The sequence below is a fragment of the Lutibacter sp. genome (genome assembly GCF_016342705.1).
GTDB lineage: Bacteria > Bacteroidota > Bacteroidia > Flavobacteriales > Flavobacteriaceae > Lutibacter.
Genome location: NZ_JAEINV010000014.1, coordinates 1 through 57,671 on the forward strand (window position 1 = coordinate 1; position 57,671 = coordinate 57,671).

Annotated in this window: 52 protein-coding genes; 25 read left to right on the plus strand and 27 right to left on the minus strand. The window is 31.2% G+C overall.

Annotated elements, in window-relative coordinates; all coding sequences use genetic code 11:
- Positions 1–85 precede the first annotated feature (85 nt).
- From JEY78_RS12470 to JEY78_RS12490, 5 genes are all read right to left on the minus strand, one after another.
- On the minus strand, positions 86–1,483 hold the full coding sequence (locus tag JEY78_RS12470) for an efflux transporter outer membrane subunit (protein WP_291851805.1): 1,398 nt from the start codon (positions 1,481–1,483) through the stop codon (positions 86–88).
- Between the two features lie 2 nt (positions 1,484–1,485).
- Entirely contained in the window at positions 1,486–4,638 is a 3,153-nt protein-coding gene (locus tag JEY78_RS12475) for an efflux RND transporter permease subunit (RefSeq protein ID WP_291851807.1), read from the minus strand.
- A 14-nt stretch (positions 4,639–4,652) separates the two neighbouring features.
- Positions 4,653–5,792, minus strand: a complete 1,140-nt coding sequence (locus tag JEY78_RS12480) for an efflux RND transporter periplasmic adaptor subunit (RefSeq protein WP_291851810.1) — start codon at positions 5,790–5,792, stop codon at positions 4,653–4,655.
- A gap of 37 nt (positions 5,793–5,829) precedes the next feature.
- Positions 5,830–6,330 (minus strand): transcriptional regulator, encoded by a 501-nt coding sequence (locus JEY78_RS12485; RefSeq protein ID WP_291851813.1) that lies wholly within the window; start codon positions 6,328–6,330, stop codon positions 5,830–5,832.
- Positions 6,331–6,614: 284 nt separating this feature from the next.
- The gene (locus JEY78_RS12490; RefSeq protein WP_291851816.1) at positions 6,615–7,799 is read right to left on the minus strand and encodes a class I SAM-dependent RNA methyltransferase; all 1,185 of its coding nucleotides are present in this window, start codon (positions 7,797–7,799) and stop codon (positions 6,615–6,617) included.
- Between the two features lie 130 nt (positions 7,800–7,929).
- On the opposite strand from JEY78_RS12490, the gene JEY78_RS12495 reads away from it, so the two are divergent.
- Together JEY78_RS12495 and JEY78_RS12500 are read left to right on the plus strand one after the other, a co-directional pair.
- Positions 7,930–8,658, plus strand: coding sequence for a bifunctional 2-polyprenyl-6-hydroxyphenol methylase/3-demethylubiquinol 3-O-methyltransferase UbiG (locus JEY78_RS12495; protein ID WP_291851819.1), 729 nt, complete (start codon positions 7,930–7,932; stop codon positions 8,656–8,658).
- On the plus strand, positions 8,655–9,329 hold the full coding sequence (locus JEY78_RS12500) for a ZIP family metal transporter (RefSeq protein ID WP_291851822.1): 675 nt from the start codon (positions 8,655–8,657) through the stop codon (positions 9,327–9,329). Before JEY78_RS12495 ends, JEY78_RS12500 begins: the two co-directional genes overlap by 4 nt.
- Before the next feature lie 42 nt (positions 9,330–9,371).
- On the opposite strand, the gene JEY78_RS12505 is transcribed toward JEY78_RS12500, so the two are convergent.
- On the minus strand, positions 9,372–11,570 hold the full coding sequence (locus tag JEY78_RS12505) for an ATP-dependent DNA helicase RecQ (protein WP_291851825.1): 2,199 nt from the start codon (positions 11,568–11,570) through the stop codon (positions 9,372–9,374).
- Positions 11,571–11,730: 160 nt separating this feature from the next.
- Between JEY78_RS12505 and JEY78_RS12510 the strand changes: the two genes are divergently transcribed.
- From JEY78_RS12510 to JEY78_RS12535, 6 genes are read left to right on the plus strand one after another with little or no spacing between them, the layout of a single operon-like run.
- Entirely contained in the window at positions 11,731–12,699 is a 969-nt protein-coding gene (locus JEY78_RS12510) for a KpsF/GutQ family sugar-phosphate isomerase (protein ID WP_291851828.1), read from the plus strand.
- A 1-nt stretch (position 12,700) separates the two neighbouring features.
- Positions 12,701–13,516 (plus strand): twin-arginine translocase subunit TatC, encoded by an 816-nt coding sequence (tatC, locus tag JEY78_RS12515; RefSeq protein ID WP_291851831.1) that lies wholly within the window; start codon positions 12,701–12,703, stop codon positions 13,514–13,516.
- On the plus strand, positions 13,509–13,856 hold the full coding sequence (locus JEY78_RS12520) for a carboxymuconolactone decarboxylase family protein (RefSeq protein ID WP_291851834.1): 348 nt from the start codon (positions 13,509–13,511) through the stop codon (positions 13,854–13,856). Before tatC ends, JEY78_RS12520 begins: the two co-directional genes overlap by 8 nt.
- A gap of 42 nt (positions 13,857–13,898) precedes the next feature.
- On the plus strand, positions 13,899–14,633 hold the full coding sequence (gene lptB / locus JEY78_RS12525) for an LPS export ABC transporter ATP-binding protein (protein WP_291851837.1): 735 nt from the start codon (positions 13,899–13,901) through the stop codon (positions 14,631–14,633).
- Positions 14,634–14,645: 12 nt separating this feature from the next.
- Entirely contained in the window at positions 14,646–15,560 is a 915-nt protein-coding gene (locus JEY78_RS12530; RefSeq protein WP_291851839.1) for a glutaminase, read from the plus strand.
- 22 nt (positions 15,561–15,582) lie between these two features.
- The gene (locus JEY78_RS12535; protein WP_291851842.1) at positions 15,583–15,951 is read left to right on the plus strand and encodes a DMT family protein; all 369 of its coding nucleotides are present in this window, start codon (positions 15,583–15,585) and stop codon (positions 15,949–15,951) included.
- Here JEY78_RS12535 and JEY78_RS12540 read toward each other — a convergent pair whose 3' ends face one another.
- The gene (locus JEY78_RS12540; protein WP_291851846.1) at positions 15,952–16,692 is read right to left on the minus strand and encodes a CDP-alcohol phosphatidyltransferase family protein; all 741 of its coding nucleotides are present in this window, start codon (positions 16,690–16,692) and stop codon (positions 15,952–15,954) included.
- A gap of 77 nt (positions 16,693–16,769) precedes the next feature.
- Here JEY78_RS12540 and JEY78_RS12545 point away from each other — a divergent pair, with 77 nt between their 5' ends.
- The 3 genes from JEY78_RS12545 to JEY78_RS12555 are packed head-to-tail and all read left to right on the plus strand — an operon-like array spanning position 16,770 to position 20,046.
- Positions 16,770–17,735: an alpha/beta fold hydrolase gene (locus JEY78_RS12545; RefSeq protein ID WP_291851849.1), complete on the plus strand. Its 966-nt coding sequence runs from the start codon at positions 16,770–16,772 to the stop codon at positions 17,733–17,735.
- Between the two features lie 57 nt (positions 17,736–17,792).
- Positions 17,793–18,857 carry a PorV/PorQ family protein gene (locus JEY78_RS12550; protein WP_291851852.1) on the plus strand — a complete coding sequence of 355 codons (1,065 nt, stop codon included), beginning with the start codon at positions 17,793–17,795 and terminating at the stop codon, positions 18,855–18,857.
- Between the two features lie 4 nt (positions 18,858–18,861).
- A complete protein-coding gene (locus tag JEY78_RS12555; protein ID WP_291851855.1) occupies positions 18,862–20,046 on the plus strand; it encodes a DUF4105 domain-containing protein in 1,185 nt (394 codons plus the stop codon).
- 26 nt (positions 20,047–20,072) lie between these two features.
- Here JEY78_RS12555 and JEY78_RS12560 read toward each other — a convergent pair whose 3' ends face one another.
- Positions 20,073–20,765: a copper homeostasis protein CutC gene (locus JEY78_RS12560; RefSeq protein ID WP_291851859.1), complete on the minus strand. Its 693-nt coding sequence runs from the start codon at positions 20,763–20,765 to the stop codon at positions 20,073–20,075.
- Between the two features lie 191 nt (positions 20,766–20,956).
- Between JEY78_RS12560 and JEY78_RS12565 the strand changes: the two genes are divergently transcribed.
- Complete coding sequence (locus tag JEY78_RS12565; protein WP_291851862.1) at positions 20,957–21,571, plus strand: SGNH/GDSL hydrolase family protein; 615 nt, start codon at positions 20,957–20,959, stop codon at positions 21,569–21,571.
- A 4-nt stretch (positions 21,572–21,575) separates the two neighbouring features.
- Positions 21,576–22,850, plus strand: a complete 1,275-nt coding sequence (gene kynU, locus JEY78_RS12570) for a kynureninase (protein WP_291851865.1) — start codon at positions 21,576–21,578, stop codon at positions 22,848–22,850.
- A 128-nt stretch (positions 22,851–22,978) separates the two neighbouring features.
- On the opposite strand, the gene JEY78_RS12575 is transcribed toward kynU, so the two are convergent.
- Both JEY78_RS12575 and JEY78_RS12580 read right to left on the minus strand, forming a co-directional pair.
- Positions 22,979–24,238: a hypothetical protein gene (locus tag JEY78_RS12575; protein WP_291851868.1), complete on the minus strand. Its 1,260-nt coding sequence runs from the start codon at positions 24,236–24,238 to the stop codon at positions 22,979–22,981.
- 88 nt (positions 24,239–24,326) lie between these two features.
- Entirely contained in the window at positions 24,327–24,677 is a 351-nt protein-coding gene (locus JEY78_RS12580) for a 4Fe-4S dicluster domain-containing protein (protein ID WP_291851871.1), read from the minus strand.
- 59 nt (positions 24,678–24,736) lie between these two features.
- Between JEY78_RS12580 and JEY78_RS12585 the strand changes: the two genes are divergently transcribed.
- The 12 genes from JEY78_RS12585 (at position 24,737) to JEY78_RS12640 (ending at position 38,798) form a co-directional block, all read left to right on the plus strand.
- Positions 24,737–25,798: an acyl-CoA reductase gene (locus JEY78_RS12585; protein WP_291851874.1), complete on the plus strand. Its 1,062-nt coding sequence runs from the start codon at positions 24,737–24,739 to the stop codon at positions 25,796–25,798.
- Between the two features lie 82 nt (positions 25,799–25,880).
- Positions 25,881–26,954 carry a 3-phosphoserine/phosphohydroxythreonine transaminase gene (gene serC, locus JEY78_RS12590; protein WP_291851877.1) on the plus strand — a complete coding sequence of 358 codons (1,074 nt, stop codon included), beginning with the start codon at positions 25,881–25,883 and terminating at the stop codon, positions 26,952–26,954.
- Between the two features lie 11 nt (positions 26,955–26,965).
- Positions 26,966–27,916, plus strand: coding sequence for a D-2-hydroxyacid dehydrogenase (locus tag JEY78_RS12595; RefSeq protein ID WP_291851880.1), 951 nt, complete (start codon positions 26,966–26,968; stop codon positions 27,914–27,916).
- Positions 27,917–28,034: 118 nt separating this feature from the next.
- Entirely contained in the window at positions 28,035–29,285 is a 1,251-nt protein-coding gene (locus tag JEY78_RS12600; protein ID WP_291851882.1) for a DUF1015 family protein, read from the plus strand.
- A gap of 5 nt (positions 29,286–29,290) precedes the next feature.
- The gene (locus JEY78_RS12605) at positions 29,291–29,959 is read left to right on the plus strand and encodes a YggS family pyridoxal phosphate-dependent enzyme (protein ID WP_291851884.1); all 669 of its coding nucleotides are present in this window, start codon (positions 29,291–29,293) and stop codon (positions 29,957–29,959) included.
- 3 nt (positions 29,960–29,962) lie between these two features.
- On the plus strand, positions 29,963–31,042 hold the full coding sequence (locus tag JEY78_RS12610) for an exonuclease domain-containing protein (protein WP_291851887.1): 1,080 nt from the start codon (positions 29,963–29,965) through the stop codon (positions 31,040–31,042).
- 110 nt (positions 31,043–31,152) lie between these two features.
- Positions 31,153–32,574 carry a C1 family peptidase gene (locus tag JEY78_RS12615; protein WP_291851890.1) on the plus strand — a complete coding sequence of 474 codons (1,422 nt, stop codon included), beginning with the start codon at positions 31,153–31,155 and terminating at the stop codon, positions 32,572–32,574.
- 7 nt (positions 32,575–32,581) lie between these two features.
- Positions 32,582–35,380: a caspase family protein gene (locus JEY78_RS12620; protein ID WP_291851892.1), complete on the plus strand. Its 2,799-nt coding sequence runs from the start codon at positions 32,582–32,584 to the stop codon at positions 35,378–35,380.
- A gap of 3 nt (positions 35,381–35,383) precedes the next feature.
- Complete coding sequence (locus JEY78_RS12625; RefSeq protein WP_291851895.1) at positions 35,384–36,211, plus strand: ion transporter; 828 nt, start codon at positions 35,384–35,386, stop codon at positions 36,209–36,211.
- Positions 36,208–37,119: a tRNA (adenosine(37)-N6)-dimethylallyltransferase MiaA gene (gene miaA, locus JEY78_RS12630; protein ID WP_291851898.1), complete on the plus strand. Its 912-nt coding sequence runs from the start codon at positions 36,208–36,210 to the stop codon at positions 37,117–37,119. The genes JEY78_RS12625 and miaA overlap by 4 nt, the downstream gene beginning before the upstream one ends.
- The gene (locus tag JEY78_RS12635; RefSeq protein WP_291851986.1) at positions 37,112–37,876 is read left to right on the plus strand and encodes a TIGR02757 family protein; all 765 of its coding nucleotides are present in this window, start codon (positions 37,112–37,114) and stop codon (positions 37,874–37,876) included. Before miaA ends, JEY78_RS12635 begins: the two co-directional genes overlap by 8 nt.
- A 592-nt stretch (positions 37,877–38,468) precedes the next feature.
- Positions 38,469–38,798 (plus strand): hypothetical protein, encoded by a 330-nt coding sequence (locus JEY78_RS12640; RefSeq protein WP_291851901.1) that lies wholly within the window; start codon positions 38,469–38,471, stop codon positions 38,796–38,798.
- A gap of 110 nt (positions 38,799–38,908) precedes the next feature.
- Here JEY78_RS12640 and JEY78_RS12645 read toward each other — a convergent pair whose 3' ends face one another.
- The 17 genes from JEY78_RS12645 to JEY78_RS12730 form a co-directional block, all read right to left on the minus strand.
- Positions 38,909–40,291, minus strand: a complete 1,383-nt coding sequence (locus tag JEY78_RS12645; RefSeq protein ID WP_291851904.1) for an exopolysaccharide biosynthesis polyprenyl glycosylphosphotransferase — start codon at positions 40,289–40,291, stop codon at positions 38,909–38,911.
- Between the two features lie 31 nt (positions 40,292–40,322).
- A complete protein-coding gene (locus tag JEY78_RS12650) occupies positions 40,323–41,066 on the minus strand; it encodes a glycosyltransferase family 2 protein (RefSeq protein WP_291851907.1) in 744 nt (247 codons plus the stop codon).
- 3 nt (positions 41,067–41,069) lie between these two features.
- A complete protein-coding gene (locus tag JEY78_RS12655) occupies positions 41,070–42,353 on the minus strand; it encodes a phenylacetate--CoA ligase family protein (RefSeq protein ID WP_291851910.1) in 1,284 nt (427 codons plus the stop codon).
- Complete coding sequence (locus JEY78_RS12660; protein WP_291851913.1) at positions 42,350–43,213, minus strand: glycosyltransferase family 4 protein; 864 nt, start codon at positions 43,211–43,213, stop codon at positions 42,350–42,352. Before JEY78_RS12660 ends, JEY78_RS12655 begins: the two co-directional genes overlap by 4 nt.
- A 115-nt stretch (positions 43,214–43,328) precedes the next feature.
- Entirely contained in the window at positions 43,329–44,681 is a 1,353-nt protein-coding gene (locus JEY78_RS12665; RefSeq protein ID WP_291851916.1) for an O-antigen ligase, read from the minus strand.
- Positions 44,674–45,873, minus strand: coding sequence for a glycosyltransferase (locus tag JEY78_RS12670; protein ID WP_291851919.1), 1,200 nt, complete (start codon positions 45,871–45,873; stop codon positions 44,674–44,676). Before JEY78_RS12670 ends, JEY78_RS12665 begins: the two co-directional genes overlap by 8 nt.
- A gap of 34 nt (positions 45,874–45,907) precedes the next feature.
- Complete coding sequence (locus JEY78_RS12675; protein ID WP_291851923.1) at positions 45,908–46,132, minus strand: hypothetical protein; 225 nt, start codon at positions 46,130–46,132, stop codon at positions 45,908–45,910.
- 253 nt (positions 46,133–46,385) lie between these two features.
- Positions 46,386–46,676 carry a GIY-YIG nuclease family protein gene (locus JEY78_RS12680; RefSeq protein WP_291851925.1) on the minus strand — a complete coding sequence of 97 codons (291 nt, stop codon included), beginning with the start codon at positions 46,674–46,676 and terminating at the stop codon, positions 46,386–46,388.
- Between the two features lie 27 nt (positions 46,677–46,703).
- Positions 46,704–47,372, minus strand: coding sequence for a hypothetical protein (locus tag JEY78_RS12685; protein ID WP_291851927.1), 669 nt, complete (start codon positions 47,370–47,372; stop codon positions 46,704–46,706).
- Positions 47,373–47,409: 37 nt separating this feature from the next.
- Complete coding sequence (locus tag JEY78_RS15790) at positions 47,410–48,699, minus strand: glycosyltransferase family 4 protein (RefSeq protein WP_367158784.1); 1,290 nt, start codon at positions 48,697–48,699, stop codon at positions 47,410–47,412.
- Positions 48,700–49,565: 866 nt separating this feature from the next.
- On the minus strand, positions 49,566–49,973 hold the full coding sequence (locus JEY78_RS12700; protein ID WP_291851929.1) for an endonuclease domain-containing protein: 408 nt from the start codon (positions 49,971–49,973) through the stop codon (positions 49,566–49,568).
- Between the two features lie 201 nt (positions 49,974–50,174).
- On the minus strand, positions 50,175–51,152 hold the full coding sequence (locus tag JEY78_RS12705; protein WP_291851931.1) for a glycosyltransferase: 978 nt from the start codon (positions 51,150–51,152) through the stop codon (positions 50,175–50,177).
- On the minus strand, positions 51,142–52,449 hold the full coding sequence (locus JEY78_RS12710) for a hypothetical protein (RefSeq protein WP_291851932.1): 1,308 nt from the start codon (positions 52,447–52,449) through the stop codon (positions 51,142–51,144). The genes JEY78_RS12705 and JEY78_RS12710 overlap by 11 nt, the downstream gene beginning before the upstream one ends.
- 2 nt (positions 52,450–52,451) lie before the next feature.
- On the minus strand, positions 52,452–53,177 hold the full coding sequence (locus JEY78_RS12715; protein WP_291851935.1) for a glycosyltransferase family 2 protein: 726 nt from the start codon (positions 53,175–53,177) through the stop codon (positions 52,452–52,454).
- A 28-nt stretch (positions 53,178–53,205) separates the two neighbouring features.
- Positions 53,206–54,753 (minus strand): glycosyltransferase family 2 protein, encoded by a 1,548-nt coding sequence (locus JEY78_RS12720; protein WP_291851938.1) that lies wholly within the window; start codon positions 54,751–54,753, stop codon positions 53,206–53,208.
- Positions 54,754–55,980, minus strand: a complete 1,227-nt coding sequence (locus JEY78_RS12725) for a glycosyltransferase family 4 protein (RefSeq protein WP_291851941.1) — start codon at positions 55,978–55,980, stop codon at positions 54,754–54,756.
- A complete protein-coding gene (locus JEY78_RS12730; protein ID WP_291851944.1) occupies positions 55,977–57,371 on the minus strand; it encodes a CDP-glycerol glycerophosphotransferase family protein in 1,395 nt (464 codons plus the stop codon). Before JEY78_RS12730 ends, JEY78_RS12725 begins: the two co-directional genes overlap by 4 nt.
- Positions 57,372–57,671 lie beyond the last annotated feature (300 nt).

Here is a 57,671-nt window from a genome sequence, read left to right on the forward strand (position 1 = left end):
AAAAACCTGTGAAGATATCTTCACAGGTTTTCATTATTTTTTTTAATAATCGTCAACCTATTTTAGGACGACTCAAACTCAAAAATTATCTCCAACCACCACCCAATGCTTTGTATAAAGCAATGGTATATTTTAGCTGGTTGTATTGCGAATTTACCAATCCTAATTGCGAATTCAAAGCATTTTCTTGAGCGTTAAGCACTTCTAAATAATTGGCTAAACCGTTATTTAACAATTCTTGTGAATAGCTGCTTGCCGTATTGTACGCATTAAACTCTTTTTCTTTAATTTTAATTTTATCAGTTGCTGATTTGTAACTATACATAGAATCAGAAACGTCTTTACCTGCATTTAATAGTGTTTCTTTAAATCTTAATAATGCTTGCTCTTGTTGTGCTTTTGAAACTTCAAACTGAGTTTTAATTTTTCTACCGTTAAAAATAGGCTGTGTTAAACCACCAATCAGCGATGAAAAAAGCGAACTTGCATTAAAAAAATTATCAAATTCTAAACTTTGCAAACCTCCTGAAGCGGATAATGTCAACGTTGGATAAAAGTTGCTTTTTGCAACATTTGTTAATTCAAAAGCTTGTACAAAACGAGATTCCGCAGCAATAACATCGGGTCTGTTGCTTAATAACAGCGCAGGAACACCAATTTCTAATGAAGTTGTAATTTTTTGCGCGTTAAAAGTACTTCTTTCAATAGAGGTTGATGGTTTACCTAATAAAATAGCCATCGTATTTTCTAACAAATGAATTTGCTCATTTAAATCTATTAAAATAGCTTTTGCCGTATATAATTGAGCTTCAGTTTGTTTTACTGCAACTTCAGTAACATATCCAGACTCTTTTAAGGCTTCTGTTGTTGTTAGTCCTTTTTCACGAGTTCCAATAGTTTCTTTTGTAATTCGCACTTGTTCATCTAATGATAACAATTGATAATAAACATCTGCTATTTGAGAAACCAACGTTGTTTTAATAGCTTGGTGCGCTGCTACCGTTTGTAAATACGATGCTTCAAAAGCACGTTTATTACTTCTTATTTTTCCCCACACATCCGCTTCCCAAGAAAGGTTTGCACCTAAACTATATTGATCTAAAGAAGAAACTCCTGCATATTGACCATTTTCAGAAAACTCCTGATGGCTAAATTGTGCATTTCCATTTAAAGTAGGTAAATAACTTGCTTTTCCTTGTTTTACATATGCTTGTGCTGCTATAATTTGCTGCAACGCAACTCTGTTATCAATATTATTTTCTAATCCTTCACTAATATATTTTTGAAGCAAAGGATCTGTAAATAATTCTTTCCAAGAAACCATAGCCATTGATAAACTATCTTTGGAGATGGCATCAGTTCTAAAACTATTTTCCGAAACAATAGATGTTGGTCTAACATACTCTTTTGCTGTAAAACACGATGCTAATAACATCGGTAAACTAGCAATTAAAAGTATTTTATATATTTTTTGTGTTTTCATTTTTAAATGTTTTCTTCTGAATTTTCAACAATAATTGGGGTTGGTACACCAGTAATTTTTTCTTGTAACCATTGAAATACAACAAACAATACTGGAATTACAAAAATTCCAAAAATAGTACCAATCAACAAGCCGCCAGCAGCACCCGTACCAATAGAATTATTTCCTTCTGCTCCTACTCCTTTCGCTAACACTAATGGCAATAACCCCAAAATAAAAGCAAATGATGTCATTAAAATTGGGCGTAATCTTACTTTTGCACCTTCTATAGCTGCATCGGTTAACGTAAATCCTTGTTTACGTTTTAGTATTGCGAACTCTACAATTAAAATGGCATTTTTAGCTAATAAACCAATTAACATAATTAAAGCAATTTGAAAGTAAATGTTGTTTTCTAATCCTGAGAAATAGGTGGTTAAATATGCTCCGGCAATACCTACTGGCAATGAAAATATAACTGATAATGGCAATAAATAACTTTCATATTGCGCTGCAAGTAAAAAGTAAACAAATAGTATACTAATAATAAAAATAATAATACTTTGCCCAGCAGAAGCAATTTCTTCACGTGTAATTCCAGAATAAGCAATTGAATAGCCATCAGGTAATTCTGTTTCTGCCAATTTATTAATAACCTTAATTGCATCACCTGAACTATATCCAGGAACTGGTGATCCGTTTACAGTTACAGAATTAAATAAGTTAAAACGATTGATGGATTGAGGACCATATACCCTATTTAAAGTGACAAATTGAGAGATAGGCGCCATTTCTCCACTTGGAGTTTTAACAAACATACTGTTTAAACTATCTTCATTCGTTCTATCTTCTGGCAATGCCTGAATAAATACTCTAAATTGTTTTCCAAACCTGCTAAAATCAGCAGCATAATAACCACCTATATATCCTTGTATGGTGGCTAAAATAGTATTAATAGACACTCCCGCTTGTTTGGCTCTTTCTTCATTTATATTTAATTCTAATTGCGGGTAATTTGTACTAAATGAATTTGAAACAAAGGCAATTTCAGGCTGCTGTCTTAAAGTGTTTAAAAAGCTTTTAGATGTTTCATCTAATTTACTTAATTCACCAGCCGACTTATCTAAAATACGCATTTCAAAACCTTCAGACGAACCAAAACCTGGAACACTTGGCGGTGTAAAGAAAATAATATTGGCTTCACTTATAGTGGCTGTTTTCTGAAAAAGTTGGCCTACAATAGCATTAACTGATTCTTCAGCCGATTTTCTATCCGCCCAATCTTCTAAAATAATAAATCCTAACGCGTTTGAACTTCCAGATCCTGCAAAAAAGTTACTACCATTTACGAATGAACCTGTTTTAATTCCTTTTACGGTTTTAATTATTTTAGAAAGTTCTTCTGTTACTTGAAAAGTTCTATCTAAAGAAGAACCAGCTGGTAGCTCAATATTTGCAAAAATAACTCCACGATCTTCTGTTGGCACAAATCCTGTTGGAATAATTTTACCAATAAAAATAATTGCAGCGATGCTAGCTCCTAAAACACCTGCGGTTACCCATTTATTTTTAATTAAAAAACCTAAAGATTTTGCATACTTGTTTGCTGTTGCATTAAAGCCCGTATTAAATGCAGCATAAAAACGTTGCAATAAACTTTGATTTTTTTCATCGGCATGTTTATATTTCCTTAAAAATATTGCACATAATGCAGGTGTTAATGTTAGTGCATTTAAGGCCGAAATAAATATAGCAATCATAAGTGTTACACCAAACTGTTTATAAAACACACCAGAAGGTCCTGTTATAAAAGTAATTGGTAAAAACACAGCAATCATAACCAATGTAATAGAAACAATTGCTCCACTTATTTCGCTCATAGCAGAAACTGATGCTTTTCGAGCATCTTTCATTCCTCCTTCTAATTTTACGTGAACAGCCTCCACAACAACAATAGCATCATCAACAACAATACCTATAGATAATATTAAAGCAAACAGCGTTAATAAATTTATGGAATATCCGAATAAGTTTAAGAAAAAGAACGTTCCGATAATTGAAACAGGCACAGCAATTGCTGGTATTAAAGTAGATTTTAAATCTTGTAAAAAAATAAACACCACCACAAAAACCAATAAAAATGCTTCAATTATGGTTGTTTTAACTTTACCTATAGATGCTGTTAAAAATTTATTAGTATCATAATTTACTAAATAATGAACTCCTTCAGGAAAATCTTTTTCCAGTTCATCTAATTTTGTATAAAGATTCTGAATAATTTCTTGTGCATTAGATCCTGGCGTTTGAAAAACACCAAAATTTAAGGAGGGAAAACCTTTAGAGCGAGATGTATTAGAATATGAAAAAGCATCTAGCTCTATTTTAGCAACATCTTTAACTCTTAAAAACTGACCGTTTTCTAAAGCTTTAATAATGACATCACCGTATTCTGTAGCTGTTTTATAACGCCCTTTATATTTTATCACATATTCAAATGATTTACCTGAATTTTGACCTAAAGAACCTGCAGCAGCTTCTAAACTTTGTTCATTTATGGCTGCAATTACAGCTGTTGGTACTAATTGATAATTGGCCATTTTATTTGGATCTAACCATACACGCATAGCGTAATCCTTAGCTCCAAAAACGTTTAAGGCTCCTACTCCATTAATACGTAGTAATTCTGGCTTAATATTTATATTCAAATAGTTTTGAAGATATGTTTCATCAAATTCAGGGTTTTCAGAATAGATAGCTGCATACAACAATGCTGAATTTTGTTGTTTTGCTGTTGTTACACCAGCTCTAATTACTTCCGAAGGTAATGATGAATTGGCTCTTGAAACTCTGTTTTGTACGTTTACTGCTGCAATATCAGCATCATAGCCTTGTTCAAAAAACACTTGAATACTTGCTCCTCCAGAATTACTTGCTGTTGAAGTTATGTATGTCATACCTTCTACACCATTAATTTGTTCTTCAATTGGAATAATAACGCTTTCTAATATTGTTTCTGCATTGGCTCCCGGATAAGACGCTGTAACTTGAACTGTTGGCGGCGCAATATCTGGATATTGAGTTACGGGTAACTGCGATAAACCTAACACCCCTAGTATAACTATTATAATAGAGATAACTGTTGAAAGAACTGGTCTTTCAATAAATGTCTTTAACATACGTGTTTAATTAATTATTTAAATACTGTTTGAAATGAGTTGGTAATACTATCTAGGGGAGTTAAAACTGGCACAATTTTCATTCCTGGTCTTACTTTACCAACACCTTTTGCCAAAATTATAGTTCCTTCTTGCAAACCACTTTCAACGATGTATAGTTTATCTGAAGTATCTGAGATAGTAATAGCATTGTTTACCAATGAATCGCCTTGAACAGTATAAACAAACGTTTTACCTTGATTTTCAAAAGTTGATTCAGAAGGAATAACCAATGCATTTTTGTAAATTTTTGGAACTGAAATTGTACCACTACTTCCATTTCTTAATAAGCCAGCTTCATTATTAAATTTAGCTCTAAAAGTAACAGAACCCGTTTGTTGATTTATATCACCAGTAATGGTTTCAATGGTTCCTTGTTGGTTATAAACTTTACCATTCGCCAACTCTAATTGTACTTTTGGAAGTACTTTAATTTTTTGTTCAATAGTGGTCCCTTCTGCATTTTGAATAAATTCTATAAATGCTTTTTCATTCATTGAGAAATAAGCATACACATTTTTTATAGAAGAGACACTTGTTAAAGGTAAAGAGTTTGAAGCACTAACCAAAGCTCCTTTGCGGTAATTAATTGAACCTACAACACCATTAACTGGACTTTTTACATTGGCATAATTAATAGTTGCAATTACACTATAATAGGCGCTTTTAGCTTGTTCTAACTGAGCTTTTGCTGTTTCAAGTTGAATATTGCTTATAATATTTTTTTCAACTAATGGAATTAACTTGTTCACTGCTAATTGTGCTGTATTAACATTCGCTTTTGCAGCTGCAGCATCTTGACTTAAAGATTGGGTTTCTAATTTAAATAACAACTGACCTTGTTTAACAATATCACCTTCATCAACTAATACGTCTTGTATATATCCTGTTACTTTTGGTCTAACTTCACTATTAATTTCTCCCTCAATACTTGCTGGAAATTTTTGAAAACTTGTAGTATTTTGTTGCATAACTTTAACAACAGGAAATGGCAAAACCATACTTTTTGGTGGTGCTATTTGAGTATTTTCACTTCCGTAACTACTAATACTTATTACGATACCTAAAATAATGATTACACTAGGTATTAAATAATAAATGATTTTATTTTTCATAATGTTTAATTTCTATAATTGTTTTAAATTTTTTGTTTTAAATAATGTGTTTTTCAATTAATTTTTTTCTTAATATTGAAATTGAGGCAGTAGCTTCATTTAAAAAAGTAATGTAATCTGTATGAAATTCTAAATCGAATTTAGATTCTTTTTTTGTTGTTTCCAGCTGATTAAAAGAATGTTTGAATTCTTTAATTTCTTCGTGTAATAATTTTTGTGAATTCCAAGTATCAATCATATCATCAATATTTTGGACAATTCTATCTTTATTCACTACAAAATACTTTTTTCTATCACCTGTTTTCGTAAAATATGACAATTTTTTTAAGCTTTGTAAATGTGTTAAATGTGTAGAAATTGTACTTTTACTGGCACATAAATTTGTAACCAACTGTTCAAAAGTTGCTCCTTTTCTTCCATTTAAAATTATAAAAGCAACAATTCTAGCGGCTAAAGGAGCAAAATGATCTACTTCTTCTAAATGCACTCCTAACTTTTCTACAAGTTCTTTCTTTTTTAAATCAAAATCTTTTACCATACCTTAAAATATTTCAGCAAAGGTACGATTAGTTCGTATATTTCCGAACCAAACAAACTAAAAACTTGTTAAATTTTTATTAAAACAATTCAAAACCCTGTTTTACTGATACTTAAAACCTATATTACAAGTTATTTTTTATTTTAAACCCTTGTTTACATACAATTTCCTATCAAAAAAAGCACACCGTTAGCTTATAAAAGAAGAATTATTTCAACAAAAAAGTTGAATTAAATTCTAAATTTCAGAATCTAATTCAACTTTATAAAAAAAATAAAAGTATGTTACTCTTCCTCTTCTGAAGAATTAGAGTTCATTTTTTTTGCTTTCCTACTTCCTTCGTACATATCATAACGCACATAAATACAATCTAAATCCCCATTTTTTAATGGTATTCTTCTAGAAGTTCTTAATCCAACATGTTTTATTGCATCAAGGTTAGAGGTAATAAACCAAACTGTAGAATCTGGATATCCACTTTTTAGCGTATCTCCAATATTTTTATAAAAAGCTTGCATATCAATGTCTAAACGCTCACCATAAGGAGGATTAAATAAGATTGTTGTTTGTCCGAAAACTTCTTTCATAGAATTGAAAAAATTAACGTGGTGCACACCAATAAACTCACTTAAATTAGCATTTTCTATATTATCTTTTGCTTTTCTAACGGCAGATGGCGCTTTATCAAACCCCATAATTTTAAAATGAGAACTTCTAATTTTCTTCAATAACACTTCTTGAATGGTAAAAAATAAATCTTCATCAAAATCTTTCCATTTTTCAAATCCAAACTCTTTTCTATTAATATTTGCAGGAATATTGTTTGCAATCATGGCTGCTTCAATTAAAATTGTACCAGAACCACACATTGGATCAATAAAATTACATTCGCCTGTATAGCCAGATAATAATACCAAACCAGCTGCTAACACTTCGTTTATTGGCGCAATATTGGTAGCACTTCTATAACCACGTTTATGTAAAGAATCTCCTGAACTATCTAAAGAAACGGTACATAAATCATTTTGAATATGTACGTGAATTTTTAAATCTGGATACTTCACATCTACATTGGGTCTTTTATGGTATTTATGACGAAAATAATCGGCAATAGCATCTTTAGATTTTAAAGAAATATAATGCGAATTTGTTGTAAAGTTTTTTGAATTTACAACTGCTCCAATAGCAAATGTGCTATCTACATCCATTTCTCTTTCCCATTCAATGGTTTGCAGTTTTTTATATAAATCATCTTCATCGCCAACTTTAAATCTTTTAATTGGTTTTAACACTCGAATAGCTGTTCGTAGAGCAATATTTGCTTTGTACATAAAGCCTTTATCTCCTGAAAAAGAAACGTTTCTTACTCCTGTTTCAACATCTTGCGCTCCTAAGTTTTTTAACTCTTCAGCTAAAACTTCTTCTAAACCAAAAATTGTGGTGGCCACCATTTTAAAATTACGACTCATATAAAATATTTTTGCAAAAGTACTTAAATAATAACTTTTAACATACTCTAGGAAATTTTAAAGTTTAAATACACCTTAAAATTTCTACTTTCCCAAAACAAATCGTTATTTTTGCACGTATTTTATAATTATGACAAAAAATAAAGAATGGTTTGTTTCTTGGTTTGATACCAATTATTACCACACCTTATACAAACACAGAGATTATAAAGAAGCGGAACTATTTATGCGAAATTTAGTTTCTTTTTTAAAAATTGACAAAAATGATTTATTGCTTGATTTGGCATGTGGTAAAGGAAGGCATTCTATTTATTTGAACTCTTTAGGATTTAACGTAATTGGCGCAGATTTATCTAAAAACAGTATAAAAAGGGCAAAAAAACATGAAAATGACCGATTACATTTTGTTGAACATGATATGCGAAATACTTTTAAAACTAAATTTGACTTTATTTTAAATTTATTTACAAGTTTTGGTTTTTTTGAAGATGATGCAGTTGATATAGCGATCTTAAAAAATATTAAAAATGGCTTAAAAGAAAATGGTATTGCTGTGATAGATTTTATGAATTGTAAAAATGTAGTTCCTAATTTAGTGGCCGAAGAAATGCTTACCATTGATGAAATTACTTTTAAAATAAATCGCTATTTAAAAAATGGTTTTATAGTGAAAGAAATAAATTTTGATTTAGATGGTACACATCACACGTATTTTGAAAAAGTTAAAAATTTAGATCTTCCAAAAATTAATTTATATTTAAATTCTGTTGGTTTTAGAATTAAACATACTTTTGGGAACTATCAATTAGATACTTTTAACGAAGAAACCTCTGATCGATTAATATTAGTTTTAGAATGACATATATAGCGCTTATTTCATCTGTTTTAGTAGGTATTTTAATTGTTTTTGGTTTAAAACCAGGAAATAAAACAGTTCAATTATCGCTTGCGTTTAGTGGCGCTTATTTACTATCTATCACTATTTTACATTTATTTCCTGAGGTTTATTTAGCAACTAATAATTCAAATGCAGGTTTATTTATATTGTTAGGTTTGTTATTGCAACTTATTTTAGACTTTTTCTCAAAAGGGGCAGAACACGGCCATATTCATATACAAGAAAACACTATTTTTCCTTGGGCATTGTTTATTAGTATTTGTATTCACGCTTTTATGGAAGGAATTCCGTTGGCACACAATCATAACCATGAGTTTTTACTTTGGGCTATTGTAATTCATAAAGTTCCAATTGCAATTATATTAGGTACTTTCTTTGTAAAGTCTAATATTCCAAAAATGAACGCTATTATATTTTTGCTGCTGTTTTCTTTAATGTCTCCGTTAGGAAGTTTAGCTGGTGAAAACATTACTATTTTAACAACCTATAAAAGGGAAATTACGGCAATAATAATTGGAATATTTTTACATATTTCTACCATTATACTTTTTGAAACTTCAAAAGATCATAAATTTAATCTATTAAAGTTTATTGCTATTTTAGTAGGTATGTTTGTTGCCTATTTAGCATAAAATAAGAATAAAAAAAATCCTGCCAAGCAGGATTTTTTTTATTTAATTAGCTACTTTGCTAATAAATTTTATTCGCATTAAACGTAATTCATCTTCATCATAATCGCCATCAAATTCATCTAACGCATCTTGAATTCTATCACTTTCAGATTCCATAAAATAATCAAATATTTCTTCTTGTTGATCTTCATCTAACAATTCATCAATACAGTAATCAATATTTAATTTAGTACCACTATATACTATACGCTGCATCTCTTCAATTAACTCATTAAAAGCTAAACCTTTAGACTTCGCAATATCTTGCAACGGAATTTTTCTATCTGTATTTTGTATGATATATAACTTTAATCCAGAATTTTCACCCGTACTTTTTACAATAAAATCATCGGGTCTTAGAATGTCATTTTCTTCAACATATTTTGCAATTAAATCAACAAAAGGTTTTCCAAATTTGGCTGCTTTTCCTTCACCAACACCATAAATTCCTTTTAACTCATCTATAGTAATTGGATATTTTAATGCCATATCTTCTAACGAAGTTTCCTGAAAAACTGCATAAGGAGGTACTCCATTCTTTTTTGCAACAGATTTTTGTAATTCTTTTAATAATTTAATTAAAACTTCATCAGCAATTCCGCCACCTCCTTTGGTATTTAAAGCAATAGATGGATTGTCAGTTTCACTATAAATATGGTCTTCAGACATCATAAATGAACTTGATTTCTTTATAAAATCTAATCCTTTGTCTGTAATTTTTACAACACCGTACTGCTCAATTTCCTTCCTAATAAAGCCTGCTACCAATGCTTGTCTCACCAAAGCCATCCAATATTTATCGTCATGATTTTTTCCAGAACCAAAAAATTCTTTTTCATCCGTTTTGTGAGACTTTAATAAGGCATTTACTTTTCCTATTAAAGTGTTTACCAACTCTTTAGACTTGTATTTCTGATTGGTATCTCTAACAACTTCCAATAAGTTTACGAGTTCCATTTTTGCTTCTTTTTTTACTTTAGGATTTCTAACATTATCATCCATATTAGCACCTAAACCATGCACATCATCAAATTCTTCACCAAAATAATGTAATAAATATTTACGGCGAGACATAGATGTTTCTGCATAACCAACAACTTCTTGCAACAATGCATTTCCAATTTCTTGTTCTGCAATTGGTTTGCCTGATAAGAATTTTTCTAATTTTTCAATATCTTTATATGCATAATACGCTAAACAATAGCCTTCTCCTCCATCTCTACCTGCTCTACCAGTTTCTTGATAATAACTTTCTAAACTTTTAGGTATGTCATGATGTATTACAAACCGCACATCGGGTTTGTCAATTCCCATTCCAAAAGCAATAGTTGCTACAACCACATCAACATCTTCCATCAAAAACATGTCTTGATGTTTTGATCGTGTTTTTGCATCTAAACCCGCATGATATGGAACAGCTTTTATACCATTTACTTGTAACAATTGAGCAATATCTTCTACTTTTTTTCTGCTTAAACAGTAAATAATTCCTGATTTTCCCTTGTGTTCATTTATAAAACGGATAATATCAGAATTAATATTGGTTGTTTTAGGACGCACATCGTAAAAAAGATTCGGTCTATTAAATGATGCTTTAAAAGTTTTAGCATCACTCATTCCCAACGTTTTTAAAATATCTTCTTGTACTTTTTGTGTAGCAGTTGCAGTTAAACCAATAATAGGAACATCATCAATTTTTTCAATAATTGTTCTTAAATTTCGGTATTCTGGTCTAAAATCGTGTCCCCATTCTGAGATACAATGCGCTTCATCAATTGCTACAAACGATATTTTTTGAGCTTTTAAAAATTCTATATATTCTTCTTTTATAAGCGATTCGGGAGCAACATATAGTAATTTTGTAATACCTTTTTCAATATCAGATTTTACAATATTTACTTCCGTTTTATTTAAAGAAGAGTTTAAAACGTGCGCAATGCCATACTCTGAAGAAATTCCTCTTATAGCATCTACCTGATTCTTCATTAATGCTATTAATGGTGAAACCACTATTGCTGTTCCTTCTTTTGCCAATGCAGGCAATTGATAACATAACGATTTCCCCCCTCCCGTTGGCATAATAACAAATGTATCATTGCCTTCCATTATACTTTTAATAACATCTTCTTGTAAACCTTTGAATTTATTAAATCCAAAATACTTTTTCAAAGCGCCGTGTAAATCAATTTCTTTGTTGTTCATTCTTATTTTTAAGTTATCTACTTACTTTAGCAATGCGCAAAGTAAATTTAACATATTACTTTTATTTTTTTTAACAGATTTCTATTTTACTAACTTAATTAATTTAATTTTGTTAGCTATTAAATATAAAACAATTTTTTTAATTCAAAAACCTAAACTTTTGAAAAAAAATAAAAATACAATTTTACAAAATGCGCAGCAAACTATTTTAGCTGAATCTAACGCAATAGCAAATTTAGTTAATTTTTTAAATGAAGATTTTGAAAACGCTGTTAATTATATTCATAATTCTAAAGGAAGAGTTATTATTACGGGTATTGGTAAAAGTGGTTTAATTGCTACAAAAATTGTAGCTACATTTAATTCTACCGGAACTCCTGCTATATACATGCATGCGGCAGATGCTATTCATGGTGATTTAGGGACCATTCAAAAAAATGATGTGGTTATATGTATTTCAAAGAGTGGAAATACTCCAGAAATTAAAGTGTTAGTACCATTTATTAAAAATTATGGTAACAAAATAATTGCAATAACAGGAAATACGGAATCATTTTTAGGGAAGAATGCCGATTTTTGTTTAAATGCATATGTTGAAAAAGAAGCATGCCCAAATAATTTAGCGCCAACATCAAGCACTACTGCGCAATTAGTTATTGGTGATGCTCTGGCTGTTTGCTTATTAGATATGAATCATTTTTCAAATGAAGATTTTGCAAAATACCATCCTGGTGGTGCATTAGGTAAAAAATTATATTTACGTGTAAGCGATTTAATTAGTAAAAATGAAGTACCAATGGTTACATCTACAACTTTAATTAAAGATGTTATTATTGAAATATCTAAAAAACGTTTAGGAACTACTGCTGTAGTTGAAAATGAAAAACTTATTGGAATTATTACGGATGGAGATTTAAGACGCATGTTAAAAGATAATTCCGATATTAGCCAACTAGTAGCTAAAGATATTATGAGTTTAAACCCAAAAACAATTTCTATTGAAGCCATGGCTATTGAAGCCCTTGAAGCAATGGAAAATAGCAATATTACACAAATATTAGCTGTTGACAATACTAAGTATGTTGGTGTTGTTCACTTACATGATTTATTAAAAGAAGGAATATTTTAGTATGGCAAAAGAGTTAAAGGACATGTCTTTTTTAGACCATGTTGAAGAATTAAGATGGCATTTGGTAAGATCATCATTAGCAATAATGATATTAGCTACTGTTGCCTTTTTTTTTAAGGATTTAATTTTCAATCAAATATTATTTGCTCCAAAAGATCCAAATTTTATTACGTATCGTTTTTTCTGTAAAGTATCACAGTTTTTTGGAACTGATGGTTTATGCATTACAGAAATGCCGTTTACTTTTCAAAGTTTGGCCATGGGAGAACAATTTAATGTACATATTTGGACATCGGTTACGGTTGGTTTCATCATAGCTTTTCCTTTTATTATATGGGAATTTTGGAAATTTATTAGCCCTGCTTTGTACGAAAATGAACGTAAAAACGCTCGAAGTTTTATCATAATTTCATCCTTTTTATTCTTTGTGGGAGTATTATTTGGTTATTATGTGGTAACACCTCTTTCTGTTAATTTTTTAGGAAATTATTCTATAAGTGATTTGGTGGAACGAAATATTAAAATTGATTCCTATATATCCTTAGTTCGTTCTTCCTTATTAGCGTGCGGGCTGGTTTTTGAATTACCAATTATTATGTACTTTTTAACAAAAATTGGTTTAGTTACACCAACTTTCTTAAAAAAATATAGAAAACATGCACTCGTTGTTGTATTAATTTTGGCTGCAGTAATAACACCACCAGACGTTATTAGTCAAATTATTGTGGCTATTCCAATCCTATTATTATACGAAGTGAGTATCCTCATTTCAAAAATTGTTGTTAAACGTCAATTAAAAAGAGAAAAAAATGCCTAATCAAATAGAAGAGTTTAATGCATATCGCAAAAAAATGAATGAAAAAATTTTGGGCGATGACAATAAAGTAATCAAACGAATTTTTAATTTAGATACCAATGCCTATGCAAAAGGTCATTTAGATGTAAAAACCAAAGAATTGTTAGGCTTAGTGGCATCAGCCGTTTTAAGATGTGATGATTGTGTTAAATATCATTTAGAAACTTGTTATAAGGAAGGAGCTACAAAACAGGAAGTTATGGAAACATTATCTATTGCTACATTAGTTGGAGGAACTATTGTAATTCCTCACCTAAGAAGAGCTTATGAATTTTGGGAAGAATTAGAAAACCAAAAATAGGAACGTAATTTTAAAAAATAAAACATAAACATTTCAACAAAAATGATTTTAAGAGCTGAAAATATAAAAAAGAAATACGGAAGTAGGTATGTTGTAAAAGGCATTTCATTAGAAGTAAAACAAGGTGAAATTGTGGGATTATTAGGTCCAAATGGTGCTGGAAAAACAACTTCGTTTTACATGATTGTTGGAATGATAAAGCCTAATGAAGGCAAGATTTTTTTAGATGATCAGGATATTACTAATTTTCCAATGTATAAAAGAGCCCAAGAAGGTGTGGGATATTTGGCTCAGGAAGCATCTGTTTTTAGAAAACTTTCTGTGGAAGATAATATTATGTCTGTATTAGAATTTACAGATTTATCTAAACAAGCACAAAAAGAAAAATTAGAATCTTTAATAGCTGAATTTAGTTTAGGACATGTACGTAAAAACAGAGGTGATTTATTGTCTGGTGGGGAACGAAGAAGAACAGAAATTGCACGTGCATTAGCATCTGATCCAAAATTTATTTTATTAGATGAACCTTTTGCAGGAGTTGACCCAATTGCTGTAGAAGATATACAAAGTATTGTAGCACATTTAAAAGATAGAAATATTGGTATTTTAATTACAGACCATAACGTGCAAGAAACGTTGGCAATTACAGACAAAACATATTTAATGTTTGAAGGTGGAATTTTAAAAGAAGGAACTCCACAAGAACTTGCTGAAGATGAAACTGTTAGACGAGTTTATTTAGGAAAAGACTTTGAGCTTAAAAAGAGAAAATTCTAGCTTTTTCTTACCATGAAATACAACAAAGTATTTAAAAAAGTAAATGAGCAACTTGTTGATTTTGAAAATTTAGGGAATGTTGCTTCTTATATTCCAGAATTGAGTTGTGTTGATAATTCAAAATTTGGTGTACACTTAACTACTATTGCAAACAAACATTTTAATTTTGGTGATGCCGATGAAAAATTTTCGATTCAAAGTATTTCAAAAGTAGTATCATTAACTTTAGCCTATAAAATTGAAGGAGAGAATTTATGGAAACGCGTTGGTGTTGAACCTTCAGGAACTCCTTTTAATTCATTAGTGCAATTAGAGCACGATTTAGGAATTCCAAGAAATCCGCTCATAAACGCGGGAGCACTAGTTATTTGCGATATTTTGGTGAGTCACTTAAACAACCCAAAAGAAGATTTTATTGCTTTTATCAGAAAAATTTCTGGCATCCCAACTATTGATTTTTGTAGTAGAATAGCAGATTCAGAAAAATCTGTGGGTTACAAAAATGCCGCCTTAATTAATTTAATGAAATCCTTCGGAAATATTAAAAATGATATTGATGTTGTCCTAGATTTTTATTTTAACCTTTGCTCTATTGAAATGACTTGCAAAGAGTTATCTCAAACTTTTTTATTTTTAGCCAATTATGGTGTTTGTCCGTTTTCAAAAGAAATAATTCTAAACAGAAGTAAATCTAAACGTATTAACGCAATAATGCAGTTATGTGGTTTTTATGATGAAGCGGGCGATTTTTCTTTCAAAGTAGGTTTGCCTGGCAAAAGTGGTGTTGGAGGTGGTATTGTTGCTATTCACCCCAACAAATACTGCATAGCCGTTTGGAGTCCTAAATTAAATGAAAAAGGAAATTCTTATAAAGGCATTAAATTTTTAGAGCTTTTTACTTCAGAAACCGAAGTCTCTATTTTTTAAATCAATATGTATTAAAATCACTATGAAATCAGTTGTAACAATTGTACTGCTTATTTTGTCGAATACTTTTATGACACTAGCTTGGTATGGACATTTAAAATTTGCTGAATGGAAATGGTTTAATAAACTGGGCTTAATTGCCATTGTGCTTATTAGTTGGGGAATTGCTTTTTTTGAATATTGTTTTCAAGTGCCCGCGAATAAAATTGGTTTTAAAGGCAACGGCGGATCTTTTTCGTTAATTCAATTAAAAGTTATTCAGGAAGTAATTACATTGGTGATTTTTGTGATTTTCACCATCCTTGTTTTTAAAAAGGAAACTTTTAGGGTAAACCATGCAATAGGTTTTGTATTTTTAATTTTAGCTGTTTATTTTATTTTTAAAAAGTAATTACAACTTATTTTCTTTATAAAACAACGATAAAAATATATATAATAAAATAACTATCGGAATTGCAATAAACTGAAAAACAGCAACTAACAAAACAGTGACTGCTACAAAAATAAATTTTATTTTATTATCTTTCCAAGTATATTTTTTAAATTTTAATGAAAATAATGGTATTTCTGCATTCATTAAAAAACTTAAAATTAGTGTTACAGCAACCAAAACCCATTTATTTTCAATTACTGATACGGCAAAATCAAAAGAGCTAAATTCTAAAATTAATGGTAACGATAAAACTACCAATGATGCCGCTGGTGTTGGTAAGCCAATAAATGAACTTGTTTGGCGTACATCAATATTAAATTTTGCCAACCTATACGCTGCGGCTAATGTAATTAGCAAACCAACATAAGGTAAAAATTCAATTTTTTGAGATTCCCAAGAAATAATTGCTGTATTAAAAATTTCAAGCGTATTTTTTGTTTTTAACAATTGAAACATGACTATTCCGGGTACTACTCCACTTGTTACTACATCAGCCAATGAATCTAATTGTTTACCTAATTCTCCTTGAACATTCAATAATCTAGCTGCAAAACCATCAAAAAAATCGAAAAATATCCCTAAAAACACTAAATATGCTGCTAAAACTAATTCACCTTGCACCGCAAAAATAACAGCTATAGTGCCTGATAATAAGTTTAATAAGGTTAAAATATTTGGAATCGATTTTTTAATATTCATTAGTTTTTGTTTCTGGTAAATTTAATAAACTATTTTTTAGTTAGATTTATTTATATTTATTTTTTAAAAAAATAGCAATGCCACTCATTAATTCAACATATCAACCTTCATTTTTATTTAAAAATGCACATTTAAATACAGCCTATAAAACGTTATTTTATAAGATTAATAACCACTACAAAAGGACAAGGATTATTACGCCTGATAACGATTTTTTGGATTTAGATTTCTCTTGTGTAGGCTCAGATACGCTTGTAATTGCATCGCATGGTTTAGAAGGAAGTTCAAAATCTAAATACATACTTTCATTAGTTAATTTTTTAAATTCTAAAGATATAGATGCTGTTGCCGTAAATTTTAGAGGTTGTAGCGGTGAAGATAATAACCATGTTTATTCCTATAATAGTGGAAAAACTGATGACCTAAATACTATTATTAATTATATATCAAGCAATTTCAATTATAAAAACATAGTGTTGGTTGGTTATAGTATGGGTGGAAATATTACGCTTAAATATTTGGGAGAAAGTACACTACTCCCTGCAGAAATAAAAGGAGCGATTACTATTTCTGTACCTACAGATTTAGAAGGATCGTCAAACGCACTGTCTCTCTGGGAAAACAAAATTTACATACAACGTTTTTTAATCTCATTAATTAAAAAAAGCTTGGCAAAACAACAAAAGTTTCCAAATTCAACGTTGGATCCTATCGCCATAAAAAATGCTAAAAATTTTATTGATTTTGACAATGCTGTAACAGCCCCATTATTTGGTTATAAAAACGCACAAGATTATTGGACCAAATGTAGTTCCAAACAATTTTTATCGGCTATACAAGTACCAACATTGCTTATTAACGCTTTAGATGATACTTTTTTATCTGAAAGTTGTTTTCCTTTTAAAGAAGCAACAGAAAATAAGCGTCTTTATCTTGAAACACCAAAATATGGTGGTCATGTTGGTTTTAATTCTCATATTGGGAAAAGCGATAAACTTTGGAGCGAAAACCGAGTTTTAGAATTTATTCAACATATAATTTGATTATTTTAAATGGAATCTTACAAAGTTTTTTTACATTCGCTTTAAAATTTATATTTCTTGAAAAAAAGTTTATTTCTTGCACTCTTCATTTCACAACTAGCTTTTAACCAATCTGTTAGAAAATATTCTAACGAATTTTTAAATATTGGGGTGGATGCAGCTGCTTTTGGGATGAGTAAAGCTGTTGTTGCAACAAGTAATGATGTAAACTCCATTTATTGGAATCCTTCAGGTTTAATTGGAATTAAAGATTACCAAGGCTCTATAATGCATGCGGAATATTTTGCCGGAATTGCAAAATATGATTATGCAGGTTTTGCAATGCCTATCGATGATAGAAGCGTTTTAGGAATCTCATTAATTAGATTTGGAGTTGATGATATTTTAAACACTACAGAACTTATTGACAGCAATGGAAATATAGATTATAATAGAATAAGTTTATTTTCTGCCGCCGATTATGCTTTAAATTTTGCATATGCTAGAAGCTTGCCTGTAAAAGGCTTAAATGTTGGCTTTAATACAAAAATAGTTCGAAGAATTATTGGTGATTTTGCCACTTCTTGGGGCTTTGGATTTGACGCAGGAATTCAATTTGAAAGAAATAATTGGCAATTTGGAGTTATGGTAAGAGATATTACAACTACTTTTAATAGTTGGAGTATTGATGCACAAGAATTTGAAAAAATAAAAAATTCCATTCCAGATCAAAACCAAGAATTACCAGAAACTACCGAATTAACACCTCCAAAAGCGCAAATTGGTGTTGCCAGAAAGTTTGAACTTTCTAGAGATTTTAAGTTGCTTTCGGAAATTGATTTAAATCTTCGTTTTGCTAAAACAAATGATATTATTTCTTCAGATTTTGTAAGTATTGATCCTGCTATTGGATTTCAGGCTGATTATTTAAATACGGTATTTTTGCGCGCAGGCATTGGAAACATTCAAAATGAATTACAATTTGACAATAGTAAAGAGATTTCTTTTCAACCAAATTTTGGTGTTGGTTTTAAATATAAAGGAATTCAAATAGATTATGCCTTAACAAACATTGCTAGCATTGGAAATGCCTTATATTCAAATGTTTTTTCCATAAAATTAGATGTTGATTATTTCAGATAAGACTATGTTCAAAAAAATTATTTTAACTCAAATTTTAGTATTCACGTTCTTTTTTGGTTTTACCCAATCAATTTTAACCAATAAAGCAACGTTAAGTGTGTTAACTTGTGGTCCTGGAGATCAACTTTACAGTACGTTTGGCCATAGCGCTTTTAGAATTCACGATGCTTCTACAGGATTTGATAAAATTTATAATTACGGTACATTTGATTTTAACGCCCCGAATTTTTATTTAAATTTTGCCAAAGGTAAACTTACATACCAGCTTTCAACAACCCGATTCCAATATTTTTTAGCAGAATATAGATACGAAAATAGATGGGTAAAAGAGCAACTATTAAATTTAAATCCAGAAGAGGTACAACGGGTATTTGACTATTTAGAAAATAACGCAAAACCTGAAAATAAAAACTATCAATACGATTTCTTTTTTGATAATTGTTCTACTAAAATTGAAACTGTTTTAGTGGCTGCATTGCCTGATAAAATAGAATTTAGCAACACTCATATTACAACACATAAAACTCATCGGGATTTAATTGCGGATTATACTAAAAATCAAAAATGGGCAAAATTTGGAATTGATTTAGCTCTGGGCTCTGTAATTGATAGAGAAGCCACCAAAGATGAATATAAGTTTATACCTGATTATATTTTTAAAGCTTTTGAAAATGCCACTATTAAAACAGCTTCTTTAAAAATTCCATTAGTTAAAAAAGAGTACACTATTTTAGATGCAAGACCAATCCATGTGGCTTCTTTATCTTTAAGTCCAACACCTTTTTTTACACTGCTATTTTTAAGTTTGGTAATATTATTTATTACCTATAAGAATTTTAAATCCAACAAAAGAACAAAGTTCCTAGATTTTTTAATTTTATTAGCTACTGGAATTATTGGAATTGTTGTTTTATTATTGTGGTTTGCAACATCGCATACAGCAACCTATAAAAATTTGAACTTTTTATGGGCTTTTGCACCTAATTTTATAATTTCTTTTTACTTATTAAAATCTAAATTAGCAAACTGGTTAAAAACTTATTTCATTGTATTAGTCTTACTTTTGGTGACAACCTTTGTTGTATGGATTGCAAAAGTTCAAATTTTTAATGGAGCCTTGTTGATATTTATGGTGTCCTTATTAATCAGATATTTATACATTATTTCAACTTTTCAAAAAAAACAATAACAATTAGCATTCTATATTTTTAGTGTTTAAAACAACATTGTAATCGTTTTTATTTTTTGCTCATCAATTACATGCTGTGCGCCCATAGAAAATAGTTCATTGGTATTTAAAGTTTTATGTGCACTAAAATGTAAGTTATTAATTCCTGAAGACGCCATTTTTAATGCATTTAATGAATTCACGCCGCTACCAGCCATAATTTGAATTTGTTTACCATAATTAGCTTGTAAATAGTTAATTACCTCCAACCCTTCTTCTGCAGTTTTCTGTAATCCAGCAGTTAATAAACGGTCAAAACCTAACGCAATTATTTGTTCCACTCCTTTTTTATAATCTTTAATAAAATCAAAAGCTCTATGAAAAGTGACTCCTAAATTTAAAGATTTAGCATACGCTACTAATTCTTTGTTGAATTCTGACAGTGTTAAATCTGCTTTCAAAACACCAAAAACTACACCTGAAGCTCCTACCCTTTTTGCTTCAAAAATATCGGTTTTCATAATCGCTATTTCGTCAGAGTTATACTCAAAATTTCCTGGTCTAGGTCTAATTAAAACATGGACTTCTACAGCCGTATTTTTAACACAATTAGAAATTAATCCTATACTTGGTGTTAAACCTCCAACGGATAAGGCTGAACATAGTTCAATACGTTTAATTTTATATTTTTGAGCAATCATGGCTCCTTCAATACTTTCTGTACAAATTTCAAAATTCATGGTCATGTTTTTAAAACTATGGTTCTTTAAAAATAAATATTATTTTTAATTATATATTTATAAAATAATAATAATAATAATAATAATAAAACTAAGTATTCTAAAAAATGTATCAATCATACTCTATTTTAATTAGTATCTTGCTCATGTTTTCTTGCTCGGATGATAGCAGTAGCATAAAACCTTATCAAATGGAATTTCAAACACAAATAGCTAAAAATTATTTAGCACTTGGAGATAGTTATACTATTGGGGAAAGTGTTGCTGAAAATGAGCGCTTTCCAATGATTCTTGTTAACGATTTAAATGCTAAAAATTACCTTTTTAACACTCCAAAAATTGTGGCTAAAACGGGATGGACAACCGGTGAACTTAAAGAAGCTATTTTAAAAGAAAATATTCAAAATAATTACGATGTGGTAACACTTTTAATTGGTGTTAACAATCAATACCGAGGATATGATTTGGAAGAATTTAGAACCGAATTCGCCGAATTATTAAATATGGCTATTACTTTTGCCAAAAAAAACACGAGTAATGTTGTGGTCGTTTCAATTCCAGATTGGTCTGTAAGTCCATTTGCCAAAAATAGAGATCGTACTAAAATTAGTGCTGAAATTGATGCTTTTAATACCATTAAAAAAGAAGAAACCTTAAAAAGAAATGTGAAATTTATTGATATTACACCTATTTCCAGACTTGGTTTAAATAACAATACATATTTTGCTTCAGACGGACTTCATTTTTCTGGTAGCATGCATCAATTATGGGTGAATGAAATCATTCAACAAAATTTCAATAAATAAAATTATGAGTACTTTTTTTGAAAAAGCCGCTGCATTAGACAAAAATGATGAATTAGCGCACTTTAAAAATCATTTTGAGAATGATCCCGAAATGATTTATTTAGATGGAAATTCTTTAGGTAAATTACCTTTAAAAACTATTGAAACATCTGCAAATATTGTTAAAAACCAATGGGGAAAAAGGCTGATTAGAAGTTGGAATGAAAATTGGATGAATCTTTCTAGTGATATTGCTAAAAAAATTGCACAAATTGTTGGCGCTCAACCCGATGAGATTTTTGTTGGAGATACTACTTCAATTAATTTATATAAATTATTATTTGCATCCCTTTCACTTCAAAAAGAAAAAACCGACATTATTACTGATGACCTTAATTTTCCATCAGATTTATATATCATTCAAGGGCTTATTGAACAACAATTTAAAAATCATTCCTTAAAAATTTTAAAAAGTGAACAAGAGGTTTTTATGGATACGCAAAAAATTAATGCCGCAATAAATACCAATACGGCACTAGTTACATTGAGTTTAGTAAGCTATAAAAGTTCTTTTTTATATGATATGGAAGCTATTAATAAGATAGTTCATAAAAATAAAAGCCTCATTATTTGGGATATATCTCATGCGGCCGGCGCAACCACTATTCAATTAAATAAAACCAATGCAGATATGGCCGTTGGCTGTACCTATAAATATTTAAATGGCGGACCTGGTTCACCTGCTTTTTTGTACGTTAGAAAAGATTTACAAGAAAAACTAAACAACCCCATTTGGTCTTGGTTTGCGCATCAGAATCCTTTTGATTTTAACACCAATTTTGTGCCAGATACTGGAATTCAAAAATTTGCAATTAGCACGCCTTCCATCCTTTCATTAGGCGCTATTGTTCCAGGATTGGATCTTCTTTTAGAAGCTGGAATAGAGAATATTCAGACCAAAAGTAACCAGCAAAGTGCTTTTTTAATAGCGTTAATTCAGCATTATTTAGTTCCATTAGGTTTTGAACTGGTTTCACCCCTAAATGAAAAACAAAGAGGTTCGCATATTTCTATTAAACATCCTGAAAGTTACCGAATTAACTTGGCGATGATTAATCCTGTAAATAAAAATGAAAAATTGGTAATTCCAGATTTTAGACCTCCAAACTTTATTAGAATTGGTATAACGCCACTTTACACTTCCTATTTAGATTTGTACGAAGCAGTTGTAAGAATTTCAGAAATAACCAAAACCAAAGAATATGAAACTTTTTCTACTAAAAGACTCAAGGTTACTTAAATAGTAAGCATAAAAAATCCCCAAAAGAAATGTCTTTTGGGGATTTTCTAAATTTATCAATCGTATTTTAAAACGAATCTTTGTGTAAAAAACATTGTTTTTAAAATTGACATTCTTCCTGAAATAAATTAAAGCCTAGATTGCGCTTCTTCTATAATATTTTTATACTTTTTTAATATTCTACCCCATTCATCAAACTTCTGATCATCTTTAACGCTTACGGGCCCATCTGCCCTTTCACTGCTAATTTTCATAACGTATTTTAATGGATTAGAATCTCCTAATTTAACAATAATTCTTGTCCTAATCGTACTACCACTAAAACCTTCTACTTGCCATGCAGTTCTCATATAACCTGTTTCTTTATCAATTACTTCTAAAACATCAAATTCCGTTGTAACAATAGAACTTAATAACTTCCACGCATCATCTTCAGAAACATCAGGATTAACCACAATTGTAAAATTTACATTCGCTAAATCTGTAGCAATTGACTGTTTATAAGCCTCGTCTTCTACTAATTCTAAATGATCTCTAAAAGGCGGTGCTTGATAATCATTTGAATTGCAATAATTTTTTTTAATAGATAAAAAACTTTCTTTACTAACAATTACTTCTACGCACGTATTTTCTGGTACTTTCAAATCATATACACCTACACCTACAACTTTTCCATCAACAAAAATTTCTGAATCATTAGGTGTAACTTCTAACTTTACTAATCTATCAATTAAACCAAATTGATAATTAACTGGGGGTTCTGTATCATTTTCTTTATTACAAAAAACTTTTTCTTCAGAAACAAAACCATCTTTTTTTACTTGCACAACAACACATTCTCCTTTAGGTATAATAACTTCTGAATACCCCATTCCTTGAGAATTTTGATTTACAAAAATTTCTGAATCAGCTGGAGAAACTTTAACTTGCACCATTCTATCAGTTAATAATAAATTTGCATTAAATGGTGGAACTTCTTTATTATTGGTATTATAATAAGTCTTTATTATAGTTTTATATCCTTTCTTTTTAATTTCAACAGTTGCATTAAAATCCTTCTTAACTACTAAACTGTATTTTTTATTACCAACAAAATGACCATCTACATAAATTCCAGCATCATATGGCTCAACATTAAGTTCAATTAATCTATTTTCAAGGTTAACTTGAACATTTTTTGGCCATTTTCTGGTTCTTGGAAATTCTTGAATTACTGATTGAAATCCTTCTTTAACAACAATAATTTTATTCAGCTCATTTTTTTCTAGTTTTAGAACTATTGAACCAACTCCTAATGCAGGTTTTATAATATCATTTCCTACAACTTTATAAAAAGTTGCATCAGTATAATTTGCAGTAATTGTAATTTTACTTTGAGAATATGACAAAGAAAATGTTAAAAATAGTATAGAAAAAATATAATTCTTCAACATAATTTATAAAATTTGAAATTTTTAATTAGGCGAATATAATAAATTATTCTTTATGCAAAAAACGTTGTTTATTTAATAATTGTTCTTCTGTTTCAACCGCAGCTTCGTCCGGAACACAACAGTCAACAGGACAAACAGCTGCACATTGAGGCTCGTCATGAAAACCTTTACACTCCGTACATTTATCAGTTACTATAAAATAATATTCATCACTTACCGGTTCTTGAGAATCATCTGCATTTACAGCATTTCCATTCGGTAATACTAACTTTCCAGAAAGCGCAGTTCCATCGGAATAACGCCATTCTTCAGAAGCTTCATAAATGGCATTGTTCGGACATTCAGGTTCACAAGCGCCACAATTAATACATTCATCGGTTATTTTTATTGCCATACTATTATTTAGATTATTTTTGTTGCAAATATAAAATTTTAAATCTAAAAATTATTTCAATGAATTTAGAGCAACGAATTGATGCATTTCAAAAATTGGGTATTTTCTTCAAACAATTTTCAACTTCAAAAATTGAAAAATTTGATAATTCTGAAATAAATACACTATTTTTTGATGCTTTTAAAATGCAAATTGAAAGAGCTCAGGAATTTAATGGTTGGTTTACCAAAGAAAATGTGTTAAGAGCCTTTGAAAGTTGGAGTGAAGCTTTAAGTTTAGAAAATTTAAAAAAATGGACTTCAAACTATCAATTTTCTGAAAAACCTGAACCAAAAAAAGTCGCTATTATTATGGCTGGAAATATTCCATTGGTTGGTTTTCATGATTTTTTAGCCGTTTTAATTTCAGGAAATAATGCACTTGTAAAACAATCCTCTAACGATAAGCATTTTTTACCTTTAATCGCCAAATTTTTAGAATATACCAATCCAAATTTCAAAAATAGAATAACGTTTAACGATCGTAATTTAACTGATTTTGATGCTGTTATAGCTACAGGAAGTAATAATACAGCACGCTATTTTGAGCATTATTTTGGAAAATATCCAGCTATTATTCGTCAAAACAGAAATTCAGCCGCTATTTTAACAGGCAAAGAAACCAAAGAAGAATTAGAATTGTTAGGAGAAGATATTTTTCATTTTTTTGGATTAGGATGCAGAAGTGTTTCTAAATTATTTATTCCAACGGATTATAACTTCGACCTACTTTTTAATGCTCTCTATAAGTTTAATGACATTATAAATTATAAAAAATACGAGAACAATTACGATTATAATAAGGCTGTTTATATTATGAGTTTATTCAACGTTCTGGAGAATGGATTTGTAATGTTAAAAGAAGATAAAAGTTATGCATCTCCAATAGCAACAGTGTTTTACGAATATTATGACGATTTTGAAAATTTGCTACTTAAACTAGAGACTGAAAAATCAGATATTCAATGCATTGTAAGTAACGAAAACGTTGTAGATTTCGTAAAATTCGGTCAAACTCAACATCCTAAATTATGGAATTATGCTGATAATGTCGATACAATTTCATTTTTACTAAAATTATAATCTTTTTTTTAGTAAATAAATCAAGGCTATTTCTCTTTTTTTTACGAAATTTGTGTGAACTAAACTCATATTTTATAAAAAAATGAAAAAACATAATTTTAGTGCAGGTCCTTGTATTTTACCGCAAGAAGTTTTAAAAAAATCAGCTGAAGCTGTTCTTAATTTCAACAATTTAAATTTATCCTTAATTGAAATATCACACAGAAGCAAAGAATTTGTTGAAGTGATGGAAAATGCGCGCAGTTTAGTAAAAGAATTATTAAACTTACCAGAAGGCTATTCTGTATTATTTTTACAAGGTGGTGCTAGTTTAGAATTTTTAATGGTTCCTTACAATATCTTAAAAGTTGGTGGAAAATCTGCTTATTTTGATACCGGTGTTTGGGCAGCAAAAGCCTTAAAAGAAGCTAAATTACTAGGCGAAGTTGAAGTATTTGCTTCATCAAAAGATAAAGTTTACAACTATATTCCAAAAAACTATACAGTTCCTACAGATGTAGATTATGTGCACTGCACATCAAATAACACTATTTATGGTACTCAAATTAAAGATTTCCCTAAAACGGATGCTTTATTGGTTTGTGATATGAGTTCTGATATTTTTTCTCGTCAATTAGATTTTTCTAAATTTGATATCATTTATGCTGGTGCACAAAAAAATATGGGCCCTGCAGGAACAACTTTAGTAGTTGTAAAAGATGAAATTTTAGGAAAAACGGGTCGTACTATTCCTGCAATGTTAGATTATCAATCACATATAAATGCAGATAGTATGTTTAATACGCCGGCTGTTTTCCCTGTATACGTTTCCATGTTAACATTACAATGGTTAAAAGATTTAGGTGGTATTCCAGCTATTGAAAAACTAAATGAAGCTAAAGCTGCGTTGTTATATGCTGAAATTGATAGAAATCCTTGTTTTAAAGGTTTTGCTGAAAAAGAAGATCGTTCTTTAATGAATGTTACTTTTAATTTAACTGATGAAGCCGACAAAGAAGCGTTTGATAAACTTTGGAATGCCGCTGGAATTAGTGGAATAAAAGGTCACAGATCCGTTGGAGGTTATAGAGCAAGTATTTATAACGCAATGCCAATTGAAAGTATTCAAGTATTGGTAGATGCAATGCAACAACTTGAAAAGCAAACTAAGAACTAAAAATAAACACAATGAAAGTATTAGCAAATGACGGATTAGCCAAAAGTGGAATAGCTGCACTTGGTTTAAATGGTTTTGAAGTAGATTTAACTACAGTAGCGCAAGATCAGTTAGTAGAGTATATCAACAAAAATAATATTGTTGTATTACTAGTGAGAAGTGCCACAAAAGTTAGAAAAGATATTATAGATAATTGCCCTTCTTTAAAAATTATTGGTCGTGGTGGCGTTGGAATGGATAATATTGATGTTGAGTATGCACGCGAAAAAGGATTAAAAGTGATCAATACTCCTGCTGCATCATCACATTCTGTAGGTGAATTAGTTTTTGCTCACCTTTTTGGTTTGGTTCGTTTTTTACACGAATCAAACAGAAATATGCCGTTAGAAGGAGATACTAAATTTGGAGCTTTTAAAAAGAGTTACGGAAAAGGTATTGAATTAAAAGGAAAAACATTAGGTGTTTTAGGCTTTGGAAGAATTGGACAAGCTACTGCAAAAATTGCCTTAGGTTTAGGAATGAAAGTAATTGCTTTTGATCCTTTTATGGATGCTGTTAATTTAGAAGTTGAATTTTTTGATGGACAAGCGTTATTCTTTAATGTGAATACTATTTCTAAAGAAGAAGTTTTAAAAGAAGCCGATTTTATTACATTACACGTGCCTGCTCAAAAAGAATATGTAATTTCTACCAAAGAGTTTGAAATAATGAAAGATGGTGCATTTATTGTAAATGCTGCCCGTGGAGGTGTTATTGATGAAGTTTCTTTAGTAAAAGCAATTGAATCTGGTAAAATTGCCGGTGCTGCGTTAGATGTTTATGAAAAAGAACCAACACCAGAAATTCAATTATTAATGAATCCTGCATTATCTTTAACGCCACATATTGGTGCTGCCACTGGTGAAGCTCAAGATAGAATTGGAACAGAACTAGCACAACAAATTATTGAAATTTTAAAATAATTTTGTTGTATATATATTTTTAAAAAGACTGTTAAATTAACAGTCTTTTTTTGTTTTAAAAAAACCAAAAATTGTAACTTTGAAATTATAAAAGTATCAAAATAATAGATTTAATCCTATGGCAATAATAAAACCTTTTAAAGGACTTCGTCCTCCAACAAATATAGTAGAAGAAGTAGCATGTTTACCTTACGATGTTATGAATTCTGAAGAAGCTGCAAAAATGGCTGCAGGCAAAAAAGCATCTTTACTACGTATTACGCGTGCTGAAATTGAATTTGATCCAAATACAGATTCTCACGATGAAAAAGTGTACGTGCATGCAAGAGCTAACTTTGATGCTTTTCAAGAAAAAGGCTATTTAATACAAGATAGTGAAGCTAAATATTATATTTACGCACAAACAATGAACAACAAAACACAATATGGAATTGTGGGCGCAGCGTCTTGTCAAGATTACGTAAATGGAATCATAAAAAAACATGAATTAACACGTCCAGATAAAGAAGAAGATCGTAAAGTACTTTCAAGAATATTGGAAGCGAATATTGAACCCGTATTCTTTACCTATAGAGCTGTTCCAGAAATTGATGAAATAGTTTCAAATATTACAACAAACAATGCTCCTGAATATGATTTTACCGCTGAAGATGGCTTTGGACATCATTTTTGGGTAATCAATGATGCTGCTATTAACAAAAGAATAGAACAACTTTTTAAAGAAAAAGTACCTTTTACGTATGTAGCTGATGGTCATCATAGAACTGCCGCTGCTGCTGGTATGAGTGAAGAATTCAGTATGAAAAATCCAAATCATACGGGCAATGAAGATTACAACTTCTTTATGGCCGTACATTTTCCAGATACACAACTTCAAATTATTGATTATAACCGTGTTGTAAAAGATTTAAACGGATTAACTGCTGATGAATTTATAGCTAAGGTTAAAGAAAATTTTATTGTTAATGAAATTAGTGAAGCTATTGTAAAACCATCAAAATTACATGATTTATCAATGTATGTAAATGGTAAATGGATGGGTTTAACGGCGAAAGAAGGTACATTTAACGATAATGATCCTATTGGAAGTTTAGATGTTAGTGTGTTATCAAAATACATTTTAGAACCTATTTTAAATATTAAAGATTTAAGAACAGATACTCGTATTGACTTTGTTGGAGGTATTAGAGGTTTAGGCGAATTAAGTAAACGCGTAGACTCTGGTGAAATGGCGGTTGCCTTTGCTTTATTTCCTGTAAGCATGCATCAATTAATGAACATTGCAGATACTGGAAATATTATGCCTCCTAAAGTAACTTGGTTTGAACCAAAATTACGTTCAGGTTTAGTAATCAATAAAATAAATTAAGTTTAGTGAGCATTCAAAACAATTTACAGTCCATTCTACATTCAATTCCTAAGAACGTTACCTTAGTTGCTGTTTCAAAAACAAAGCCTGTGGCCGCTATTTTAGAAGCTTACAATGCCGGACAACGGGTTTTTGGAGAAAATAAAATTCAGGAAATGGCTGAAAAACAAGCAGTGCTTCCTAAAGATATTGAATGGCACATGATTGGCCATTTGCAAAGCAATAAGGTAAAATATCTGGCGCCTTTTGTAAGTTTAATTCACGGTGTTGATAGCCTTAAAAAATTAGAGGAAATTAATAAACAAGCCATAAAAAATAACCGAATTATTGATTGTTTGCTTCAAATAAAAATTGCAAGCGAAGAAACAAAATTTGGTTTATCAACATCAGATGCTACTGCTTTAGTAACATCTGATGTTCTTAAAAATTTAAAAAACATCTGTATAAAAGGGTTTATGGGAATGGCTACTTTTACAGATGATGAAACTATTATAAAAAATGAGTTTAGATTATTAAAAAATTACTTAAATTCATCAAAAAAATACAAATCAAGCAATTTTAACCCAACAATACTCTCTATGGGAATGAGTGGCGATTATGAAATAGCCATTGAAGAAGGTAGTACTATGGTAAGAATTGGAAGTTCAATTTTTGGAACAAGAAACTATATTTAATTTTTGTACGCAATACTAGACATAGAAACCACAGGAGGTAAATTCAACCAAGAGGGAATTACAGAAATTGCTATCTACAAATTTGATGGCCATCAAATTGTTGATCAATTCATAAGTTTAATTAATCCTGAAAGGGAAATACAACCTTTTGTAGTAAATTTAACCGGTATCAATAGCGGAATGCTTAAAAATGCACCAAAATTTTACGAGGTTGCCAAACGTATTGTTGAAATAACAACCGATTGTGTTTTAGTGGCGCATAATGCCAATTTTGATAATAGAATTTTAACTACAGAATTTAGACGTTTAGGTTTTGAATTTGAAAGAAAAACCTTGTGTACGGTTGAATTAAGTCAAAAATTAATTCCCGAACAAGCTTCTTATAAATTAGGTAAACTTTGTAGAGCCTTAGGAATTCCTGTTTCCAGCAGACATAGAGCTGAAGGAGATGCTATTGCCACTGTTCAATTATTTAAACTTTTACTGAATAAAGACATTCATAAAGAAATAATTAAAAGTGCTATTAAAATTGATACTAGCAAAAAACTAGCTCCTAAATTATTAAACATTTTAGATGAGTTGCCAAAACATATTGGATTATTTTATGTGCACAATTGTACCAGTAACATACTTTATATTGGCAAAGGTTTAAACATACAAAAAGCCGTAAATCAGTTATTTTTAAGAACTTCCAAAAAAGCCGAAATTATTCAAAATAGTGTTGTTTCTGTTTCCTATGAAGAAACTGGAAACGAATTAATTGCACAACTAAAGTATTTAGAAGAAATTAAAACCAACAAACCAAAATTCAATTTTTCTAAAAAACAACAATTCTCTGAAATTGAATTCAGCAATGAAAATTTATTAGTAGTAGATAAAGGAAGAACCATTGGTGAAAAATCTGTTTTACTGATTGAAAACAATCAATTTAAAGGGTATTGTTATGTAAATCTAGAATACCAAATTAACAATATAGAAATCCTTCGAACCCTAATTTCACCTATGGAGAACTCTATTGAAAATAGATTCATCATAAAAAATTACCTTCAAAAAAATAAAGTCGAAAAACTAATTAGATTTTAAAAATACGTCATATAGCGTATTTTTTTTAATTCCTGAGGCATTTATATTTGTAAATGAGCATATTAAATATGTTCAACTTTACATAAATAACTAATATATATGCTTTCACCATGAAAAATCTAACACTTTTATTTGTATGCTTTACTTCTTTTATTTTTAGTCAAGAACAATTTACTACCGGATTATTATTAGACAAAGAAAAATATGAAGCTATTGAATTAACAGCTCCTTTAACCACAAGAAGCTTAGACGATTTACCCAAATATTATAGTTTAAAAGCCTACTGCCCTACTCCTCAAAGTCAAGGAACTCAGCCTTCCTGTGTTGGATGGGCAAGTGGTTTTGGTGCAAGAACAATTTCAAATGCCATAAAAAATAAATGGGCAAATAACATTGCTAAAATTAATGAAAACACCTTTTCGCCTGCTTTTGTTTATAATTTAATTAAAGGTCCTACAGATACTGCTTGTCAAAATGGCTCGTATGTTTCTGATGCTATGATGCTTATTAAAAAGTATGGAATTTTAAAATTAAGTGATTTTAACTACAATCAACAAGCCTGTACAACTTTACCTACAGATAGTGCTTTTGAAATTGCAGGATTAAATAAAATTGAAAACTTTGAAAGGTTGGCAAATTGGGATAATCCATCCAACTTGGCTTTAAAGGTTAAAAAAGCCATTGCAAACAACAATCCAGTAGTCATTGGTATGCAAATTTCAGATACCTTTCATTATACAAAAGGAACTTGGAGTGGCTTACAATCTGGAAATGTTGGTGGTCACGCTATGGTAGTTGTAGGATATGATGACAACAAAGATGGTGGCGCTTTTGAAATTATGAACTCTTGGGGTGCTACTTGGGGAAATAATGGATTTATTTGGGTGAAATATAACAACTTTGAGAGTTACGTAAAAACAGCCTATGTAATGATTGATGAAATTGAAGCGCCAAAACCTGAAACCATTGCTTTACAAGGATCTATGAAACTTCAATTAAGCAATGGCACTGCCATGAAAGCCTCTCTTTTACCAGATGCCACACGTAATTTTAATATTGTAGCGGCTAGTAAAAGCACGTATAAAATTATGGATTCTTATAATTCTGGCACTCAATTTAGAATTTATTTTGATAGCCAACAAGCAGCCTATATTTACTTAATTGGATATGGAGGAAGCGATAAATCTATCAATCAATTATACCCTTTTGACAACTATAGCGCTTATTTTGGATACTCAAAAAGTGAAATTGCCATACCTAATGAAAATTATTTTATTGAATTTGACAACAAACCGGGTACAGATATTTTATGCTTATTATATAGCACACGAATGCTCGATTTAAATGCCATTCTCACGTCGCTAAAACAAATGAAAGGAGAATTTACTAGCAATCTAAAAACCATCTTACAACCGTATTTATATGCTGGAAAAGATTTACAATTAGACCAAAATAATATTGCATTTAAGGCAACTTCCACAAACAAAAATGCAGCTATTGTCCCTCTTTTTATTGAAGTAAACCATAAATAAAAACAGTATGAAACTAAAGGTACTTATTCCAATATTATGTAGCTTTTACATAGGCTTCGCTCAAAATACGGAAATTTTTTCTGATAATTTCAATTCAAACATTCACAATTGGTACGAAGGAAGTGATGCTAAAAGAACATTTTCTGTAAGAGATGGCTATTATTATTTTGAACACAAGCAGAAAACTGGTAGCTGGCTATCTACACAAAATATCACTATTGATACCCAAAGAGATTATAAAATAGAGGCTACCATTAAAAAAATAAGTGGCGTTCAAAATGCTGGTTATGGAATAGACTGGGGTACAAATGATGAATATTTTGAATTTTTAATTACCAGTCAAGGTTATTTTTCTTTATACAACTATTCAAAAGCTACTAATCAATTTATAGCTGTAAAAGATTGGGAATTCACCAATACCACCTATAATACAGAAGAATCATCCAATATTTTATCTATCACTAAAATAGGAAACACCACCACTTTTTATGTGAATAACCAATTAATTTATACGGCTACTTTAAAAACAATTGAGGTAGACAGAGTTGGGTTTGTTGTAAATCAACATCAAAAAATAGGCATTGACAATTTAACTGTATCCTATTTATCGGGCGGTAAAAATTATGCATTTAATGAGCAATTTAGTTCAAATTCAAATTATTGGCCTACTGGTTCTAATGAATACATTAACACGTATTTACAAGATGGCAATTATTATTTTAATCAATTTCAAAAATCTGCAGGTCAATATAAAACCATATACGCTCCTATAGATAGTTACAAAGATTTTGAAATTGAAACGGAATTAACAAAACTTTCAGGGGAAGATAATAGTGGATACGGGCTAATTTTTGGAAGGAAAGATGCGAATAATCAATACCTATTTAATATTTCTGGAACGGGATTTTATAGAATTTCTAAATATGATAACGGTACGTATACCAACATTATAGATTGGACTGCTTCAGAGACCATTCATAAAAATAACGGAATTGCAAATAAACTCACTATAAAAAAAGAAAACAACAAGTACTTATTTTATATAAACGACACTTTTATAAATGAAATTCCATACACAGCTTTTTTTGGAAATAATATTGGTTTTGTTGCCTTTACAGAACAAAAATTTGCTGTTAATTATGTAACCATTCAATATCTTGACGGTAAAAAAGATGTTATTGTAACTAATAACAACACTAGTAAAGATTATATTATGAATGAAGATTTTAATAATAACAATGCTTTATGGATCTCCGGAAATTCGGAGAATTACAATTCATACGTAGCAAATGGAAAATATCATATTGAACACAAAAGAGAAACGGGCGGTTATTATTTTGGCAAAAATGTAACCATCAACCAATCTAGAGATTTTGAAATTGAAACCACGTTAGAAAGAAAAACCGCTACAAATACAAGTTTAGCATTTGTTTTTGGAAAAAAAGATGATAATAACAAATATGAATTTTTCATTTCAAATAATGGCAGTTATTTGCTTCGGAAATATATAAATGGTGAAAAAACAATAGTTTTTGATTGGACAGAAAGTCCATATATTGCAACAGGTACAGCAGCAAACCGCATCAGTATTCGTAAAAACGGAAATCAATATCGCTTTTTTATCAACAATCAATATTTAGATAAAATTGAAATGAATTCCTTACCAGGCACAAGTTTTGGTTGGGTTATTTATGATAAAACAATCTTGGAAATTGATGATTTAAAAATTAAATATCTTCAAGAAGATTTTAATAATCCTCCAGAAATTGAAATTATAGAACCTGAAGTAGTTTCAAGAGGTTTTAAAATTGTGAAAACAAAAAACATTCAGGTAAAAGGAAAAGCCACAGACAAAGATGGAATTTATTTTGTAAAAATTAATGATATTGATGCCTACGTAGCTGCAAACGGTGATTTTAATGCCGATGTTCCTTTAAAATTTGGAGATAATGAATTAGTGGTAACCGCATCAGATATTAAAGGAAAAACAACCACTAAAAAGTTCTATTTTAAACGAGAATCGCCTGTAATTGTTGTAAATAATAACAATAATGACGATATTGACGACACGACTAACGATAACATTGTCACTACCAATAATGGTGAATATTACGCTCTTTTAATAGGTGTTAGTGATTATGGAGATGCCAAAATTGTAGATTTAGAAGATTTACCTAATAAAGATGCCGAAGGTTTAGCCACTATATTAAAAACATTTTATAATTTTAAGCCTGAAAATGTAAAAGTGTTGGTAAACGCTAAAAGAGTAGAAATTTTAAACGCTTTTGACGATTTGCGTAAAAAATTAACCGATGAAGATAATTTATTAATTTTTTATGCAGGGCATGGAGTTTACGAAGAAGATTCTGAAGTTGGGTATTGGTTGCCTTCAGATGCTGAAAAGGAATATACGGCAAATTGGATTCAGAACTCAGTAATTGTATCCACTATTAAAAGAATTAAATCGAAGCATACCTTGTTAATTTCCGATGCTTGTTTTAGTGGAAGTATTTTTAAATCAAGAGCATTAACCGAGGATGCTCCATTGGCATTTAAAAAATTATATGAATTACCAAGTAAAAAAGCAATTACTAGCGGAACTTTAAAAACAGTTCCTAATAAAAGCGTATTTTACAAATACTTAACAGATCGATTGAAAAGTAATAATGAAAAATATATGTCTGCATTAGACTTATTTAGCGCCATTAAAACACCTGTTGCCAACAACAGTTCAACCGTACCGCAATATGGTGTTATTCATGGGATTGGTGATGAAGGTGGAGATTTTATATTTATTAAAAAATAATCATTGGAAGAACCTAAATCAACGTTTCAAAAAAGAAAGGAAAAAATACATCAAATTATTTACGAAGCAGATACGCCTGCTGGGAAATGGTTTGACATTATACTGATACTCACTATTATAGTGAGTATCATTTTAGTCATGTTAGAAAGTGTGGTAAGTTTTGATGCTAAATACCATAATTTCTTAAACATTGCAGAATGGGTGATTACTATTTTATTTACCATTGAATATTTTTTAAGAGTGTACACCATTAAAAAACCCAGTTCCTACATTTTTAGTTTTTATGGTATTATAGATTTGTTAGCCACCATTCCAAAATATATTTCATTGGTTTTTGTCGGCACACACGCACTAATCGCCTTGCGAGCATTGCGTCTTTTAAGAGTGTTTCGAATCTTAAAATTAGCGCGATATTTAGGGGCTTCAAAAATATTAAGCACCGCTTTAAAAGCAAGTAAAATAAAAATTATTGTTTTTTTATTATCTGTATTAATATTAACCATTATTTTAGGAACTATTATGTACTTAATAGAAGGTCCTGTAAATGGTTTTACAAGTATTCCATACAGTATGTATTGGGCAATAGTCACCTTAACCACAGTGGGTTACGGCGATATTTCTCCACAAACACCATTAGGCCAATTTATTGCAAGTATTGTTATGATTTTAGGATATGGTATTATTGCAGTTCCAACAGGAATTGTAACTTCTGAAATGAGTAAAGTAGATCCCGTAATTAAAAACACACAGCATTGTTCCCATTGCGGCTCAGACAAGCATTTAGACCATTCAAAATACTGTAATAACTGTGGTGAAAAATTAAATATATGAATAAGTACTTAATTGCAGTTGTTGGTGCTACTGCCATTGGAAAAACAGCTTTAAGCATTCAATTAGCAAAGCATTTTCAAGCAGAAATTATTTCATGCGATTCTCGTCAGTTTTACAAAGAAATGGAAATTGGTACAGCTGTTCCCAACAATGAAGAATTGGCTGCTGCACAGCATCATTTTATTCAAAACAGATCAATTTTTGATAATTACAGCGTGGGCGATTTTGAAAAAGATGCCATTTCGCAACTAAACGAACTCTTTAAAACAAGCAATGTTGTTATTATGGTGGGCGGAAGTGGCTTGTATGCAAACGCCGTTATTGATGGTTTAGATTATTTTCCAGAAGTTTCACCAACCATTAGAGCCGAATTAAATTCCCGGATAAAAAATGGCGAATTAGCACAGCTTCAAGAACAATTAAAGCAATTAGATGTTGAAAGTTATCAAACTATTGAAATTGAAAATCCACATAGACTTATAAGAGCTTTAGAAATCTGCATTGGCACAGGAAAACCCTATGCTTCCTTTAAAAATAAAAATAAGCAGTTACGAAATTTTACAACCATTAAAGTGGGATTAACCGCTCCCAGAGAAATCATGTACCAACGTATCAATCAACGTGTTGATATCATGATGCAACAAGGATTGCTGGAAGAAGCTAAAAAATTAGCACCTCATAAAAACCTAAACGCATTACAAACAGTGGGCTACAAAGAATTGTTCCAATATTTTAATGGGGAAATCACTTTGGATGTTGCGGTAGAAGAAATTAAAAAAAATACCCGAAGATTTGCCAAAAGACAAGTTACTTGGAATAAAAAGGATACTGCGATTCATTGGTTTAATTTTGAAGATGACACTGCTGACATCATAAAAAAAATAACAGCATTGCTCCATGTTGCATAAAGAAGAACTCAAACAATTTTTAGACGAAAAAGTAATTCAATATAACCATCCAACATTTATTGAAAGTGATCCCATTCAAATTCCTCATTTATTTACGGTAAAAGAAGATATTGAAATTGCAGGTTTTTTAACGGCAACTATTGCCTGGGGAAATAGAAAAATGATTATTAAGAATGCACATCAAATGATGGATCTTATGGGAAATTCTCCCTACGATTTTGTGATGCATCATAAAAATCATGAGTTAAATACTTTTGATAATTTTGTGCACCGTACCTATAACAGTTCCGATTTTAGATATTTTATAACTGCTTTACGCCATATTTATAAAAATCACCATGGCTTAGAAGCTATCTTTCAAAAAGCCGCTACTAAAGATTCTTTGCAACCAGCCATACATCAGTTTAAAAAAATATTTTTTGAACTTGAGCATTTAAATCGTACTGAAAAACACATTTCAGATCCCTTAAATGGTTCTGCGGCAAAACGCATCAACATGTTTTTACGATGGATGGTGAGAAAAGATACTACTGGGGTTGACTTTGGGATTTGGAACAGCCTCTCTCCCTCGCAATTATCATGTCCCTTAGATGTGCATTCTGGAAATGTTGCCAGAAAATTAGGATTGCTTACCAGAAAACAAAATGATGCAAAGGCTTTGCTAGAATTAGATTTGAACTTACGAAATATGGATAAAAACGATCCTGTTAAATATGATTTTGCCTTATTTGGATTAGGAGTGTTTGAGAAATTTTGATTTTTTTACACGTAGAAATTAATCTACTCTTTTTTCTTTCTACTTTATTTTGTTTCATTTATAAGTTTTTTAATTAAACATTCTTGCGAATCTATATTTGTAAATTATGTATCATTTAAACAATCACTATTTTGATGGACTTCATAATTCATAAATCAAGTCTTTTTGCGATGTATATACCTTCATAAAGGTATTTACCCACCTATTTTATCAGATTTTAAAAATTTCAATAGGTTTAAGTTATAGCCCATAAATTTATATTATCATCAATATTTTTCATATATTTAAGTGTATTTTAATGTATTCTCACATAAAAAGCCTTTTTAATGAATATATAGTTAAATATTTGTTAATAGGCATTTTCAATTTTGTACACATCCAATGAAATCTTATATTTGTCTAACAAATAAAGATAATAGTTAAACAATAAAAAAGAACACATATGAAAACAATGATTATACTTAACCAATCCGATAAAAAAAGATTATTACAATTAAGCATTACCTATACCCGAAGAGCGCAATGGAATAACCAAAGAAGATATGAATATTAATTAAGATCAATTTTTACAAAACCTTTAAAAACTAACAAGATGAAAAAATTAAAATTAATAGCAGTAGCCCTTTTATTTGGGATGACAAGCATGTTTGCTTCAGAAAAAGTAGAAAAAACAACTACAGAAATTAGAAATCAAATTGTAAACTTATTTGATGATGCTAAATTTATAGCAGAAAGTGATTTTAAGGTGAACTTCAGTTTTACGTTCAATGCCAACGGAGAAATTATTGTCTTAAATGTAGATTCTACAAGAGCAGATATTAAAGATTACCTTCGAAAAAATGTAAATTACAAAAAATTAGACAATCCCGGGATTCCAAACGAGGTTTATACAATGCCCATAAAAGTGAAAGTAATTTCTTAAAAAGAGAAACAGTCACCATTAAAAACTCAGACACAAACGTCTGAGTTTTTTGTTGCTCCTATATTTCATTATTTGTAATGCCTTTAAAATCTCTCATCTTTTAAAGAATTTTAAGTACCTCTAAAAAACAAAACAGTACTAATGGTTTTAACAATAATTTTAAAATCCATCAACAAATTTCGTTCTTTAATATAATACAAATCATACATTAACTTATCCTGCTGATCTTTAACAGTACTTGCGTACGGATGCATAACTTGTGCCCAACCCGTTAATCCTGGCTTAATCACATGGCGCATCGCATAGTATGGAAGATCCTGCTCTAACTGTTGTACAAACTCAGGTCGTTCTGGCCTCGGACCTATTAAACTCATGTCTCCTTTTAATACGTTTATAAACTGAGGAATTTCATCAATTCTTGATTTTCGCAATAACCTACCAAATTTTGTCACACGCATGTCATTCTTTTTTGCCCAAACCGCGCCATGCTCCTCAGCATTTGTAACCATAGAGCGAAATTTTATAATTTTAAACTCCTTCCCTCTTTTCCCCACACGATTTTGCGTATAAAATAAGCCTCCCCAATTCCCTGCTAAATTTCCTAAAACCACAAACGGTACTAAAAAAACAAGGGTCACAATCCCCAAAAGTGAAATACCTATATCTAAAATTCTATGAAAGGACATGTATACATTATTCTCTTGGCTTTTACTAAAAGTAAAATAACTATAAAAATTATGCGTCAGCTTATTCTCTGATACTCTAAAAGTTTCATTTTCAATAAAGCTGTCTACACTTTTTATATTCAAACCTTTTTCAAAAATTGCAATCAGCTGATTGTTAATTTTTTTGGTAATTAACGCACTATTGGTAGAGGATACAATAATTTCATTAATCGCATATTCCTTCACTAACTCTGCAATATTTGCGTGTTGTATGTCTATAAATTTTAACGTGTCGTTTTTTATATTTTCATCAGACACGTAACATTTAATCATATTAATTTCTTGATGTTGCTCACAGGCTAGTATTTTTTCAATTTCTGCTTCCTCTGCAATAATCAAAATATTTTTTAAAAACCGTGGTGAAAAAATAAATTGAATATAAATAAACCTATTGCATAAAATTGAGATTAAAATAACTCCAAAAAAATAGAGGATTTGCAGCCTATTTTGTGGAAGTAATGGTGAATAATAGGGTGTAAATACATAAAAGATAGTTGCAAAAAGTACGGTAAGCACTGTACTTCTTAAGGTTAAATACTTATCACTCGCTACTTTTAAATTGTACATTTCAAATATTTCACCAAAAAAAAGCACATAAATACTCAATGAAATACTCCAAGTAAGAATTTGTGGATTCTTAAAATTAAAGTATTGATATTCTGTGACTAAGCTAATTACATAAAAGCTTAAAATTGGTAATAATACATCTAACAAACGTAAATATAATTTACGCTCAGAGAGGGAGAAATGTATTTTTGTATTTGGCATTTAATGTTAATGAATTACTAGCAAAAAATAATTATTTCAGTATCTTTTTTAGAATTAGAATAACCATTAATTTTAATGATTTTAACAGTTTAATATTTTCAAATTTACGATAAACTATCCAATTATATTTTAATAAAAAAAATTTATTACTAGAAACAGAATTCCTTCTTTTTGTGTAATACGCCAAAGGGATATCGATTCCTACAGCAGGAACTCCTTTTTTTGTAATTGACAACCACAATGCCCAATCTTGCCTTTTCAATAGCGCTGGAAAATAAACTTTTCCTAAAGATGTAACGGAATACATAGCCGTTAAACAACCTATATAATTATTGGTCAATAAATCATTATAGCTAACTAAAGGCTTCGCTTTTTGTATGTTAATAAATTCATTCGCTTCATTTACAATGGAATACCCCGTGAATGAAAAGGACAAACGACCTTCAATCATAGTTTTTGTTTGAATTGCCAATTTATTTTCATCCCAATAATCATCACTATCTAAAAAAGCAATAAAACTCCCAGATGCCTTTTCAATTCCTGTATTTCTACAAATTGCCGGACCTGAATTAATTGATAATTTAATTAATTTAATACGTGCATCCTCCGCACTAAACTTCTCAATAATTTCAACGGAGTTATCTGTAGAACCATCATCAATAATTAATAATTCCCAATTTTTATACGTCTGCTGTAACACACTTTCTATACTGCGCGAAATATATTTATCGGCATTAAAATTGGGTGTTATAATGGAAACTAAGGGATCATTCATAGCTTAAATGGTTGAAATAAAACTTTCTTGCTTTTTTAAATTTGCCGAAATAACCTGCTTACTTTTAATTTCAACATGCATATCATTTTTAAAATAACTTGTTATTTCTTTTTTAACAAGTGCCAATTGAAGGTCTGTCAACGCCTGCTCAATTAAAAATAGTAAAGTTCCTTTGGTATGCTGTTGCACCTGATAATTTAAATACAATTGCTGCTGTTGCCCCAAATTTTTAAAAATATAGTAAAAATACAAACTTGGATACTGTTCTTCAATACCATGCACCACTTTCCCAATTCTGCCTGTAACCTCTTTCAGTATCGTATGTTGCATACCACAAGTACAGTGCTCGGAAGCATCACCTAATGCTATATAATCCCCTAATTGATAACGTAGAATTGGAAATGATGTTTGTTGCAAATTTGTCACCAAAATTTCATTGTTAATTGCCTCCACAAGCACACCTTCCATATTGATATGCATACTTCCTTTTGGGCATTCAAAAGCAATAATTCCAGATTCGGCTGCACCATATTCGTTGATCATTTTTAAACCAAACGCTTTTTCTATTTCATGCTGATAGGCTGGAAACACTTTTTCTGAAGTCCCTTTAATCATTTTTAATTGGGTGGGCTTTTCCAACTGCCATTGGTTATATAGTTTAGCCACTTCATATATCATAGAGGAATAGCCGTGCATAAATGAAACTTTTTTTAATTTTGGAATCATTCTTTTTAAGGAATTTTCTTGGTAACTAAAAATTCTAAACCTATTTTGCAAGGCGTCTAAAATACCGTATTTCAATTTTGAAAATACCGAAAACTGAAATCCCCAAAAATATAAATTTCGTTCCCATGGCTGTACATCATACCATGAATACCCTCTAAAAATACTAGCTCTATTAAAAGAATCGGCATGTTCATCTTTCCAAAATGTTAAAGAACTTCCTGAAGTACCGGAAGTAGATGCTTTAAATTTTTTGTTCCCTTTTTTGAACGTATGAATTTCAGTGGCGTATTGAATCAATTCTTGCTTTGAAACGATGGGTAGTTTTTTAATATCCTCTAACGATTCGATATCACTTGGTTTCAATCCAATAGCATCGAACGCAGTTTTATAGTAGGATGAATGGTGGTAAGAAAACGCTACCAATTCTTGCAATTTCAACAATTGATACGCCTTGAGCTTTTCTAAAGACCAGTGCTCAGACTCCTTCAAAAACAAATAATTTTTTGTTAATGATGGATTTCTAAAGTTTTGTCCTATTTTAAAAATTAATTTATAACTCATTTCTGCACTACTTTTAGCCACATTTTCAGCACTTCTCTTTCATCAAACAATTCCACTTGTTTTCTAGCATTCTTTGCGATATTCAAACCTTCCAAAGGATTTTCCAATATGCTTCTTATAACTTCCGCCATTTCTACAGCATTATTTTTAGCCACCAATTTTCCAGTGTTCCCATCCGCTATGAGATATGAAATGCCCCCCACGTTTGTTGAAATTACAGGTAAACCCAATGCCATCGCTTCAATTACACTTACGGGCATATTATCAAAATTACTCGTATTTATAAAAATATCATAGTTTTTAGATTTCTGAATCCAATCCTCTTTACTTAATCCTCCAGTAAATTCAATCGCGGCTGCTACATTTTTAAATTTTGCAAATTCCATGACTTCTTGTAAGGAGCCATCTTTATCAGGCCCCACCATACACAAGGTAGCATTGGGAAAGCTCTTCTTTAATTCAACAAGCACTGCTACTGCCATTGTTGGATTGTAAATTTTATCAAAAGCACGCACCCATAATACCTTGGGAGCAAATGTAGTTCTTTCTGTAACTGCATAGGCATCTATGGCAATGGCATTGGGAATTACCATGGTAGGAAAGCCCGCTTTTGAAAATACTTCCAACAAATAGTGAGAAGGTGAAACATTGATCACCGAATTTTTAAAAATACAAGCAGCTAAAAAAGGATTTTTTTGAAGTCGCTGCGGTAAGTTTCCCCCATGTAAAATAGGAATGTATTTTATTTGAAATACCCTTGCTAGCTGTGAAATAATAAAAGCATAATAAAAATTGTTGGTACTATACGTATCTATTAAGATATAGGAGGCCTTGTAATTTTTTAGGACGCCCCAACACATATCCAAGAGTCTAATTATCCTATTTTTTTTATTGGAAAATACCAGCATATGAAAACCCGCACCTGCTAATGCAATAGATAGTTGTTGAATAGTGGTTGGATTTCCTTCTGATAGATTATTCCCTATGTATACAATTTTCTTCAAGTTCTTCTTCTTTATCAATGATCATCACACTCAATCCATAAATAAATGCAGGAAATGCAATCCTCATGGCTGAATGATTGATGGTTAAAAACCAAAATATTAAAAACGCACTTAAAAATGCGCGTGCAAACATGGGTTGCTTTAGAATGGTACGCATAGGAATAATTACCAAAAGAAATAAAATGAACAAACCAATCATCCCATGCTCTCCTAAAAGACGACTCACTTCATTATGAGAAGCTGCCACAATATCCGATTCTTCCATTCTTTTATATTTAGAACCTCCAACCCCAATACCAAAGAAAGGATGTTCAAAAAAAGCTTCCAATTCACTTTCAAATAAATCCACTCTTCCCGTACTAATATCTTCCTTCACTACCCCAGCCGCATTTTTGTTCTGATATCTATTGGTTAACATCCCACCCGTTAAATCAGAAGAATAGATCCAAGTTCCCACTATAAATAAAAACCCGAATCCAACATATTTAAAAAAGCTATAGAATTTGTCTTCTTTTGATAAAATATAGAAAAATAGAAAGGCTACAAAAGCCGCAAAAGCAGTCATCATCCCTCCTCGTGATAAGGTTATTAAACCTCTAAATACCAAATACATCAATAATAATACATCCAAGGTAAATAGATACAAAAACCTTTTATTTGAAAACAAATGCACGGCCGCAATAAAAACACCCAAGCCTAAAATGGTCGCTACCTGATTAGGTCCAAACCCACCAGAAGTATCAAAATTTGCACCCCCTCCAAATGCAATTTCCTTTAAATTGGGAGTTTTAAAAAATAAATAACTCAACATAGATACAATGGGTAAACACATCACAAACAAGGCGTTTAACAGTGTTGCTACTTTTATTTTTCTTCCGTAAAAATAAATAGCCGATACGCCTAATAAAACAGGGCCACTTAAATTAAAAGCCACTGCCTTACGTATAGATTCCGTAAAAGGAATGTCTACAAATGCAATGCCAATCAATAATAATAAGATATAGATCAGGTAACTTACGGACACATGATGTCGTTTATCCTCCACCAGCAACCCTACAAATAAAAAAAGTAATACGGTATATTTTGGTAGTTCATGAAATATCATGCCGCCAGACATTCTAAACAGCACTTCTCCCCCCACCAAATAAGCACTCCAAAACATGGCTTCATCATGCTTGTTTTTTGTTTTATAAATAACAATTAAGCCAATAAATAAAAGCAGCGTAGAGTAAATTTTACTAAAGGAACCTATTAACAATAATACACCCAATCCCAAATGCAGCAATGTAAATAGTAACCTTGTATATTTTGAAAAATTATACACGCTGATAGATTTTAATTAATTCCTCCATATAGGCCGCTTTTGAAAAATACGTAGTGACAAATATATGCAATGCTCCCCCAAGTTGTAGGCTGATTGGTTTGTTATTTATCAAAAATAAGATTGCTCCACTCAACGCTTGATGGTTTTCAGGAGCCACCAACACCCCTGTTTCATTCGGAACAATCACTTGAGGAATCGCTCCAACAGCAGTTGCAACTACTGGTAAAGAAGTCAATCCATATTCCAATAAACTCACCGGTAACCCTTCCGATTTTGATGCTAATACGCCTATCGTCGTTTGTTTTAAAATTTGGTAGGTATCCGAGCAATTTCCATAGATAAATACTGCATCTTGTAGCCCTTCTTTTTGAATCCATTCTTTTAATGTGGAAGCATAGCTATCATTTAAATCCGTTCCTACTAAATGTAGTGTCCAATCTGGAAAATGTACGTGCACTATTTTAAACGCTTTTACTAAATTAAAATGATCTTTTTGAGGGCGTAAATTGGCTAAACATAGGATTCGTTTTCCATCACCTCCCTTTAAAATAGTTTTCTTTTTTATAGTGGTATTTAAATGGGCAAAATTAACCAAATAGGTGCTATAAGCACTATGCAAATGACGCTTAGCCCAATCCAATAATAAGGCATTCACCGCAATACTGCTTTTAAAAAAGTAAGAACATATTTTTAGTGCTAAACGCTTTCTTTCTGCCAACAATTCACTATTTCCATAATGATCGTGCCAAATAATTTGAACCGATGGTTTCAGGAGTTTTACCAATACCGCGCTAAAAAATGAAGAGGAATGCGCATGAATGGTTGTAATTTCATGGTGAACTATATAAACCCGCAACCTCCATAGGGCTTTCAAATCCAGTGTTCCTTTTTTATGTAAAAACAAATATCCTACACCTTCCGAAATATTATTTTTTAAAGCCCCTTCCACACGCGTAGTACAAATATGAGAAGCTATACCTAACTCATATAAGCCATTCGCAATATTTACAGCCATCATTTCAGCTCCACCTGGCGTTAAAGAATCTATAATTTGTAGGACTTTTATGTGTTTGTTCATATCATTTAATTCACCCTTCGGATGTCTGTTTAAATCCGTCATCTCAGCCCTGAGGTTAGATTCGTCATGCTGATTGACGTTCTGCTTCGCATCATCAAGCTTAACTCGTTTCAATAGCTCATCTTCATTCCGTTATGCTGATCTCGTTTCAATAGCTCATCTTCATTCCGTCATGCTGAACTTGTTTCAGCATCTCATTCTTGTACTCCAAACCACCAGACCCTGAACTAAATTCAGGGTGACGCTTGTTTTCGTCATGCTGAACTTGTTTCAGCATCTCATCGTTCATTCCGTCATGCTGAACTTGTTTCAGCACCCCATCCTTGTACTCCAAACCACCAGACCCTAAACTAAATTCAAGGTGACAGTTCATTGCGCTATGTCCAGAGTCGTCATGCTGAACTCGTTTCAATAGCTCATCTTCATTCCGTCATGCTGAACTTGTTTCAGCATCTCATCCTTGTGTTCTAAATCATCAGACGCATAAACAAGTTCAAGGTGACAGTTCATTGCGCGATGTCCAGAGTCGTCATGCTGAACTTGTTTCAGCATCTCATCCTTGTGTTCTAAATCACCAGACCCTGAACTAAATTCAGGGTGACGATTGGTTATAACTTATTATAATTTTATAAACTCAAATCGTCATACAAATCTAATAAATTTGGGTTTTTTTTCTTTATTAAATTCCACTTCCAATCCTTGTGCCACCTTTTTAACTGTTTTTCCCTTTCAATAGCTATTTCTATATCGCTAAACACTTCAAAATATAATAAATCCCAAACATTATATTTTTTTGTGAAGGTTGAACCTATCCCTTTTTTATGATTTTCAATTCTTTCTATCAAATTTGAAGTTACTCCAATATATAAAGTGGTTCTTTTTTCATTGCTTAATATATAAATGTAACTTTCTTTCATCTATTTTTTTCCAATAACTTCGTCATGCTATTCTTGTTTCAATAGCTCATCGATCATTCCGTCATGCTGAACTCGTTTCAACATCCCTCTGTTCATTCCGTCATGCTGAACTTGTTTCAGCATCTTATCTTTGATTTCTAAATTTCCAGACCCTGAACTAAATTCAGGGTGACGCTTGTTTTCGTCATGCTGAACTTGTTTCAGCATCTCATCCTTCATTTCGTCATGCTGAACTCGTTTCAGCACCCCATCATTGTGCTCCAAATCACCAGACCCTGAACTAAATTCAGGGTGACGGTTCGTTGCGTCATGCTGAGAGTCGTCATGCTGAACTTGTTTCAGTATCTCATCCTTCATTTCGTCATGCTGAACTTGTTTCAGCATCTCATCGTTTATTCCGTCATGCTGAGAGTCGTCATGCTGAACTTGTTTCAGCATCTCATCGTTCATTCCGTCATGCTGAACTCGTTTCAGCACCCCATCATTGTGCTCCAAATCACCAGACCCTGAACTAAATTCAGGGTGACGCTTGTTTTCGTCATGCTGAACTTGTTTCAGCATCTCATCCTTCATTTCGTCATGCTGAACTTGTTTCAGTATCTCATCCTTCATTTCGTCATGCTGAACTTGTTTCAGCATCTCATCGTTTATTTCGTCATGCTGAACTCGTTTCAGCATCTCATCCTTACATTCCAAATTATGAGACCCTGAACTAAATTCAGGGAGACGTCCTTTATAACAACCTCCCTATTTCCTCTTTAAACCGTTCTAAGGTAAATGCTCTCGACCATTCCATCGCATTTTCCGCGTGCCTTTTATATGTTTCTTCATTGTTTATATAACCTTCAACAACTCGTACAATAGCTGCTACATTTGTAGAAACTAAGGTTCCTCTACTCCCATTCCCTAACATTTCTGGAACACAAGAAACGGCACTGGATAAAGGAACACATCCCCAAAACATGGCTTCTGCAACCACTTTTGGCCAACCCTCAGATTTTGATATAAACACTAAAAAATGTGCTTGCTGGTAGGCTTTCTTTACGATTTCTTTATGTGCATTTCCATGTAAAAAAACCACTTCTTCTAAGGAATTATCTAATATATAGTCTGAAATTTTAGTTCTTTCTATACCTTCACCATACATATCTAACTGAACGTTATAGCCTTTCCTTTTTAATTCGTGTACCACTTGCACACTTAATAAGGGTTGTTTTCCAGGTACTAAACCTCCTACGTATATAAATTTTAGTTTGTTAGCTGGAAACCCTGAACTAAATTCAGGGTGACGGTTCGTTGCGCCATGCTGAACTTGTTTCAGCATCTCATCGTTCATTCCGTCATGCTGAACTTGTTTCAGCATCTCATCCTTTATTTCGTCATGCTGAACTTGTTTCAGCATCTCATCCTTTATTTCGTCATGCTGAACTTGTTTCAGCATCTCATCCTTCATTTCGTCATACTGAACTTGTTTCAGCATCTCATCCTTCATTCCGTCAGGCTGAACTTGTTTCAGTATCTCATCATTGTACTCCACACCATGAGACCCTGAACTAAATTCAGGGTGACGTTTGTTTTCGTCATACTGAACTTGTTTCAACATCTCATCATTGTGCTCCAAACCATCAGACCCTGAAATAAATTCAGGGTGACGGTTCATTGCGCCATGTCCAGAATCGTCATGCTGAACTTGTTTCAGCATCCCATCCTTATTTTGTGAAATGTTTCTAATTTCAACCGCTTCAATTTCTTCCTCCGAATAACTCGCAGTAAAAAAAGGGACAATATTTTTGCTTTGATTTGGCCAATCCCCATATACCAATACTTTACAATTACGGGTCAAAAAAGTATTGGAAACGATCCATTTTTGAAGCCGATAACTCCTAGGTTGTGCACTCTTAGGATCCCAATTACCAGCATATTTTACGGTTTTTGGTTTGTTCATAAATAATAGTTGCACAACACAACCCAACAATCCAATATTTCCAGGACACCGCAGATGAATATGATCAGCCCATTGCATGGCTTTATAAATAGTATAGCAGATGTTAGGGATTTTTAAAATTGCATCTATACTGTTCTTTATGGAAGTAATAGCAAATGCAGGTATTTTAATTAATTGAATATCTTTCTTTTTGTTATCCAGAGAGTCGACATGCTGAACTTGCTTCAGCATCTCATCTTTCATTTCGTCATGCTGAACTTGTTTCAGCATCTCATTATTGTGTTCTAAATCATCAGACCCTGAACTAAATTCAGGGTGACGGTTCGTTGTATCGTTTTGCGAATCACTTTCTATCGCATCGTCATGCTGAACTTGTTTCAGAATCCCATCATTGTGCTCCACACCATCAGACCCTGAACTAAATTCAGGGTGACGGTTCGTTGCGTCATGCAGAGAGTCGTCATGCTGAACTTGTTTCAGCATCTCATCATCGTTCTCCACATCATCAGACCCTGAACTAAATTCAGGGTGACGGTTCATCGCGTCATGCTGAGAGTCGTCATTGCGAGGAGTGTGCGACGTGGCAATCTCTTCATGCTGAGCTTTATTGAAACCTTGTTTCCTAAATTCATACATTACATCTATCGCACTAACTTCATCCTCTGAAACTGGCGCAACAATCTGCACTTCATCCACATATTGCAACCACAAATTCATTTCCTTTACATAAGGCTCATAGCCAAAAATTTCATTTTCATGAAGTTTATGTTCGGCATGTGTAATGATTACGAATTTCATAGGATTGTTTCGGTGCATTCAAAAATAAGATTAAAAAGTAATATCTAAGAATATTTTTCTACTTTTTACCCCTCCCTAAAGGGTGAAGCCGAAAAATTATCAAATTTAGAACTCATATATTGAAAAAAGAACGCAATAGTTTTAGATTAGCTATTTTTCAATTCAATCTTTCTTATTTGATTTTTAATTTGATCTATGACATTCGAAATATCTTTTTCCACTTCTTGATTCGTACATCGGAATACTATAAGTCCATTAAATTCTAAAAAAGTGGTTCTTTCTTTATCTTTAAGTATTTGCGCTTGTTTTTCATGGTATCTACCATCTATTTCAATGACTAATTTTAGTTTATGAATATAAAAATCAACAATATATTTTCCAATGGGATGTTGTCTTCTAATTTTATACCCCAATACTTTAGCATCTTTTAACTTTTCCCACAATAGATATTCAGAATTAGTCATATGTGCTCTTAGATTTTGAGCCTTTTGAAAGGTATCACATTTAGCCCCTTTCCACATACTTACATCTAATTGATTTTTATCTATTTTCATTTGTACTCTTATAACTATAATTTTAAAATTGAGTTTTATTTGTCATAGGCTTTTCCGCTTTTATCCCCTCCCTAAAGGGTGAGCGATAAAACTATAATAGACCTTCTTTGTTGATATTAAAAAATAACTCCCTTTAGAGTTACATTCCTCTATTATCATTGAAAAATAGCCCCCTTTAGGGTTGGGGCTAACTATTTTTCATTACATAGGCCTATTCAAAAATAAGGAAAACCACCCTACTAACCTACCCAATGCTTCTGTAAACGCTTCTTTTTTATGACTTCCAGTCATACTATTGATAAAACGAAGTTTTAATAATACGATTACATTAAAGTGAAATAACAACTTGGCTTTTAATGTAGGTTTTGGATATTTTACACGCCATACATACCAACCATTCCGCACGACCATTTTACCGTAATTATATTTATTAGGTCTCCCAGCCTCATGATGATGATGCTCTAATTGAGCAGCGGTATTCACATATAAATTCCCTAATTTCGCAACTCTTAAACAAAAATCCATATCTTCATACAAACCATAGCCCTCAAAATAGGTGGAAAATTGAATCTTTTCAAAAATTGTTGTTTTATAAGAAGCAACACCTCCCATAAAAAATTCTACAGGGTAAATTTTATTGCTAGGAGGTAAATGACCAATGGAGCGACCATGAGAAAATATAGGCATAAAACCAGGTAAGGTATCATCCATTAAACCTAAAATCTTTCGTAACTTAAACCGTGCACTCTCTTTTCGGCAATAACCATCTAAACAATATCCGTTAGCTATAGGAGTTGTTTGCCATTTCACCTCATTAGTAATATACCCTCCAACACCTAATGCATTCGCTTTTAGCTGATAAGTTCCAATTAAAGATTCAAAATACGAAGGTTCTAAAATGGTATCATCATCTAAAAAGCAAACTACTTCACTTTCTTTTGCTATTTTTAAGATACCAAAATTCCGTTGTTTTGTTAAGCCTCTATTTTCTTTTGAAACCAAATAGTAGTGTAGATTTTTATAGTTTTTTTCAGCCAATACTATTTCAGTAGCAGTATCAAGTGAACCATCCACTACAATAATTTCATTGGGATATACGGTTTGTTGCAACACCGAGTCTAACAATGTAATCATCGCCTCCGGACGCTGGTACGTGCATATAATAAGACTAAATTTCATTTTCATGTTTTGAGGGAAGTATTTTTGACATAAGCTTAAATAAAAAATTATAATTTAATTGAATAAAACAAAATAACATTGTAAGTGAATATATTGAATTAAATCTTAATCCTGTATATATATACGCAGACATTATAATCTGACCAACAAATACTGCTAGAATAACTAAATAAATTTTATCATCTTTAGAATTATAATCTATTTTATTTTTTTTAATTACCCTAAATATCAATTGAAGAAAAGTAAACACGTATAAAATTCTAAATAAAATTGAAAGTGTTTCCAAAAATCCTGGTTTTGGTTTTTCCGGAAAAGGATTGAAATTTGATCTTAATTTTTTAATGACGATATTAAATTTCTCTTTAAAGCTAATACTATTGATAAAATTTTTAGTTCCTTCTAAATATAATTTACTTCTGGTTAATATACTTTTATCTATATCTTTCAATAAATTATCATCAACATATTTTAAATTTAAAGTTTCATTAGCCAAATCACCATCAGTATTTGTAAATTCTTTAGCCACTTTTTCATTCCATCCTTTTGATAGTGTTGCTCCTTGAGAAGCTGTTAAATATAAACCTTTATTAAATGTCGCTTGATTTCTATATGGCCAAGCTAGCAATAATAACGAAAATAAAATACCATGAACTAAAACAATTGAAAAATTTGATCTTAGGTTAAAAATCAAATAAATAATAAAAAGTGTAACTACAAAAAAAATAGATACAGGATGGCATAAAATTATAAATGCAGACAAAATTGGAATCGCAATATGATAATTTTTAGTCTTATTTAGTGAAATAAAATATATTGTAAGTAATAATATTAGTATTGCTGTTAAACTTTCTGATAAAAAAGTAACAGAATATTTTAAATATTGTGGTTCAATAAAAACTAAAAAGAAAGGCAACAAATAAATTAATTTTAATTTTGACTTATTTTTATATTTCAATAATGCAAAAATGATAAGACCAATTTCAAGAATAGATTTTAAAAAAATTAAATTCAATACGTCCGTCGTGAATCTAAAGAAGAATGAGAGTATAAATGGCCAAAAAGGCGGTCTCCAAGTTGCTAATTCTGATGCTTCACTCGAATTGGTGTCAGAATAAACATTATAATCAGCAATATTTTTACCAATCCTTAAATAATGACTTGCATCTCCATTATTGTAAGCTGCAACATCTTTATAAGAGTTATTAAGTTTCGATAAATATAAGTAATAAAATTTCACTGAAATTAAACTGATAATAATAAGTAATACAATCCAATTTTTAGAAAAAAAATATTTCATAGTTATTTTAATATTTTATATTTCAGTATACAATATAAAGCCCTAACTCCATCTTTCCAACTAATCTTTTTTCCCTCTTCAAAAGTTCTTCCGTAATAACTAATTCCTACTTCATAAATTCTAATACAAGGTATTCTTGCTATTTTTGCGGTAACCTCAGGTTCAAAACCAAATCTTTTTTCTTTAAGATCCAATGATCTAATTATATCTGTTCTAAACATTTTGTAACAGGTTTCCATATCTGTTAAATTTAAATTTGTCAACATATTACTCAAAAATGTAAGAAATTTATTTCCTATACTATGCCAAAAAAACAAAATCCGATGAGGGTTGCCTCCTATAAACCTACTTCCATAAACTACATCCGCAAAATCATCTACAAAAGGCTTTAAAAGCATATTAAATTCATTTGGGTCATATTCCAAATCTGCATCTTGAATTACAAGAATTTCTCCAGTTGCATTTTTAATACCTGTATGCAATGCTGCTCCTTTACCCCTATTTTTATTATGTTCTAAATATAAAATATTATGTTCTAAATTATTATTCATATAAACATTGATTTTATCATAAGTATTATCTTTGCTAAAATCATTAACGATAATTATTTCTTTTTGAATATTATTAATTAATTTAACTTGATTTATTTTATTCAAAATTTCATAAATAGTTGATTCCTCGTTAAATACAGGTACTACAATCGATAATTTCTTAATATTATTATTCATGAGGTTTTAATAATTAATTTGTAGCCATTTAAAATTTTGATTTAGCCATTAATTCATTAGCCCAAAATATACTTTTGTTCCATTGTTGATGTAAACTAAAAAAATAGGTAATTGGATTCTTTATTTTTTGAACTTTATAATATTTGAAAAACAAAATAGTTTTATACCCTTTCAACTGTTCAATAGTATTATGCTTTAAATTAAAAAGCATCACTGTAGGTGAAGGTTTTGGCTGTATTATTTCATCACTCCATAGTAATGTAGGTTTGGTTCTAAAACCACCGATAGGGGCTTTAAGGTGACTTATATAAGGAGAAGGCAAATAATATATATCGACTCCTAACTTTCTAAGTTGCATTCCAAAATCTGCATCCTCACCAAAACCAAATTCATATCCTACTTCAAACTTGCATTGTTCAATACTAGTTGATTTTGCAATACTGCAGCCTGAGCCAAAACTATTCCACTGAAAATAATTTGTAAACGGTACTATCTCATGTTGCTGAATACATGCAAATGAAGCTACTTCCACACCAATAGAAGACATATTATTCATTGCCATTGAAATGAATTTATTATCAAACCGAATATCATCATCCGCAAAAAATACCCATTCACTTTCTATTTCACGCAAGGCAATATTACGCGCATTGCAAGCACCTGCCTGATGCGTAAAGGTATGTTTAATCTCAAATGGCCAATTTTCATTCGTCAAATAATCCAACTCCGAAACGCTGTCTTCTAAAGGGTTTTGCTCTACAATAATCACATTTTTAGGTAGGTGCGTTTGCTTACGTAAATCACACAATACATCATATAAATAGGCTTTACGCCCAATAGTTGGAATAATAACATCTATGGTTGCCGTTTCCAGTGTTTTTAAAGAACTCTCTATACTAATTTTATCTAAATCTACCTCAACCTTACGGTTCGATGTATAAAAAAGTGCGACTATAAATGGAATGACTGAACATTTCTTTTCAAAGATCAATTCATTCAAAAACAATAAAAATAACCAACGTAATTTATAATGTTGCTTTACAAACTTATACACCGTCATTCTTGAACTTTTGGGTGCTTGTTTTACATATTCCCCCTGTAATAAATTAGGTTCAGAATAACAAAACAAACCTTTTGGCATCGATAATTTTGCAAATGAATTTAAAAAATAATCAAAATCTTGTGTAGGTGTTATCTCCTTTTTTAAGGCAAGCAATACGGATGCATGTATTGCTCCCACAGCACTACTCATTTGCCAAGTTGGATACCGAACCAATTTATTTATGTTCATAAATGGAGACTGCTCTACATACCCCATAGTGGATGAAAAATAATGATGATCCGTAGGATTAAATGAAAGTATCATTTTATGATGGTGAAAGTAGTTGGGAAGATCCGCACTGTTTAAATTGTCCTTATACCATTCATGACACCAAACGATGAGTTCTTCCGGAAATTGGGAAGCAACCGCTTTCAATATAAATGCAATACTCTTTTTCAGTGGAAATGGAATATTTCCATTGCTTTCAGATACAATTTTTGAAACGTTCTTATTTTTATGATAAATAATAATCATCTAATCTATTAAGGTTTTGTAAAACTCAATATTCTCCATCACTTTTTTATCAATGTCAAACAACTGCTCAACACGATTTCTGGCATAAATCCCCATGGTTGCACGAAGTTCATCATTTTTTAACAACTCCACAATTTTTGAAGCATATTCTTGATGGTTTGCCGGATGCACTAAAAAACCACTTTCACCGTCTATAATCAATTCTTGCGCCCAACCTATATTACTATTTACCACTGCTTTCTGCATGGCCATAGACTCAATAGTGACCATCCCTAAAGTTTCAGCATAGGTAGGAAACACACATACATGGGCTTTTTTAATATACGCTTGTACAGCTTCATACGGCACTTTCCCTAAATAGGTAACGTTTAATTCAGTTGTAGGAACTTTCACTACACTTGAACCTTCTACCGCTTTCGATTGCATCGTAGCTGTATGTGTCACTTCAAGCGCAGTTGAGAAGTGTTTAAACTGTTGTTCCAACAATTTCCATGTGGAGAGCGCATTGGTTGTAATATCAGGAGCATCTCCTCCAATTAATACCAAATGAGCTTTAGGATATTTTCCGTGCACTTGTTTCAATATTTCAGGCAATTCCAATACGCCTTTTTTACGAATAATCGTCCCTAAATAAAGTATTAAACCATCTTCAAATTGACTCGCTGGAACTTTTTCAAAATTATCCAATTTTAAACCGTAATGAATAGTTTTAATTTCTTTATTCTTAATATGAAACAAGCGTTTTGAAACGGTGCCTGCATAAGAAGTTGGCGCAATAAATGCTTTCGCTTTCCGAATGGCTAATTTTTCGAACCAATAATTCTTTACTTTTTGTTTTCGCTGTTCTAAATGACAAAAATAAGTGTCACTTCCATGAAACCGAATCACTAAAGGAATCTTAAATTTCATAAAAGCGGTAATACCTGTCCAATCAGGTGCTTCAATAATAGCAATTTGTTGTTCTGTGATTACTTTGTTACAATAGTTTTGAAGGTGTTTTCTGTAGCGATACCATTTACCAAAAGTATAGGCTTTATTTTCAATCTTGTGAATGGTTACCCCATTATCATCAAAAATTTCATTGTTCTTTTGGGAATACACAAAAACTGTTATCTCATGACCTGCGCGCACTAATGCTTGCACCAGGTTTTTAATACTTGAACCTAACCCCGCTGAATGCCCCGTTTTTTCATGTGGATATTCTGGTGTTAAATAGGCTATTTTCATGATAATAGTTGGTTTATATGTTCCCATATTCGCTCAGAAGCCTTCATGGGTTCTTTCCCTGCAACAATTTCAAACCATTGCTTACCTTCTTGTACATTTGATAATGATCCATTTAAAATAGCAGCCACCAAGCCTTCTAACTCTTTTTTATCTGTACAAAATACAGCAGCGCTCGTACTAGGCATACTTCTAAAATGCACGTATTTGTAATTTTGACCGATATCCCGAATTCCTTTTTTTAATTGAGGCTGTTCATAATTATAATAAATACACGGTTTATTGTGCACTACAAAATCAAAAACTGTAGACGAGCAAACGTTGGTTACAAATTCACTATGCGCACAAACATTGTATAACATGTTAAAATCTTCTTTCTCTGGCAATACTTCATTCCATTGTTTTCCTACTTGTTTCCAAATGGGATCTAACACTTTAATAATATCCTTATGTTCCGCTAGCACTGTAGCATACCTGTTTGTAAAATCGACAGGGCACTTTCTGTATATAATCCCTAGGTTTGCTCCTTTTGAATTTAAATTCCTCACTGCCTTTGCCAAATCTTCTAAATAATACTGATCTAATGGTGAGGTTGTTTCATCATCCCCTGAAAAACAAATATACTTTTTATCAATATCTAAATTGTATTGTTTAAAAAATGCTGCTTTAGATTGTTTTAACGCCGTATTAAAATGGGGTTCAAATTGCGGGGTACCCGTTACAAAAATTTGTTCAGCTTTTACAAAATCATAATATTTCAATACCTCTGCTTTCATTAAATCACTCCAAACCACATAATAATCAGTCTCTACCACCTGCATTGCTTTGGGTACATTGTCCCAAGAATATACAAATGTAACCGTGGGAATTCCCAAATCTTTGGCTGCCAATAAGGCACTTATTGCTTGGGTAGCTCTTTGCGTAGTACAAAATATTAAGGCAGGTTTATGCTGTTGTAATTGTGCTTTGCAATAGGCGTATTTAGGATTCTTTCGTTCCAAACTATGTATTCTTTTTCTGATACGCACCAATCCACTTTCCGAATTGTTGAAGCCGATGAGTGTTTTTATAAAAAGAGTTTTGATACTGTTTTTAATTCCTTGGTAGCTAAACGGAAACTTATACGTTGCATATACCGAATCATTGAACTTTTTCTGAGAAATATTTAATTCAATATGCTTTTTTGCTCTTGCATATAAAGGTGTTAAAGGATGGATCTTATGATTTTCTATTTTAACCTCCTTAAAACCTAAATTATCTTTTAAAGAAAACACCGTATTGTTCCAATACTGAATATCAAAACCCATGGATTCTCCTATTTCTTTAAAATTGGTAAATGCAAAATTTCGCAAGCCCACACCATCAGGAAAAAATACAAAAACTTTCTTTTTCATGCTATTATTCACTACTTTTTAATCAATTTATATACGTTTTACAAACTTACAATTTAATTATTATTTCTTGAAGGGAATTCCTTTCCGATACACTTTTATTCCTTTTCATTTCATAAAACCACTGGAAGTGACGTTTCAATGAATCCGTCATTGCGAGGAGCGATAGCGACGAAGCAATCTGTAACTTTAGCATATCGATTCCCAACCAAAAGATTGCTTCAGTTATTTTTTCCGCTATGCTTCACAAATACCTTCGCAATGACGTTCCATTATCATGCTGAGCCCTTCGACTGCGCTCAG

Excerpts from the sequence above, each read along its gene's own strand:
- JEY78_RS12470 (WP_291851805.1), bottom strand. The coding sequence starts at position 1,483 with ATGAAAACACAAAAAATATATAAAATACTTTTAATTGCTAGTTTACCG.
- JEY78_RS12475 (WP_291851807.1), bottom strand. The coding sequence starts at position 4,638 with ATGTTAAAGACATTTATTGAAAGACCAGTTCTTTCAACAGTTATCTCT.
- JEY78_RS12480 (WP_291851810.1), bottom strand. The coding sequence starts at position 5,792 with ATGAAAAATAAAATCATTTATTATTTAATACCTAGTGTAATCATTATT.
- JEY78_RS12485 (WP_291851813.1), bottom strand. The coding sequence starts at position 6,330 with ATGGTAAAAGATTTTGATTTAAAAAAGAAAGAACTTGTAGAAAAGTTA.
- JEY78_RS12490 (WP_291851816.1), bottom strand. The coding sequence starts at position 7,799 with ATGAGTCGTAATTTTAAAATGGTGGCCACCACAATTTTTGGTTTAGAA.
- JEY78_RS12495 (WP_291851819.1), top strand. The coding sequence starts at position 7,930 with ATGACAAAAAATAAAGAATGGTTTGTTTCTTGGTTTGATACCAATTAT.
- JEY78_RS12500 (WP_291851822.1), top strand. The coding sequence starts at position 8,655 with ATGACATATATAGCGCTTATTTCATCTGTTTTAGTAGGTATTTTAATT.
- JEY78_RS12505 (WP_291851825.1), bottom strand. The coding sequence starts at position 11,570 with ATGAACAACAAAGAAATTGATTTACACGGCGCTTTGAAAAAGTATTTT.
- tatC (WP_291851831.1), top strand. The coding sequence starts at position 12,701 with ATGGCAAAAGAGTTAAAGGACATGTCTTTTTTAGACCATGTTGAAGAA.
- JEY78_RS12520 (WP_291851834.1), top strand. The coding sequence starts at position 13,509 with ATGCCTAATCAAATAGAAGAGTTTAATGCATATCGCAAAAAAATGAAT.
- lptB (WP_291851837.1), top strand. The coding sequence starts at position 13,899 with ATGATTTTAAGAGCTGAAAATATAAAAAAGAAATACGGAAGTAGGTAT.
- JEY78_RS12530 (WP_291851839.1), top strand. The coding sequence starts at position 14,646 with ATGAAATACAACAAAGTATTTAAAAAAGTAAATGAGCAACTTGTTGAT.
- JEY78_RS12535 (WP_291851842.1), top strand. The coding sequence starts at position 15,583 with ATGAAATCAGTTGTAACAATTGTACTGCTTATTTTGTCGAATACTTTT.
- JEY78_RS12540 (WP_291851846.1), bottom strand. The coding sequence starts at position 16,692 with ATGAATATTAAAAAATCGATTCCAAATATTTTAACCTTATTAAACTTA.
- JEY78_RS12545 (WP_291851849.1), top strand. The coding sequence starts at position 16,770 with ATGCCACTCATTAATTCAACATATCAACCTTCATTTTTATTTAAAAAT.
- JEY78_RS12555 (WP_291851855.1), top strand. The coding sequence starts at position 18,862 with ATGTTCAAAAAAATTATTTTAACTCAAATTTTAGTATTCACGTTCTTT.
- JEY78_RS12560 (WP_291851859.1), bottom strand. The coding sequence starts at position 20,765 with ATGAATTTTGAAATTTGTACAGAAAGTATTGAAGGAGCCATGATTGCT.
- JEY78_RS12565 (WP_291851862.1), top strand. The coding sequence starts at position 20,957 with ATGGAATTTCAAACACAAATAGCTAAAAATTATTTAGCACTTGGAGAT.
- kynU (WP_291851865.1), top strand. The coding sequence starts at position 21,576 with ATGAGTACTTTTTTTGAAAAAGCCGCTGCATTAGACAAAAATGATGAA.
- JEY78_RS12580 (WP_291851871.1), bottom strand. The coding sequence starts at position 24,677 with ATGGCAATAAAAATAACCGATGAATGTATTAATTGTGGCGCTTGTGAA.
- JEY78_RS12585 (WP_291851874.1), top strand. The coding sequence starts at position 24,737 with ATGAATTTAGAGCAACGAATTGATGCATTTCAAAAATTGGGTATTTTC.
- serC (WP_291851877.1), top strand. The coding sequence starts at position 25,881 with ATGAAAAAACATAATTTTAGTGCAGGTCCTTGTATTTTACCGCAAGAA.
- JEY78_RS12595 (WP_291851880.1), top strand. The coding sequence starts at position 26,966 with ATGAAAGTATTAGCAAATGACGGATTAGCCAAAAGTGGAATAGCTGCA.
- JEY78_RS12600 (WP_291851882.1), top strand. The coding sequence starts at position 28,035 with ATGGCAATAATAAAACCTTTTAAAGGACTTCGTCCTCCAACAAATATA.
- JEY78_RS12615 (WP_291851890.1), top strand. The coding sequence starts at position 31,153 with ATGAAAAATCTAACACTTTTATTTGTATGCTTTACTTCTTTTATTTTT.
- JEY78_RS12620 (WP_291851892.1), top strand. The coding sequence starts at position 32,582 with ATGAAACTAAAGGTACTTATTCCAATATTATGTAGCTTTTACATAGGC.
- miaA (WP_291851898.1), top strand. The coding sequence starts at position 36,208 with ATGAATAAGTACTTAATTGCAGTTGTTGGTGCTACTGCCATTGGAAAA.
- JEY78_RS12640 (WP_291851901.1), top strand. The coding sequence starts at position 38,469 with ATGAAAAAATTAAAATTAATAGCAGTAGCCCTTTTATTTGGGATGACA.
- JEY78_RS12645 (WP_291851904.1), bottom strand. The coding sequence starts at position 40,291 with ATGCCAAATACAAAAATACATTTCTCCCTCTCTGAGCGTAAATTATAT.
- JEY78_RS12650 (WP_291851907.1), bottom strand. The coding sequence starts at position 41,066 with ATGAATGATCCCTTAGTTTCCATTATAACACCCAATTTTAATGCCGAT.
- JEY78_RS12655 (WP_291851910.1), bottom strand. The coding sequence starts at position 42,353 with ATGAGTTATAAATTAATTTTTAAAATAGGACAAAACTTTAGAAATCCA.
- JEY78_RS12660 (WP_291851913.1), bottom strand. The coding sequence starts at position 43,213 with ATGTGTTGGGGCGTCCTAAAAAATTACAAGGCCTCCTATATCTTAATA.
- JEY78_RS12675 (WP_291851923.1), bottom strand. The coding sequence starts at position 46,132 with ATGAACTGTCACCTTGAATTTAGTTTAGGGTCTGGTGGTTTGGAGTAC.
- JEY78_RS12680 (WP_291851925.1), bottom strand. The coding sequence starts at position 46,676 with ATGAAAGAAAGTTACATTTATATATTAAGCAATGAAAAAAGAACCACT.
- JEY78_RS15790 (WP_367158784.1), bottom strand. The coding sequence starts at position 48,699 with ATGCAATGGGCTGATCATATTCATCTGCGGTGTCCTGGAAATATTGGA.
- JEY78_RS12700 (WP_291851929.1), bottom strand. The coding sequence starts at position 49,973 with ATGAAAATAGATAAAAATCAATTAGATGTAAGTATGTGGAAAGGGGCT.
- JEY78_RS12705 (WP_291851931.1), bottom strand. The coding sequence starts at position 51,152 with ATGAAATTTAGTCTTATTATATGCACGTACCAGCGTCCGGAGGCGATG.
- JEY78_RS12710 (WP_291851932.1), bottom strand. The coding sequence starts at position 52,449 with ATGAAATATTTTTTTTCTAAAAATTGGATTGTATTACTTATTATTATC.
- JEY78_RS12715 (WP_291851935.1), bottom strand. The coding sequence starts at position 53,177 with ATGAATAATAATATTAAGAAATTATCGATTGTAGTACCTGTATTTAAC.
- JEY78_RS12720 (WP_291851938.1), bottom strand. The coding sequence starts at position 54,753 with ATGATTATTATTTATCATAAAAATAAGAACGTTTCAAAAATTGTATCT.
- JEY78_RS12725 (WP_291851941.1), bottom strand. The coding sequence starts at position 55,980 with ATGAAAATAGCCTATTTAACACCAGAATATCCACATGAAAAAACGGGG.
- JEY78_RS12730 (WP_291851944.1), bottom strand. The coding sequence starts at position 57,371 with ATGAAAAAGAAAGTTTTTGTATTTTTTCCTGATGGTGTGGGCTTGCGA.